Here is a 55,820-nt window from a genome sequence, read left to right as displayed (position 1 = left end):
GGAAGATCCGTTCGGCGTGTCGGCCAACCATCTGCCGTTAAACGCCATCTGCAACACCATCGAGCGCAACCTGCTGGAAATGAACGACCAAAGCCCGCTGCCGCCGCCGATGAAACCCGACGAGCACTTTAATTTGATCTGATCGATTTCACCCGAACACACTGGAGCCGAATGCAATGAATGCAAATAACAACCCGCCGCAAGCCGTATTCACGCCGGTAACGCGCCATGCCATCTTCATCGTCGCCACTCTGTCGCCCGTTCCCGCCCATCTGGCGGCGGTGCGCGCCTGGTGCGGCGACATCGCCGCCGTGGTGCGTTCGGTCGGCAAACGCGCGCCGGCGGGCAACCTCACCTGCGTTTGCGGCTTCGGCTCCGAAGCCTGGGATACGCTGTTTGGCGCCCCGCGCCCTCGCCAGCTGCATCCGTTCAGCCCGATCGGCAGCGGGGAACGCGTCGCCGTCGCCACGCCCGGCGATATCCTGCTGCATATCCGCGCCGATGAAATGGATCTGTGTTTCGAACTGGCCTCGCAGCTGGTCGGCAAGCTCGGCGACGCCGTGACGGTGGTCGAAGAGGTGCACGGCTTCCGTTACTTCGATCAGCGCGCCATGATCGGCTTCGTCGACGGCACGGAGAACCCGGAGGGGCACGAAGCCTTCGACTACACGGTGATCGGCGACGAAGACGCGGCGTTCAGCGGCGGCAGCTATGTGCTGGTGCAAAAATACCTGCACGATATGCAGGGCTGGAACTCGCTCAGCGTGGAAACGCAGGAGAAGATCATCGGCCGCCATAAGCAGTCCAACATCGAACTGGATGAAGCGGTCAAACCGTCGTCATCGCACAGTTCGCTGACCACCATCACCGACGAGCAAGGCAACGAGGTGAAAATTCTGCGCGACAACATGCCGTTCGGCCGCCCCGGCCTGCGCGAATTCGGCACCTACTTTATCGGCTATGCGCGCTCTCCGCAGCCAATCGAGCAGATGCTGGAAAACATGTTTATCGGCCGCCCGGCCGGCAACTACGATCGGCTGCTCGATTTTAGCCACGCGGTGACCGGCACCCTGTTCTTCGTGCCGTCCGCCCCGCTGCTGGAAGCGCTGGCCGATCGCAGCGGCGCCGAACTGCATTAACCCTCCCTTCTGCGGCAAAGCCTCCCCCCGCGACTTATACTGAATTAACGTTGCGTATTGAGGGGAGGCACCATGCCGCTCACATTCAAACGTTCGGAAAGGCTCTCCATCGGCACCGAAATAGAGCTGCAGCTGGTCGATGACAAGCACTACGATCTTACGGATCGGGCCGACCGGGTGGTCAGCGCGGTCGGCGACCGCCGGCGCGTCAAACATGAGCTCACCAAATCGATGGTGGAGCTGAACAGCTCGGTGCACCGCGATCTCGAGGAGCTGCACGCCGAGCTGCGCGCCCTGACCCATACCGTCCGGCGCAGCGCGCAGCGCCTGGGCTGTGACGTCTGCGGCGGCGGCCGCCATCTGAGCAACGACTGGCGCAAGCAGGTCATCAGCGACAACGCGCGCTACAGGCAGCTGGCCAGCCGCTTTGGCTATCTTTCCAAGCTGGCCTGCGTGTTCGGCCAACACATCCACCTCGGCGTCAACGACGGGAACGAAGCGATGTACCTGTGCCATGCACTGACGCCCTACTTTCCGCAGCTGATCGCGCTCAGCGCATCGTCACCGCTGTACCAGGGCGTCGATACGCGCTTTGCCAGCTCCCGTTTCAGCGCGCAGAATTCCTTCCCCAACTACGGATGCCTGGAACACATCTACAGCTGGCGCGAATTCAATGCCTACTACGAACGGCTGAACGCCGCCGGCGTGATTGAAAGCATCAAGGATATTTACTGGGATGCGCGGCCCAAACCGGAGCTGGGCACGGTGGAGATCCGCATCTGCGATACGCCGCTGCGCCTCGCGCATGCCGTGCTGCTGGTCGGTTACTGCCGTCTGCTGGCTGATTTTCTGTTGCAACACCGCACGCCGATCGCGCCGGAATACGATGCCTTCACCAATTACAACAAGATCAACGCCTATCGCAGCGGTTTCGCCGCCGAATACGTCGATCCCGCGACGCTGCGCCGCAGCAGCCTGACCGCCCATATCCTGCACACTCTCGACGCGCTGAGCGGTTTCGCCGAGCGACGGGAGGATCGGGCCGTGCTACAGGCGATCGAGCACCATGTCCGCCAGGGCATCAGCGATTCGGAGCATATCCGCCAGATGTTGCACAACGGCCTGCCGCAGGCTCAGGTGATCAAGCGCCTGTGCGATGAGCTGTTGCAACCGGCAAGTTAAGTTTCGGCTATCGATTCCATACGCCAAAGCCGCTGTTCATTATGTGCTCTTTCGCTACAATCGTGAGCACTGACATTCATCGTATCGAGGACACCATGTACAACTTCTCCCGCTATCAGGCAAAAGAACTGGCGCTGGCTTACATGAGCGGCAAAAAACACGATCTGTCGCCGCAGGAATTTTTGCAGCAGCTGAAAAGCAGCGAGCGATCGTTTGAGCACCTGCTGAAACACGGCAGCGAAATGCCGCGTGACGTGCTGGTTAAAAGCTTCTGAACGGCCGGTTGCCGGCCACTTTCCGTCTACGCCGCCGGTGGCGAGCCTGCAGGCCCGCGCATTCCCGGCCATTCATTCCCCTCCTCACCCTGCCTCAATTCGTCCTCACAGGCGAAAATCCGAGAAATTCGCCCCAAAAGGCGAATTATTGACATATTCGTATCCAGGTGCGAATTTATAGTCATCCTTCTATAAACATCGGAACATGTCATGCCGACGCCAATCAGCGTAATCAGCGGCGATCTGGTCGATTCCCGCCGATCAGACACCGTCAACTACCTCAATGAGCTGCACAGCCTGCTCGATCGGCTGCGGCGCGACGGGCGGCTGCATCAGGTGGAAATCTTTCGCGGCGACGCCTTCCAGGCGCAGGCCGCCCCGGAGGACGGGCTGCTGCTGGCGGTGTATATTCGCCTCGCGCTGCGGGCAACGGGCGCCGCGCACTGGGATGCGCGCGTCGCCGTCGGGCTGGGCAGCCAACGGCCCGACGCCGCCGGCTATGGCAGCGCCTTTATCAACTCCGGCAGCGCGTTGGACGCCATGGCGAAAAATTGCCGGCTGGCTCTGAAAACCGACAACGATCGGACAAACGCCATTGTCAGCGATCTGCTGCCGATGTTAGATCATGTGATTGGCCGCCTGTCGCAGACCGAAGCGCGCATCGTCCAGGCGAGAATGTTCGCCGACAGCGGCGCTGCCGTGGCGGATCAGCTGCAAAAAGCCGCCTCCACGGTCTCCGCCGCGCTGAAACGCGCGGCCTACGAGGAAATCATGCGGTTTATTCACGCCATTAACAGGATCGTCTGACTATGGATCTGACCTATGCGCCTTTGCTGGCCTGGCTGTTGCTCGTCCATCTGCTGGCGGATTTTCCGCTGCAGCCGCTGAGTTGGGTGGAAGATAAAATCCAGCATCGCGCGCGTTCACGTTTTCTGGTGTTGCACGCGTTGCTGCACGGGGTGCTGGCCGCCTGGGTGGTGGCCGGTTTCGGCCTGCTGCACGGCGGGCTTTCTTCACTTCAGGTGCTGGCCAGCCTGCTGATCATCGCCGTCAGCCACTACCTGATCGATTTACTGAAGGTCACCGCGATGAACCGCCTGAGCCCGGCCCGCAGTTTCCTGCTCGATCAGGGATTGCATCTGGCGGTAATCGCCTTGCTGTGGCTGGGGCTGACGCCGAATGCCGGTGAACTGCTCGCCGCGCTGGGGCGGCAACTGGGGCGTTGGCAAACCGGCCTGGTGCTGGTGGCCTACAGCCTGATTTATCTGCCGATGAGCCTGCTGATCGGGCAACTGCTGGCGCACTGGACGCCGCAAATGCCGCCTTCGGCCAAGGCCGACAACGACTCGCTGCTGCGCGCGGGCAAACAGATTGGCTATCTGGAGAGAACGCTGATCCTGACCTTTGTGCTGCTGGGGCAAATCCCGGCGATCGGCTTTTTGCTGGCGGCCAAATCTATCTTCCGTTTCGGCGATCTGCGCCAGAGCGACGATAAGATGCGCACCGAGTATGTGCTGCTCGGCACGCTGTTTTCCTTCACGCTGACCATCATGCTCGGCCTGCTGGTCAACAAACTGCTGTAGCGGAGCGGGGGCGAAAAATTTCGCCCCCGGAGTGAACGCCGAGGCGGCTTACAGCCACTCGCCGAAGCGGCGGATGTAGAAACGCTTCATCAACTGCGCGACCACGCAGTAGCTGACCAACGTAGCGGCCAACCACGGGAAGTATTCCCACGGCAGCGGCTGCAGGCCAACCAGGGCGCCGAGCGGCGAGAACGGAATGTAGATGCCGAGCGCCATCACCAACCCGGTGGTCAGCAATACCGGCAGCGCCGCGGTGCTCTGAATGAACGGGATCTTCTGGGTGCGCAGCATATGCACCACCAGCGTTTGCGACAGCAGCCCCTCAATGAACCAGCCGGACTGGAACAGCGCCTGGTGTTCCACGCTGTTGGCGGCGAACACGTACCACATCAGCGCATACGTCGTGATATCGAAGATTGACGAGGTCGGCCCAATCCACAGCATAAAGCGCCCGATGTTTTTGGAGTCCCACTTGCGCGGCTTGCGCAGGAACTCTTTGTCCATCTTGTCCCACGGCAGCGACAGCTGGGAAATATCGTACATCAGGTTTTGAATCAACAGGTGGATCGCCAACATCGGCAGGAACGGAATGAAGGCGCTGGCCACCAGCACCGAGAACACGTTGCCGAAGTTGGAGCTGGCGGTCATGTTCAGGTACTTGATGATATTGCCGAAGGTCTCGCGCCCTTTGATCACCCCCTCTTCCAGCACCATCAGGTTCTTTTCCAACAGGATGATGTCCGCCGACTCCTTGGCGATGTCGGTGCCGGTGTCGACCGAAATGCCGACGTCGGCATCGCGCAGCGCCGGCGCATCGTTGATGCCGTCACCGAGGAAGCCGACGGTATGGCCGTTGGCCTGCAGCATTTTCAGCACCCGCGATTTTTGCAGCGGCGTCAGCTTGGTGAAGACCGTGCGCTGCTCCACTTCGCGCGCCAGCGTTTCATCATCCATCTGTTCAATCTGCAGCCCGGAGAGCGGTTCACCCGGCTCCAGCCCGACGTCGCGGCAAATCTTGCAGGTGATCACCGGGTTGTCGCCGGTCAGCACCTTCACCGTCACGCCGTTTTCCTGCAGTGCGGCGATCGCCTGCTGCGCGCTCTCCTTCGGCGGATCGAGGAAGGTCAGCAACCCTTGCACCACCATGTCGCGCTCGTCGGCCACGCTCAGCGGGTCGGCCGGGCGTTGCGCATCCAGCTCGCGCGTCGCCAGCACCAGCACGCGGAAACCGTCTTCGTTATACTCGCGGGCCAGCGCCTGCAGCGCCGCACGGCGCGCGTCGTCCAGTTCCAGCGTCTTGTCGCCTTCACGCACATGAGTGGCGATCTCCAGCATCTCCTCTACCGCGCCCTTACAGATCAGCTGCTGCTTGCCATTTTCGTCCGCCACCACGATCGACAAGCGGCGGCGCACGAAATCGAACGGCAGCTCATCCACCTTGCTGAAACGCCCCAGGGCTTCGATCCCCGGTTTGCCGCGCCCGAAGCGGATCACCGCCTGATCCATCAGGTTCTTCATGCCGCTCTGATGGAAGCTGTTCAGCCAGGCCAGGTGCAGCACCTCGTTATCCCTGGCGCCGTTGACGTCGATATGGTGCTCGAGAATGATGCGGTCCTGGGTCAGCGTGCCGGTCTTGTCGGTGCAGAGCACGTCCATGGCGCCGAAGTTCTGAATGGCGTTCAGGCGCTTCACCACCACCTTGCGGCGCGACATGGCGATCGCCCCTTTCGCCAGGTTGGAGCTGACGATCATCGGCAGCATTTCCGGCGTCAGGCCGACCGCCACCGCCAGTGCGAACAGCGCCGCCTCGCTCCAGTCGCCTTTGGTGAAACCGTTGATCAGCAACACCACCGGCACCATCACCAGCATGAAGCGAATCAGCAGCCAGCTGACGCTGTTCACCCCGCGATCGAACGCGGTTTGCGCCCGCGAACCGACGATGGACTTGGCCAACGAGCCGAAGTAGGTGCGCCCGCCGGTCGCCACCACCACCGCCGTGGCGGTGCCGCTGGCGACGTTGGTGCCCATCAGGCAGACGTTGGAGAGCTCAAGCAGCGCGTTCTCGCTGGACACTTCCCCTTCGCTCGACTTCTGCGCCACGCTGCCCATGGCATCGTATTTTTCGATAGGGATCGCTTCGCCGGTCAAAATCGCCTGGCTGATGAACAGATCGCGCGAGGCGATAAGGCGCACGTCGGCCGGCACCATGTCGCCGGCGGAGAGCTGAATGATATCCCCCGGCACCAGTTCGCGGATCGGCACTTCCAGCGTCAGCGGATGCGCGCTGTAGCTGCTGCGGCGCAGCACCGTGGCGGTGGTGCGCACCATCGACTTCAGCGCTTCCGCCGCTTTGTTGGTGCGGTATTCCTGCCAGAAACGCAGCAGCCCGCTCAGCGTGACCATGATGAGAATGATAATGACGCCGGTGAGTTCAGTTTCTTCACCGCTCTGGCGCGGCAGCCAATAATCGGTAAAGAAACTGATCGCAGCCAGCACCATCAGCACGAAGATAAACGGGTTGTTGAAAGCCTTGATCAGCTGGATCAAGGCATGCGGCGCCTTGTCGTGGGCGACCTGATTGGCGCCGAACTGCTCCAGCCGCTCATCGGCGTCGTCCTGAGTCAAACCGTTGCGGTTGCACTTCAGGTTCGCCAGCGTTTGGGCGATGCTGTTGGTCGCTTCTTCCGCAATGGCGTAGGTCACCGCGTCTTTATCACGGCGACGCGTTCTTTCATTAATCTGAGTCATAACGCTATTCTCTTATTTTCGTTCTGCGCACAGGGGTATCCCGCCCGATAAACAGGTGACTCTGCGCAGAGTGGAATTTTCTAATTAGCGTGACTGAATAGCGTGATTACCCTGTCAGCCACGCAAGAATCATTTCCCTTCCGGGGTCATCGTCCATAACGCCTCCTTAATGCTCGCGTTATTCAGGCCTACCTGAATAAACACGAACATATAATCAAGTTAATAAATATTTATATCATTACTCAGACCGGTAATTCAGACGCAACGCGCCAGCGAACGGCGCTCACGCTTTTTTCCAGGCTGACGCGGCAGACAATACCCTCAATTTCTTTTTGTGCGGCCGGCGTGGCGGTAATTTCCGCGCACACTTCCAATTGCCCCGGGCTGGAAATATCGGCGCTGCGCAAAGATTGCAGCCGCAAGGCGACGCCGTTCAGCGCCTGCAGAATGAGGGTACGCACCAGAATTTCATCCTGCTCGCCACAGGTCACCTGAATGCGATAGCACAGTTCCAGGTCGGTCGCCTGCTGGTGCGGCTGCAGATTGATGCGCTGGGCGGCCTCGCGCAGCAGGATATTGGCGCACAGGATCACCAGCGTGGCGACCACCGCATCCCAATGCTGGCCCAGGCCGCACAGTACGCCGATCCCCGCCGAACACCACAGCGTGGCGGCGGTGTTGAGGCCGCGAATGTTCAGCCCTTCACGCATGATAACGCCGGCGCCGAGGAAGCCGATACCGGATACGATCTGCGCAGCCACGCGGCCGGCGCTGGCCGGATCGGTGGACATGGAACTGAGAATAAAGACCGCCGCGCCGGTCGCCACCAGCGCATTGGTGCGCAGGCCGGCCATGCGTTGGCGCCACTGGCGCTCGGCGCCAATTACCGCGCCCAGGCACATCGCCAGCAATAAATTTAAAACGAAAGGAGTCATAGCCATGACTGTCCCCTTAATTAACCTCAGGAGATAAAATCATGTGCTGTTTAGCACACGCAAAATTGCGCCGAAAATAAATCAGCGAATCAGCGTACTGTGCCTGGAGGGAAAAGGCTGTGGCTGCAGAATACCATAATAACGTCCAACTCAATTCACCTGAAACCATCAGACCTCAGGAAACGTTTTATATTCGGGTATGCACAGCTCAGGAATAACTGGAGAGGGGTGCTGCCCGCCGATAACGGCAAGCAACAAATCAGAAGAGAATTGGTCAGCTTGCCTTATTTGTTTTATTACAACTACAACTGTCCAATTGGGTTTCTCCACTGAAATTTTGGCTGAGTATAGTGACGTCGGGTAATGAAGTAAAGGCTAATTTATTAAACGAAAAATAAACTGAAATACCGCGATGATATTTCGATGTCACAAATCGGCAGCGACAGCGTTGGGCGGCAGTGCGCTTATCGGTAAACTGCTCCCCTTCATCTTTCAAGGACGCCCCCGATGAAACACCGGCTTTCCCCGCTCGCGCTCGCGCTGCTCGTCAGCTATCCCGCCGATGCCCTGCTGCTGCAGCAAGGCGACGCGCAGTTTGAACTCGATCCCGCCACGCTGCGCATTGCCGCCGGCGCTGTGCCGGTCAATCTGGCGCAGCCCGCGCAACAGGTGGCGGATCTCACCGCGTCGCCACAACGCGCCAGCTGGCGCTGGCCGCAGAGCGCGGTCAAGGTTAGCGCCCGTCTGGAAGGCGGCGATCTGCGCCTGAGCTTCAGCAGCGACCGGCCACAGCTTCTGAACTGGTATCGCCTGCCGCCACAAACAGAAACGCTGCTGTTGCCGATCGGCGAAGGCAGCCGCATTCCGCTCGACAACGCCGTCTGGCGCCATTACCTGACGGCGGAAATGACGCCGCTGGATACCAACTGGGATCTGAAGCTGCCGCTGTGGAGCCAGCAATACCAGGGCAAGGTCTACAGCTGGCTGATGTTGACGCCGTTCAGCAACCGGGTCACCTTCGCCTCGGCGCAGGAAAAGCTGGAGATGCGCGCCGGGCATCAGTTCAACCGCTTTAATCAGCAACAGGCATTCGAGGTGCTGCTGCACGTCGGTGACACGCCGCTGTCCGGCGCCCGCCGCTATCGCGACTATTTGCAACAGAACGGCCAGTTCAGCAGCCTGCGCGAGAAGATAAAGCAGGCGCCCGAAGGCGAAAAGCTGATCGGCGCCACCCATGTCTACCTGTGGGGCGATAAATTGCTGGCGGCGGAAGATGTCAAAGATTGGCCGGGGTTGCTGCACTACCTCGCCTCTCCCGCCGCCGAAGGGCTGCGGCAGAAGATGGATGCCGAGAGCAGAAAGCTCCTGCTGCAGCTGGCGGGCAAAACACCGGAGGGCTGGCAGCAACAGCCCCTGATCGACGGCATCAACCAGGCATTGACGGCGCAAATCCCGCTGGGCGCCACGCCGGATGACGCCGATTTTCTGCAGGCGCAGCAGCGCCAGGCCGCCGCGGTGCGGGAGCGGGCGCAACAGGAACTGGGGCGCTGGTTAACCCCGGCGGACCGTTGGGGGCAAGGGCTGGCCAAACCGGTGATCGATGCGCTGCGCCAGGCCGGCTTGCCGCGCCTGTGGTTGGGCACCGATAACTGGACCGCCGCCTTCCTGCACCCGCAGGCGGTGGCCGCCGCCAAGGCGGCCGGCTATCTGATCGCCAGCTACGACTCCTACGATACCGCCATTCCACGCGGCGTGAACGACAGCTGGCTCACCGCGCAACTGCCGACGGCGCTGCGGGAAAGTTGCGCCATCGTGCGCGCCGACGGCAGCAAGAAACCCGGCTTCGGCAAACAGGGGTACTACCTCAATCCGGGCTGCGTCCTGCCCTATTCTCAACGGCGCATGCGCGAGCTGGTGCAACTGGCCGGGTTGAACAGCCTGTTCCTCGACGTGGACGGCACCAGCATGGTCTCCGACGACTATCAGCCCGGCCACCCGACTGGCGCGGCACAGATGGCCGAGGCGCGCAACGCCCGGCTGGCCTGGTTCAGCGCCACCCTTAAGCTGCCGCTCGGCTCGGAGGACGGCAATGCGGTAACCGCCCGCAGCCTGATGTTCGCCCACGGCATGGAAACCTGGGGATTCGGCTGGGGCGACAAGCAGATGAATCAGGATAAATCCTCGCCCTATTATCTCGGCGCCTGGTGGCCCAACGCTCAACCGGCGTTTTTCTTCCGCCCCGCCAAGGTGAAGCAGCCCTACCGCACCGTCGAATTCGATCCGCGTTATCGCCTGCCGCTGTACCAAGCCGTTTTCCACGATGCGATCGTCAGCAGCCACCACTGGAATTACGACAATCTGAAGTTCAGCGACGTTCAGACCACCCGCAGTCTGCTCAGCCAGCTGTACAACACCGCGCCGATGTTCCATCTGAGCCGCGCCACCCTGGCGGCCCGCCTGCCGGCGATCAAACGCGCCGACGCCGCCTTCCGGCCGTTGCATCAGGCCCTCTGGGACAAAGCGCTGACCGACTTCCGCTGGCTCGATCGGGACGGCTGGGTGCAGCAGACGACCTTCAGCGACGGTTCGACGCTGACCGCCAACTTCAGCGCGCAGTCGTTCGCCGGCGTAGCGGCCCACAGCCTGCACGCCAAACTGGCCGACGGCCGCACGTTCGACGTTGCGCCTTAGCAAGGTCGCCGGCGATGGGCTACGCTAGGCTATATTTCCGACGACCCGCAAGGAGTGGCTGATGACGCCTCTGATCCACACTCTGCTCGACGAGATTTGGCAAAGCCTGGGGCAACGCCCCGCGCCCTGCGACCGGTTAACCGTAAGCGGTACCGGCGCATTGCCTTCGGCTTTTCCCGTGACCGAATTGGCTACCGCCGCCTGGAGCGCCGCCGGTTTGGCCTGCGCCGAGTTGCTTCGCCGCGAGGCTGCCGATGCGCCGCAGGTCTGGATCGATCAACGCCTGGCCTCGCTCTGGTTCGGCTGGACGCTGCGTCCGCTGGGTTGGACGCTGCCTGCCGCCTGGGACGCCCTGGCCGGCGACTACGCGACGGCGGACGGCTGGATACGCCTGCACACCAATGCACCGCACCATCGGCGGGCGGTGGAACAGGTGCTGGGCCCGGCATCGGACAAAGGCGCGCTGGCGGAACGCGTGCTGGGCTGGAAAAAAAGCGAGCTGGAGGAAGCGGTGATCGAGGCCGGCGGCTGCGCGGCCCAAATGCGCTCGGCGGCCGCGTGGCGACAACATATTCAGGGCAAGAGCGTGGCGCTCGAACCGCTGATCCACGCCTCGCTGCAGCCGGAAGCGCCGCCGCCGGGCTGGACGTTGCCCGTCGCCCGGCCGCTGCACGGCGTGCGGGTGCTGGATCTGACGCGCATTCTCGCCGGGCCGATCGCCACCCGTTTTCTCGCCGGTTTGGGCGCCGACGTGCTGCGCATCGATCCCTACGGTTGGGATGAGCCCGGCGTCGAGCACGAGGTAATGCTGGGCAAACGCAGCGCGCGCCTCAACCTGACCAATGCGCACGATCGCCACACGTTTGAACATCTGCTGAGGAACGCCGACGTGATCGTGCACGGCTACCGTGCCGGTGCGCTGGAGAAGTTGGGCTATGGCGCGGAGGAAAGGCGCGCGCTGGCGCCGGGCCTGATAGACGTCTGCCTGAATGCCTATGGCTGGAGCGGACCGTGGCGCACCCGGCGCGGTTTCGACAGCCTGGTGCAGATGAGCTGCGGGCTGGCGGAGGCGGGCATGGTTTGGCGCAGCGCCAGTTTGCCGGTGCCGCTGCCGGTACAGGCGCTGGACCACGCCACCGGCTATTTGATGGCGGCGGCGGTGCTGACCGGTATGGCGCAGCGCCTAAGCCGCGGCACCGGCTACCACGCGCGGCTGTCGCTGGCGCGCACGGCGCAACTGCTGCTGGCGCATCCCTGTTCGGCAGATTATCGGCCGGAGCCGCTGGCGCCGGCCGGAACCGCCGACGAGAACCCGGAAACGGAACTGACTTACTGGGGCGCCGCGCAACGCCTTCGTGCCCCGTTAAGCCTGCAGGGTACGGCGCTGCAATGGGCGTTGCCGGCGACCACGCTCGGCACCTCACAGCCGGAGTGGCTGCGCCGTTAAACCGCCGCCAACTGTTGCTGCAGCCACTGCAGCAAGCGTGTGACCGCCGGCGTCAGCCCGGCGGTCTGCGGCCACACCAGATAAACGTCGTCCTCGCTCAGGCGACAGGGCGCAGCCAGCGCCACCAGCCGCCCCGCGTCGATCGCATCCTGCACCAGCAGCTTTTTCGCCAGCGCGATGCCGAACCCCTGCTCCGCGGCGCGAATCAACAACCCGGCATCGTTGAACACCGCCTGTTGCCGCCCGCACCGCGAGCGCCCTTGCGCATTGAACCAGTCGCGCCACGGGCTGACGTCGTGCTCCAGAAAGGGAACGTCGCCGCCGTTCTCGAATGCCGTTCCCCACTGCCGCGCCATATCCGGCGAGGCGACCGGCAGCACGTCGCCCGACGCGATGCGCTGCGCCTGCAGCCCCGCCCACTGGCCGCTGCCGATGCGGATCGCCGCATCGAACCCGCGCTGCGACAGATCCTGCAACGCCAGCGAGGCATCGATATCCAGCGCAATATCGGCGCAGGCTGCATGAAATGCCGGCAAACGCGGCAACAGCCAGTAATGGGCAAAAGACGGCAGCACGCTGATGCGCAGCGTCTGGCTCGCCGCCGAGCGCCGGGCGCGGGCGACGCCCTGCTGCAGCGCCTGCAGCGCCGGCTCTACCGCCGCCAGCAACTCTTTCCCGGCGGCATTCAGGCGCACACCGCGCCCGCGCCGTTCAAACAGCGGGTAGCCCACCGCCTGCTCCAGCAGCTGAATTTGCTGACTGACCGCGCCATGCGTCAAATGCACCTGCTGCGCCGTGGCGCGCAAATTCTCCAACCTAGCGGCGATAGCAAAGGTCGGCAAGACATGCAGCGGGAGACGTTCATTCATCATTGGTTAACCAGGCTAGCCAAAAAGGCTATTTTTTATCGATTTTGGCCCGCAGGCAAATGTTCTATGTTTACCCCATCATCCCTGACGCTTTCGGAGCCGCCATGCACCCACGTTTACAACAGGATCTTGCACAGTTTCCGCAGATCCTCGATCACACCCGCCAGTTGGCGGAAGATTTTCTGGCCGGGCTGCAGCAACGCTCAGTCTGCCCACCGCTCGCGCAACAGCAGCTGCAACCCGGTGACGATCGGCTGGCGGAAAACGGCGAAGGCGCCCTAGCGGCGCTGGATGACTTTTGGCAACGTTATCAGGCGGGCATTTCCGCCAGCGCCGGCCCGCGTTATTTTGGCTTCGTCACCGGCGGGGGCACGCCGGCGGCGGTCGCGGCAGACTGGCTGGTTAGCGTGACAGACCAAAATAGCCAGCTCAGCCATGATACGATCGCTGCGGCGATCGAGCTGGCCGCGGTGACGCAGTTGAAATCCCTGCTGGGCCTGCCGGAAGCGTTCAGCGGCAGCCTGGTCAGCGGCGCCACCATGGCCAATTTCGCTGGGCTGGCCATTGGCCGGCAGTGGCTGGGGCAACAGCACGGCGTGGATATCGCCCAACAGGGCCTGGCGGCGCTCGGCCCCGTCCGGGTGCTGGCGGCCAACCCGCATTCCAGCAGCGTGAAGGCGCTCAGCATGCTCGGCATCGGCCGCGACGCGCTGACGACCGTCGCCAGCCTGCCGGACTCAGAAGCCATGGATATGGCGGCGCTGGAGCGACAGCTCGCCGCCGGCGCAGGCCGTCCCACGCTGGTGCTGGCCAGCGCCGGCACGGTCAACACCGTCGCTTTCGACGATCTGCCGCGTCTGCTGGCGCTGCGGGAGCGCTACCCGTTCTGGCTGCATGTCGATGCGGCATTCGGCGGCGTAGCGGCCTGCTCGCCGCTATACGCCCCAAGGCTCGAGGGCTGGCAGCATGCCGATTCCATCACCGTCGATGCGCACAAATGGCTGAACGTGCCTTATGACAGCGCGATCCAATTTACCCGCCACCTGGATCTGCAGATGCAGGTATTTCAGAACCATTCGGCTTACCTGGAAGCGCCGACGCCGCGGCCGGACAACTATCTGCACCTGACGCCGGAAAATTCGCGCCGCTTCCGCGCCCTGCCGCTTTGGCTGACGCTGAAAGCCTATGGCCGCAGCGGCATACGGGATATCGTCGAGCGCAATGTCCGATTGGCGCAGGCGCTGGGCGCGGCGTTAGCGGCCGACGACGGCTTCCATCTGCTGGCGCCGGTGAATTTGAACGTGGTGTGTTTCGCGCTCAGTCACCCGCAGGGCGACAGCGAAGCGGCGCGCGATCGCTTTCTCGATCGCCTTAACCGGCACGGCGTGGTGCGTTGCACCCCAACGAGCTATCACCATCAGCCGGGGATCCGCGCCGCGCTGGTCAACTGGATGACAGAGGAACAGGACATCAGACTGGCGCTGGACTCGCTGCGCCATTGCCTGGCGGAAGCGGCCTAATGCACGCGGCGCATTACTCGCGTCGGAAGGCCTGCAATTGCCGTGCTTGCCGTCCGTCATCGCCGATGTTATCCGGCGATAGCCAGGCGGCAAACGCCGCGCGCCGCGCCGGCCATTCCCCGTCGACGATCGACAGCCAGTCGGTGTCGCGCGTGCGTCCTTTGACGACGACGGCCTGGCGGAACGTGCCTTCATAGCGGAACCCCAGGCGCTCGGCGGCCTGGCGTGAAGGCAGATTGAGGCTATCGCATTTCCATTCGCAACGCCGGTAACCAAGATCGTCGAACAGGTGCCGCAGCATCAGGAAGATCGCCTCGCTGCCCAGCGCACTGCGCTTCATCAGCGGCGACCAGTTGATGGTGCCCAGTTCGGCCACGCCGTTGGCGGGATCGATGCGCAAAAAAGCGCAGGTTCCTACCGCGCGCCCGTTCGCCCGATCGATCACCACCATCGTGTTTCTGTCTGCGCTGGACGCCTGCGCCTGGAGATAACGCTGGAAGTCTGCGCGCGACTGCGGGCGTTCCCAAAACAGATAGGTCCAGTCGCGATCGTCCTCGGCGGTTTGATAAGCCTGATAAAGCGCCTCCCCCCATCGCTCGAGGTTAAGCGGTTCCAGGCGGCAAAACCGCCCTTGCAGTGGCGTGTGGCCGGGCATGCCTGCCGGCTGCCAATGAGGGAGGGCTTCACCTATCGGCTGCCCATACTGATTCCGTCTCACCGCGGCATCCTGTTTTTTGAAAGGTGGAGAGGCAAGTTAAAACCAACGCGGGCCAGAGACAACTCCGACCTGCCATTCCTCCCCGGGGATCGGGCAGCAGGATGATAGTTTAGAAAAATCACTCAATCACCGTTAAACATTCACGAAAACTATTTCATGTGAAATAAATATCCAGATAACTCATTGTAAAACGGTGATTTATAGCAACAATTAAGCTACACATTCCAGCCAGAATGTTAACTTCTGTTTGTTGTTATGATAAAAAAGGCGTGCTTATCATTTGCGCGAAAAGCAAAAAACACCGCAAAATAATGATTTTTATATGTAAAAATGCAAAGCATTCAGGGCGAGTGTTTTTTCACCGCTCAAGAAACGCACTGAAAGACCTCAAAAAAACGACACATGAATTTTTTTTAAGACTTTTCCTAGCAAACTAAAATTTTGTTTCGTGACATGATGAACAGATTCACGGCAAGCAATGCAGACAGGCTCGGGCGCCAAGCGCAAATCAGGCTCAACATGCCGAAGCTGGACGAACAGCAGATCGCTCTGACTTAAGCCAAACTTATAGATTCATGCAATTAATAAGTTTAGTATGAAAATATCATTGAGTGACGTCGTGTTTATTGATAGAACACTCGCTACACTGAATTATTGCTCCATTTTGCCTTTCGGCTTTTTAGGCTTTTTCTCATATTACCGCAGTAAAACGGATTTAAGTGGGGGTGCGATATGCCAACGATCATCATGGATTCATGTAGCTATACCAGATTGGGATTAACCGACTATCTGACTTCGCATGGCGTGAAGAAACGCCATATTAATGCCATCGAGGACATTGACAGCCTGCACGAAAAATGCAGCAAGTTGAATCCCAGCCTGGTGTTTATTAACGAGGACTGCTTCATCCACGAAGCGAACGCCACCGAGCGAATAAAACGGGTGATTTCACTGCACCCGGATACGTTATTCTTCATCTTCATGGCCATTACCAACGTACATTTCGACGATTATTTATATGTTCGCAAGAACGTCATCATATCGTCAAAATCCATCAAACCAGAGACTATGAATCAGCTACTTAGTCACTATCTCGAGAGAACGTCCCTACGGGCGGAGAAATCCTCTCTGGATCAAACGCCGGTAACGCTGAGCCAGACCGAATCGAACATGTTACGCATGTGGATGTCCGGTCAAGGCACCATCCAGATATCAGACCAGATGCAAATAAAGGCCAAAACGGTCTCTTCCCACAAAGGAAACATCAAGCGGAAAATAAAGACGCACAACAAGCAGATCATTTACCACGTTGTTCGTTTGACCGATACCTTGACCAGTGGAATATTTGTCAATAGCCGTTAAACCACAGAGAACGCCCCCACTCTGTTTTGCCAGCCGTTAAATACCTGGTGATAATGTCATCTGGATATCAGATGCTGGCGCCCTTAAAAGAATACCTGCTGCGTTATCCCCCGCTAGCGCAACGGGTATTTTTTTGTCATCGATAAAAAGAATCTTACCGCTATGAAATAATCTCAAAACGGACAATTTCATTAGCAAATTAATGAGATTAGCCGAAGTTACTGCCCATGCTCGCGACAGGGCTCCACAAACGTGCCGTCACGGCTGTCGATTTCATTAAAAAACCATACGCCCGCCGGGTAGTCGTCAAGAGAAACCAGATACATGGTGCCTTCGTTGAACACCTCTACGGCCAAAATGATGCCTTCACGCCGCGGGCCGCCGTCTGTTTTTACCGTCACTCGATCGTTAACCTGCATACCATTCCCCATTATTTGCGATTGCCGTCAGTGTATTACAAAACCGAGGGCGATGGACACCGCCCTAGCCCTGCCGGCCTCTGCTATCAGCGTAGCAGCCGCCTGGATTTTCACTTTCTTAACGGTTTGGCCGCAGAATCTTAAGCCGGTCTCGCGTAGCCTGTCTTCAGGCGTTTCCCCCCCAGAGAAGCGCTCGCAAATGAAGAAGTAACAAGGAACTTTTGCCCGCAGACTTGCGGGCTTTTTTTCGCACCGCCGAATTTCAGACACAAAAAAACCCGCCGCAGCGGGTTTTTTTCAATCAGCGCCAGGCGCCAATTAGATAGCGGTAACGTTAGCCGCAGATGGACCTTTCGCACCGTTCTCGATAGAGAACTGTACGTTCTGGCCTTCAGCCAGGGTCTTGAAGCCTTGATCCTGGATAGCAGAGAAGTGTACGAATACGTCTTTGCTGCCGTCTGCTGGGGTGATGAAACCAAAACCTTTAGCTTCGTTGAACCACTTCACTTGACCTTTGATCATGTTAGACATGTCTAATTCCTTCAATAATAAATGTAAGCCGCCATGGGCGAGGTAGCCGGTCATCAGTTACTTATGGAGGCACTGGAAAGGAAATTCGTCAGAGAAGGGCTATCCGGGATAACGCTTTAAATTTGAACTACTTTACTCAAAATGTCGTGCATAAATAGGTCTGTACCACAGGCCGACATCATTAACTCATGAGCGAGCGGCAATAGCAACCTTTTTCGCCGCGATGGGGCGCTAATCTCGGCTAAACGCACAGGATTTGACCCCGTCTGCCGATGGAATCGCCGCCTGGCTCGCCCGTAACGCCCAAGGCAAATGATAGTAATTCTCGTTCTGCTGTTTTATAGTTGCCTGACGAAATCATTCAGGGAGAGTCACCATGCCGAGATGGCTTACATTGCCGGCCGCCAGTGCCATTCTGCTGGCCTTTGCCGCTTGCAGCGCCCCGTTGGGCGCGCTGGAGCTGAATTATCATCCGCCTGAACCCAGCATCACCCCCGCCCCCAAAACTGCGCCGGAGCCGGGGCCGGCCCCCAAAGCGGAAAAACCGCCGATTGCCTGGGCAGAGGCGAGAGATAAAAGCGGTTTTCGCGTCGATATCGAGTGCGATCATCCAGGCTGCAGCAAACCACGCGCCAAACCTTATCCCGCGTATGAAGGCCCGGTGAAGAAAACCGATCGCCGCCGCCAGTCCGATCCTTATTCCACCAATCAGGATCCCGATTACAACATTCAGTTGGGCTATGAGTGGTAGCGGCGCTTTCGGAGTAATACCTATATCAGCCGCCTTTGCCGCTGCATAAAATAGCGTCAGTTCACCACTCCTCCTGGTGTTGAACACAACAAGCTGTGTTGCAAATCTTTATGCGCCTCCCTATAGGCGCTTTTTTTTTGCCTCGCCCTCACAGCGTCTTCCCGATTACAGATTGCTCTCATTGCCCCGCAGAGTGATCAATGTCACAAATACGCCTCCTTGCCATTCTTATTCGGAGGTAACGTTCATGGCCACAGGATCCCTTGCCCTCTTGGCCGTCTTGGCCGGCATTGCGGGCTTCGCCCTCTATAAACATTTAAAATCTCAGAAAAAAAGCACACTCATCCGCCCGTACGATCGGTAACCGACAACGCGCTTTCACCGCGAAGGCCCGGCACAACGCACGCCGCGCCTTCGCGGGCTGTCATGCTTTCATCACAAAATTGTCACACTATGGCCATATGATTATTCGCGTTTATCCGCTCTGGCTTAACACCAAGGATTTCGCCCATGACCATAATTAAAGCTGCAAACCATCAGGAAGCAGAAAAACTCATCCGCGCCGGCACCGCCAAGAAAATCGAACTGGCCTACGATATCGGCAGCGACGACTTCTTCCAGCTTGCCAGCCTGTGGTGCGATAAAGGCGCCAAGATCTCCAAAGGAAAAGACCACTTCATCGTCTCGTTGAAAGGGTTCCGCATCCCCCCTAACGATTGATGCCCTGCCGCCCATCGCGGCGGCTTCGCCCCTTCCTCGCAAAACCGCTCTATTCGACCACGCGCGCCTCATTCGATTTCGCTAAGCTAACAGCAGACTTTATTGCGGACGTTTCGCCCGATAGCCACGTCCGCCACGATGAGGAGAGTGACCATGTCAACAAATGCAGCGCTGCCCGGCACGATGAAAGCGATTGAAATCAGCCAGCCGGGCGCCCCCGAGGTTCTGGTCGTCGCTGAACGCCCGGTGCCGGTTCCGCAAGCGGGCCAACTTCTGGTGAAAATCGCCGCCGCCGGCGTTAACCGCCCCGACGTGCTGCAGCGCCAGGGGAACTATGCGCCGCCGCCCGGCGCCTCGGATATCCCCGGCCTGGAAATTGCCGGCGAAGTGGTGGCCACCGGGGAAGGTGTGACCCGCTTCGCGCCCGGCGATCGGGTTTGCGCCCTCATCGCCGGCGGCGGCTATGCCGAATACTGCACCGTGCATGAAAGCAATGCGCTGCCCGTTCCGGCGGGCCTGAGCCTGACCGAGGCCGCCGCGCTGCCGGAAACCTTCTTTACCGTCTGGGTCAACGTGTTCCAGCGCGGCCACCTCAAGGCCGGCGAGACCGTGTTGATCCATGGCGGCACCTCCGGCATCGGCACGGTCGCCACCATGCTGGCGAAGGCCTTCTGCGCCCAGGTGATCACCACCGTCGGCTCCGAAGAGAAACGTCAGGCCAGCCTGGCGCTGGGCGCCGACGTGGCGATTAATTACCGCAGCGAAGACTTTGTCGCACGCACCAAAGACGCCACCAACGGTAAAGGCGCCGACGTTATCGTCGACCTGATCGCCGGCGATTATGTAGCCAAAAACTATCAGGCCGCGGCGATGGAAGGCCGCATCGTGCAAATCGGCACGCAAAACGGCGTGGTGAAAGAGCTCAATCTGATGCCGCTGCTGTTGAAACGCCTGACCCATACCGGTTCGACGCTGCGTTCGCGCAGCGTGGCGGACAAAGCGCAGATCGCCGCCGAGCTGCGCGAGAAGGTTTGGCCGCTGCTGGAGCGCGGCGTGCTGAAGCCGCAAATTTTTAAAACCTTCCCGCTTGAGCAGGCCGCCGCCGCGCATGCGCTGATGGAGTCCAGCGAGCACATCGGCAAGATCATGCTGACGTTCTGACCTCATTCCCCGCGGCCGGTGCTGCGGGGAAACCGATGCCACGCTCAGGGGATGATGCCGCGACGGCGGAACTCATCGAACAGCGAGAAAAACATGGCTTCGGTTTCGACGAACTGATGGAAACCGAAGCGCCGCGCCTTGCTGCCGTCCGCGAACATGTCATAGTCCCAGGAAAAGACGAAATCGGCGAAGCGCCAGCCGGCCACCGCGCGATAGTCCGGTTCGGCCAATTGGTGCCGCTGCACCAGCTCGCGCCACAGCGGCGCTTTGTCCGCCATCATGCTCTCCAGCGGCATCGGCAGCGGCGGCGCACATTCCAGCCCAAAGTAAGCGGCGATTTTCGGCCACATCTCGCTCCAACGAAACAGATCGCCGTTGTTGATATTAAACGCCTGATTGGCCGCCGCCGGCTCGGTCGCCGCCCACAGCGTGGCGCGCGCCAACAGCCCGGCGTCGGTCATTTCCAGCAGGCTGTGGTAAGCGCCCGGTTTACCGGGGAAGCGCAGCGGCAACCCGAGCACTTTGCTGATCGACGCGTAAACCGCGATGCTTAACGCCAGATTCATCGGATTGCCGAGGGAGAAGCCCCCCACCACGCTCGGGCGAATGGCGCTCCAGCGCCAGCGCTTGCCGGCCTGCCGCTGCGCCAGATACTGTTGCTGCGCCACGTTAAACTCCGGCGGCATATGCCCGGCGTCGCTTTCGCGCGCCGGCGTTTTAAAAGGCCCCAAATGCGCGCCATACACCTTATAGCCCTGCATCAGACTGATGTGCTCCAACGCCGGTGCGGTCGGCTCCAACCCCTCGACAACGTGTTGCAACATCTGCAGGTTCGGCGCCACCAGCCCCGCCCAGTCCGGCGCATCCTGATAGGCGGCATAGAAAACGTGGCTAATCGCGCTCAGCGGCCGCAGCGCGTCGCGCGTCGCCGCCGCATCCAGCAGATCAACCTGCAGGTGGCGCACCCCCGGCGCCGGTTGCCCACCCCGGCGCGAGACGCCCACCACTTGCCAGCCCTGGCCGGTCAGCTCCTCAATCAATCGGCGCCCAATCACGCCATTGGCGCCGATCACCAATGCCTGTCGCTTTGCATTCATCTTGCCACTCCTCAGGTTGTCGATGCCCTGAGTGTTATTGATTAGCGATGCTTGCGGTAGAGCCGAATTAGCACTAACACTTATAAGAAAAATCTATAGGCAAGATCGACATGGATAAACTGAACGCAATGAAAACCTTTATGCGGGTGGCGGAACTGGGCAGCCTGTCGGCCGCCGCTCGCGATCTGCGTTTGACGCAGCCGGCGGTCAGTCAGCAAATCGCTGCCCTGGAGCAGCAACTGGGGGCCCAACTGCTGTTTCGCAGCACCCGGGCGGTCACCCTGACCGATGCCGGCAGCGGTTATTATCAGCGCCTCAAACCGATTCTGGCGGCGGTCGACGAAGCGGAAGAGGCGCTGCACGGCCAGCGCCACCAGTTGCAGGGCAATCTGCGCATTCACGCCCCGACCGGGTTCGGGCAGTTGCACGTCACACCGCTGGCCATCGCTTTCCAGCAGCGTCATCCGAACCTCGCCATCGAGCTGCTGCTGGACGATCGCCTCGCCGACGTGATCGGCGAAGGCATCGACGTGGCGCTGCGTTTCGGTGAACTGCATGCGCCCGGCATGGTGGCGAAACGTTTGGGCGAGCTGCAGCGCCTGCTGGTGGCGTCACCGGCCTATCTGGCCAGGCATGGCGCGCCGCGTTCCCCGGCGGAGTTGGCGAAACATGCGCACATTCGTTACAGCGGCCTGAACGACGGCGATACGCTCACCCTGTTCGGCCCGCACGGCCCCGAGACGGTTGCTCTGCGGCCCACGTTCCGCGCCAACAATACGCTATCGCTGCTGGCCGCCATTGAGGCTGGGGCCGGCATCGGCGGCGCTCAACGGCCTTTAATCGCCGAACAGCTGGCGTCAGGGGCGCTGGTGCCCGTTTTGCCGGAATACCGCTACCCGCCCATGGCGCTGCACGCGGTCTATCCCGCCTTGCGTTTTATTCCGGAGAAAGTGCGCGCCTGGGTGGTGCATCTGCAGCAGGCGTTGACGACGATCGAGGGGATCAGCGGAGTGAATGCCCCCGGCCAGACGCCGGGAGCCTAATCATTATTTGAACAGTTTACCGACCATGTCGCCCAGCTCGTTGCTGTCTTGCTGCACTTCACCGTTTGGCGAGGCGGCATCGGTGACCGTTGGCAAGAACTGTGCAATGGTGCTGGACGCCTGAGCCGGATCGATACCCAGCTTTTCAGCCAGTTGGTTGATGGCGTCGCTACCCAACGCCTGCTGTACGTGATCGCCGGTAATCGGCTGATTTTCGCCATTGCCGAGCCAGGAACCGACGATATCGCCGAACTGCCCCTGACGGAATTTGTCCAAAATGGCCTGCAGGCCGCCTTGTTGCTCGACCCACTGCATAATGGCGATGTAGTCGATGCCTTTGCCGTTGGCGCCGCCGCCCAGAATGTTACCCAATACGCTATCGAACAGACCCATGATATTCCCCTTTCAGCCGCTGCGGCCCGCGCCGCACAGCCGGATTGATTTCACGAAAAAGGGCCGCCGCGGCGACCCTGTTGAGCAATGGCTGCTTAGCCTTTGATCTTCCTGTAGACAAAAAGCACCACCAGGGCGCCGATTACTGCCACCACAAAGCTGCCCAGGTTAAAACCGTCAACGCGGCCCATACCGAAGAAGGTGCTGATATAGCCGCCGACTACGGCGCCCACGACCCCCAATATAACGGTCACAATAAAGCCGCCGCCGTCTTTGCCCGGCATAATCCACTTGGCCAGGATACCGGCGATTAAACCAAAAATGATCCAGGAAATGATGCCCATCTTTACTCTCCCTATTACCTTTTGCCTAACAGAAATCCTATTACCAGGCCCACGACGGCGCCGGCGCCTATCCCCGCCCAAGGGTTATCCTTGATGCAGGCACATGATTGCTCGAGCGCTGCCTTTACGCCGCTGCGCACTTCGCAGGCGGTGGTTTTCACGTAGTCGCTCGGTTGCTCAACACCGTTTAGATCGTCATTTTCATATGACATGTCAAATCCTTACAGACCAACCCTCTGAGAATCTCGTCACATGTTTCGCGCCAGGCGCCGTCCGCTCCACGATCTTGCTCTGGGCAACCTGCCCGCTGCCGCTCAATGCAGAGGCGTACGGCGACAAACGCATAACTTCACACTATGACTATAGTAAAAAATCAGCGGTTTACCCATTTCCGTCCGTCTGAATTTCACAGTACAAAAAACGATCTAATTTCATCCTGCTGTCATCTCGCGAGGCTAAACTTTAAACAAATCCTCCTGGAGGAAACGCCGATGTTCAATGCCCCTTTTGTCCTGATTCTCGCGCTACTGTACGCACTGGCCGCCGTTTGGGACGGTTCCGCCGCGTTATTGTTTCATTAAGGTTACATAGCAGTTGTCACTTTTGCGATGCGCTTAATTGTGTCTTTATTTTTCAATTTCGCCAGTCGTTTGAAATAGCGGAAAATATCCGCCATTCCCTCGGTAAAAATCCTATCTCTCCCCGTTTTTCGCCTGCGCTTAACTAAAGCGTAAAAAAGCATTAATGGAAAATCCTATTTAGCTCAGAATGTTCTACCATTCGCCCTATGAAAATTTGGGTTAAGGTCCCATTGGAAAAGACAAGGAATAACAGGAAAAATGCTTTCTAACCAACGCTTTGAGCGCGAATTCTTGCGCCCTCGTTATTGGTTGCTGTGGATAGGGCTGGGAATACTCTATCTCTTGGTATTACTGCCCTACCCGCTCATTTATCGACTCGGACACGGCCTTGGCAGAATAGCCATGCGCCTGATGAAACGCCGGGTAAAAATAGCGCGCCGCAATTTAGAGCTCTGCTTCCCCGCGATGCCCGCCGCCGAGCGCGAGGCGCTGATCGTCAAAAATTTTGAGTCCGTCGGTATGGGCCTGTTCGAAGTCGGCATGGCCTGGTTCTGGCCCGACTGGCGCATCGCCCGCTGGTTCAAGGTGAGCGGCATGGAAAACATGCGGCTGGCGCGTCAGGGCGGCAAAGGCGTTCTGCTGATCGGTCTGCATTTTCTGACGCTGGAACTGGGCGCGCGCATTTTCGGCATGCAAAACCCCGGCATCGGCGTGCATCGCCCGCACAACAACAGGCTGATGGAGTGGGTACAAACACGCGGCCGGCTGCGCTCGAATAAATTCATGCTCGATCGTAAAGATATCAAAGGCATGATCCGCAACCTGAAACAGGGCGAAATCCTGTGGTACGCGCCGGATCACGATTACGGCCCGCAAAGCAGCGTGTTCGCGCCGCTCTTCGCCGTGGAAAACGCCGCCACGACCACCGGAACCTTTATCCTGGCGCGCATGGGGCGGCCGTCGATCGTGCCTTTCGTGCCGCGCCGCCTGCCAGATGCTCAGGGCTATGAGCTGATCGTGCAGCCGCCGTTGACGGACTTCCCGCTGGATGATGAAACGCGCGCGGCGGCCAAGATGAACCGCGTGGTGGAAGAACAGGTGCTGCTGGCCCCCGATCAGTACATGTGGCTGCACCGCCGCTTTAAAACCCGCCCAGCCGGCGAGCCGTCGCTGTATTGACCGCCCTTGCGCCTTCGCCCGTCATGCCGGCGGCGAAGGCGCACTCACCTCGCACAAGCATTCTGCGCCAGGGGAACTACACTAATAAGTCACCGACGGCAATTATTGCCGCCAGCAACCATTTCTTCCTGCCCGAGGGCCGGTCGTTGCCTGTCGAGCCACAACCGAGGTCAATGTCATGCTGGTACAACCCTATCTGTTTTTCAGCGGTAACTGTGAGCAAGCGATTAACTTCTACGAACAGCAGTTGAATGCCAAAATTGAAATGGTCATGCGCTATAAAGACATGCCCGAAGAAGCCCGGCAAGACGGGCCGCAGGACGTCAATCCGGAGGCGATCATGCATGCGCGCCTGCTGATCGGCGACGGCGTACTGATGGCCTCCGACGGCTGCCCGCAAGATGACGGCGGCGGCGCTTCTCATAAAGGCTTCTCGCTGTCGCTGAACCCCAGCGATGCGGAACAAGGACGCAAACTGTTCGACAATCTGGCGCAGGGCGGCCAGGTGACGATGCCTTACCAAGCCACCTTTTGGGCCAAAGGCTTTGGCATGCTGACCGACAAATTCGGCGTCAACTGGATGATTAACGTCGAATAACCCGTCATGGCGCCGCTAGCCATAGCGGTGCCAGTCATACGCCGCCTTGGCGAACAGCACGAACAGCAGCGCCAACAGCGCCAATCCCAACCGCCAATAGGGCGACCGGCGCCGCCGCCAGGCGAAGTACATCATCACCGCCAGCGTCCCCAGCGTAAGGGGGTAATACACCGCCAGCGTCAGTAAAGCGATAATGATGTAATCCGACATGGCTCTTTCACTCCACAGTGTTCACCCCGCCGCTGATACGGGGTGCAAATGCCCTTTCTCGCTATCGCCACGTTAAGGGCTAGAGGTCTGGCGCATTTATGCATAAAATATAAGATTGCTCTTAACTCAAATTGAATAGTAATCAAACAACAAGGGTGACATGACTCAGCAGCAACCCATACAGGATGCCGTGCCGGCGCGCAGCGTTAAAAGCTCCCCATTATTATTTCAGGCCGGCGTGTTTGTCATCATCGTTGCCGCCACGCTGATCCTCTTTAACAGCTGGCAAATCTGGAACGCGCATCAGCGCGATCTGCGCAGCGCCGAGCATGAATCCGCCAACCTCGCCCGCTCGCTGGCGCAGCATGCCGACGATACTTTCATGCAGGTGGACGGCAACCTGCTCGATCTGACCGAACGTCTCCAAACCGACGGGTTGGGCCCAGCGCAGCTGACGCGGCTGCAGCGCGTCATGCAGACGCAGGTCGGCAACCTGCCGCAGCTGCACGGGCTGTTTCTCTACGATGCGCGCGGCCGCTGGCTGGCGACCTCCTCGGGCAAATTCATCAAGAACGCCAACAACGCCGATCGCGATTACTTCAAATACCATCAAAACCGCGACGGCGGCGGCCTGTACATCGGCAAGGTGATCCGCAGCCGCACCACCGGCGATCTGATCATTCCCGTTTCGCGGCGTTTCAACAACCCAGACGGCAGCTTTGGCGGCGTGGTGCTGGCGACGCTGTACGTCGATTATTTCCGCCAGTTTTACGACAGCTTCGCCCTCAATACCGACGCCTCACTGAACCTGCTGCTGGCGGACGGCACTATCCTTTACCGCCGCCCTTACTCGGCGGCGTCGATCGGTAAAAACATCGCCAAGGGCGTGCTGTTCAGCGAAATTTTGCCGCATTCGGAATTCGGTAACGCCACCATCACCTCGCTGTACGACAAAGTGGAGCGCATCTACGGCTATTCGCGGGTCAACCGCTTTCCGCTGGTGATCGCCGCCGGGTTGTCGAAACGCGACGCGCTGGCGGACTGGCGCACCGACGCCGGTCTGTTCGCCGCCGGTGGCCTCTCGCTGCTGATGATCCTGTTGGCGATGGGCATGGTGCTGCTGCGGCAAATCAAGCACAGCATGCAAACCGAAGCCGAGCTGATGCGCACCCGCGATCAGTTGACCAGCATCAACCAGATGCTCGAAGAGCTGGCGCTGCTGGACGGCCTGACCGGGCTGGCCAACCGCCGCCAGTTTGATATCGCGCTGAAGAACGAGCTGGCGCGGGCTTCGCGCAACTACCGCAGCGTGGCGCTGCTGATGCTGGATATCGACTATTTCAAACAGTACAACGACAGCTACGGCCACGTCGCCGGTGACCAGTGCCTGCAGCAGATCGGCCAAACGCTCAAAGGGTTGGCCTGCCGCAGCAACGACGTCCTGGCGCGCTACGGCGGCGAAGAGATGGGGATTATCCTGCCGGATACCGACGTGCAAGGCGCACTGATTTTCGCCGAGCGCGTTATCAACGCGGTGCGCGATCTGAAAATTCCGCATCAGGGCAACCCGCACGGCATCGTTACCATCAGCATCGGCATCTGCGCCAAAGTGCCGCATATGTATAACGATACGCCGATCAGCTTTATCAATGAGGCGGACAGTGCGTTGTATCAGGCCAAGAAAAAAGGCAAAAACTGCATTTACGGCGCTTAACCAATAATCGGGTCACCAAGATTTGGCGGCCCGATTTATTCGCCAGAAAAATGAAGTAGTTCCCTCACGAAACATTATTTCACCGGTTTACCCTGCACTCTGAATAAAATAACGGAAATAATAAGCAGTATATTTATTTTCATTACAATTCAATAAGATAAAAAACTCCATTCAGCAGGCAATTTGTGCCTTTTTTGATTATTCGTGCCTATACCTCGCCTCGTTTATACCCCGTTTACTTTTCATTGGCATTGCCGGTGATACCCTTATCAGGATTATTCTATCTATCAGGAAGCCATCGCACGCTTCGGCGCATTGCGCCCTGCTGATACAGCCATAATAGAACCCACAAATTTCACGTTGCCATTGGGCGGCCTGCTGACGCCGCTCCAGCCAGCCACTGCGCAAGCCAGTGCAGCCAATCACGCGGCAACCTGAGAGGCAGGAATAAAGCGATATAGATTTGCAAGGAGATCTCATGCCTACTGGCGATATTATGCACGAACAGGCCGTCCTGACGCTGCCGTTACGACAATGGGCGGCAGCGGAAGCATCCAGCGCGGTCAGCGAACTGGAACAGGGCAAGGTGCTGTTTCTGCCCGAACTGGCCTTCACCCTGTCTGAACAGGAAATGCCGCTGCTGGATCCGACATTGGTCGACCCGAAGCGCAAAAACATCAGCTACCAGCCGCTGTTCGGCAAGCTGAGCGGCGTCGCCGCCGCGGAACGCCGGCAGCAGGTTCAGCAATTGCTGGAACGCTATTACCAATCCAGCCGCCAGCTGATCGCCGGGCTGTTGCCCGAATATCAGGAGGCGCTGCACCACCCGACCGGCAGCCTGCGTTTACATCCGGTTTCCGCCTGGCGGGCGGCCAGTTCCTGGCGCAAAGACGACAGCCGGCTGCACGTTGACGCCTTCCCGTCACGCCCGAACTACGGCGAACGCATTCTGCGCATTTTCACCAACATCAACCCGCACGGCGAGCATCGCCAATGGCGGGTCGGCGAGCCGTTCCCTGAGCTGGCGGCACGCTTTATGCCGCGTCTCGCTCGCTACTCCGCCTTCGGCAGTTGGCTGCAGCACCAGGTGCGCATCACCAAAACCCGCCGCAGCCATTATGACCACCTGATGCTGCAGTTGCATGACGCCATGAAGGCCGACGGCGATTATCAGCAACGGGGGCCGCAGCTGGCGCTGACGTTCCCGCCGGGCAGCAGCTGGATTTGCTTCTCTGATCAAACGCCGCATGCCGCGATGGGCGGCCAGTTTATGCTGGAACAGACCTTCCTGCTGCCGGTGAATAAGATGCAGGATCCGCAGCGTTCACCGCTGAAAGTGCTTGAACAGCTGCGCGGTCAGCCGCTGATCTGAATGATTTGCCGCCGCCGGGGACCGGCGGCGGCAAACGCGCATCACGCTTCGAAGTCCCCCTGTTGGCGCGCCACCAGCGTCAGAATGCTGTACAGCGCCACCGGCTGCTGTTGCTGATTCAACACCTGCACATCCCACACCACCACGCCGTGCGGGCGATCTTCGGCGGTTTTCTGCGGCTTGCGGATTTTCTTTTTGCAGGTCAACCGCACCTGAATGGTATCGCCGATCTTCACCGGCTCGATAAAGCGCAAATTTTCCATGCCGTAGTTGGCGATCACCGGCCCGACGGCGGCGTCGACAAACAGCCCGGCCGCGGCGGACACCACAAAGTAACCGTGCGCCACCCGCTCGCCGAACAGCGAGTCGGCGGCGCCGATCTTGTCCATGTGCGCGTAGAAATGGTCGCCGCTCAGGCAGGCGAAGTTGACGATATCCGCTTCGGTCACGGTGCGGCGCGCGGTCAACAGGCTATCGCCCAGCTGCAGCTGCTCGAAGTATTTCCGGAACGGATGCACCGGATGCTCGGCGACCGGCGCGCCGCGCACCCATTCGCCGCCGATGGCCGCCAGCATCGCCGGGCTGCCCTGAATCGCCGTGCGCTGCATATAGTGTTTCACCGCGCGCAGCCCGCCCAGCTCTTCACCGCCGCCGGCGCGTCCCGGGCCGCCGTGTACCAGCATCGGCAGCGGCGAACCGTGGCCGGTGGACTCCGCCGCCGCCTGCTCATCCAAAATCAACATGCGGCCGTGGGCGCAGGCCGCCGCGCGAATGAAGCGCGTGGCCAATGCCGGATCGGCGGTCACCAGCGAGCCCGCCAGGCTGCCCTGCCCCAGCAACGCCAGCGCGATCGCCTGTTCGGTATCCGCATACGGCATCAGCGTCGCCACCGGGCCGAAGGCCTCGGTGCCGTGCACCGCCTGATGGGTGAACGGATCGGCGCAATACAGCAGGGTCGGCGGATAAAACGCCCCGCCGCGCGCGCCGTCGCCCAGCACCTCCAGCTTATCCAGCGCCGCGCCACAGAGCGGTTCGCAGCCGTTGCGCAGCAGGAACTCCACCTTGCTTTGCACATCATCACGCTGCTCGTGGCTGACCAACGCCCCCATGCGCACCTGCTCCAGCTGCGGGTCGCCCACCGTCACCCCCGCCAGGCGCTGCAGCAAGGCCTGACGCACCGCCGCCACCTGCGCCGCCGGCACGATGATGCGGCGGATCGCGGTGCATTTCTGCCCCGCCTTGGCGGTCATTTCACGGCACACTTCTTTGATGAACAGCGCAAACTCGGGCATTTCCGGCGTCACGTCTTCTGCCAGCACGCAGCAGTTGAGCGAATCCGCCTCCATGGTGAACGCGATCGATTTCTCCAGCAGGCGCGGGTGTGCCCGCAGCCGCTGCCCGGTCTGCGCCGAACCGGTGAAAGTCACCGCATCCTGGTAATCCAGGTGCGCAAACATGTCGCCGACGCCGCCGCAAACCAGCTGCAGCGCCCCTTCCGGCACCAGGCCGCTATCGACGATCAGCCTGACCATCGCCTGCGTCAGCTGCGCGGTGGCGGTAGCCGGCTTGATGATGGCCGGCATGCCCGCCAGCCAGGTCGGCGCCAGTTTCTCCAGCATGCCCCAGCACGGGAAGTTGAAGGCGTTGATGTGCAGCGCCACGCCGGGGCGTGAAGTGAGCACGTGGCGGGCGGCGAACTGCGCCTGTTTCGACAATGGGATCAGCTCGTCTTCCGGCCACAGGGTATCGTCCGGCAGATCGCGGCCGGCCATGCCGGCATAGGCGAACAGCGTGGCGATGCCGCCCTCGATATCGACCCAGCCGTCGCTGCGCGTCGCCCCGGTTTGATAGGAAATCTGATACAGCGCCTCTTTATGCGCCAGCAGGTGTTTGGCTACCGCTTTCAGCATCTGGGCGCGCTGCTGGAACGTCATGTGCGCCAGCGCCGGGCCGCCGCGGCTGCGGGCATAGTCCAGGCTCGCCGCCAACGGCAGGCCGTCGGAGCAGACCTGGTACAGCGCTTCGCCGGTCACCGCGTGGCGGATTTCGCGCGCCTCTCCCTGCCCGTACACCCAGGCGCCAGAAAGATAACTGTGTAACTGCTGCATGTGCCCTCCGAAATTCATAAATTTTCACCATACAGCTTAATTACGTATCATATAAATGCCAGTCGAGGCCAAATCAAATTTTAACAAAAAGAGAACAAAAGGCGTTTTCAGACCGTTTAACCTGCCATAAACAAGTAATTAATCACTTTATTTATCAAATAAAATCAACAAAATAACGAATAACCTTGTGAGTAACCTCGCAAAACCACATTAATTACGTTTGATCTTTTTGTTATCAGTTTGTAGCCTTATGGTTAGTTAAAGTGATTCACATTTTTATGTTTACTGTGAGAAACACGAATCACCAAGAGGCAAGCATGACAACTGACGCACAGTATCAGCAGCATTTCGACGACAAGATCGCGGCGGATATCGCCATTGAGGCCAAAGACTGGATGCCGGACGCCTACCGTCAGAACCTGATTCGGCAGATTGGCCAACACGCCCACTCGGAAGTCATCGGCATGCTGCCGGAAGCCAACTGGCTGACGCGCGCCCCCACGCTGCGCCGCAAAGCGGTGCTGCTGGCCAAAGTGCAAGATGAGGCCGGCCACGGTCTGTACCTCTACAGCGCCGCCGAAACCCTCGGCTGTTCGCGCCAGGACATCTACCAAAAGATGCTCGACGGCAAGATGAAGTACTCCTCTATCTTCAATTACCCCACGCTCAACTGGGCGGATATCGGCGTGATCGGCTGGCTGGTCGACGGCGCCGCCATCGTCAACCAGGTGGCGCTGTGCCGCGCGTCCTACGGCCCCTATGCGCGGGCGATGGTGAAAATCTGCAAAGAGGAAAGCTTCCACCAGCGCCAGGGCTACGAGGCGGTGATGGCGATGGCCAACGGCAGCGACACGCAGCGCGCCATGTTGCAGGACGCCATCGATCGCTTCTGGTGGCCGGTGCTGATGATGTTCGGCCCGAGCGACGCCGACTCCCCCCACAGCGCCCAGAGCATGGCGTGGAAGATCAAACGCCACAGCAACGATGAGCTGCGGCAGAAGTTCGTCGACAACACCGTGCCGCAGCTTGAAGCGCTGGGCATGACGGCGCCGGATCCGGAGCTGCGCTGGGACGCCGCCGCCGGCCACTATCGCTTCGGCGAAATCGACTGGAGCGAGCTGCATGAGGTGATCAAAGGGCGCGGCCAATGCAACCACGAACGCCTGCAGGCCAAACGCCGCGCCTGGGAAGACGGCGCCTGGGTGCGCGACGGCGCCATGGCCCACGCCGCGAAAAACGCCGCCTCCGCCGCATAGCCAACATAAGGAACCGAGATCATGAGCCACGTTGAATGGCCGCTGTATGAAGTGTTTATTCGCAGCAAACAAGGGCTGGCGCATCGCCACGTCGGCAGCCTGCACGCCGCCGACGACCAAATGGCGCTGGAAAACGCCCGCGACGCCTACACGCGCCGCAACGAAGGTTGCTCGATCTGGGTGGTGCAGTCGCGCCATCTGATCGCCTCGCAGCCGGAAGATCGCGGCGCGTTCTTCGATCCGTCCGAAGACAAGATCTACCGTCATCCGACGTTTTACACCATTCCCGACGGCATCAAGAACATGTAGAGGCGACCATGACGGTTAACGATCCGCGCATCAGCTATTTACTCCGCCAGGGCGACACGCCACTGATCCTCGCCCAGCGCCTGTGCGCCTGGTGCGGCCACGCGCCCGAGCTGGAAATCGATCTGGCGCTGGCCAACATCGGGCTCGATCTGCTCGGCCAGGCGCGCAACTTCCTGGGCTACGCCGCCGAACTGGCCGGCCCGCCCTGCAGCGAAGACAGCCTGGCCTTCGGGCGCGACGAGCGCCAGTTTCATAACCTGCTGTTGGCGGAGCAGCCGAACGGCGGTTTCAACGACACGCTGGTGCGTCAGTTCCTGCTCGATGCCTACCACGTACAGCTGCACCAGGCGCTGAGCTGCAGCCGCGATGCGCAGATCGCCGCCATCGCCGCCAAATCGCTGAAGGAGGCCGATTACCACCTGCGCTTCAGCCACGGCTGGATGATCCGCCTCGGCGACGGCAACGACGTCAGCCACCGCAAGATCCAGCAATCGCTGGATAACCTGTGGCGCTTCACCGCCGAGCTGTTCCACGCCGACGCGCTGGAGCTGGAACTGGCGGAACAAGGCATCGCCGTCGATCCCCGCGAACTGCAGGCCCTCTGGCAAGCGCAGGTGGAAGAAACGCTGCGCCAGGCGACGCTGGCGCTGCCTGCCGAGCAGGCGTTCCGGCACGGCGGCAAGCAAGGCCGGCACAGCGAACACCTCGGCCCGCTGCTGGCGGAGATGCAGTTCCTGCAGCGCGCCTATCCAAACGGGCAATGGTAGGAGGCCGCGATGAACGTCACCCGTTTGCAACCCGCCGAAATTCCGCAGATTTGGCACTGCCTGCAGCAGATCAGCGATCCCGAGCTGCCGGTGCTGTCGATCACCGATTTGGGCATGGTGCGCGACGTGGCGCGCGACGGCGCGGGCTGGCGCGTGACCTTCACTCCAACCTATTCCGGCTGCCCGGCCACCGAATTTCTGCTCAACGCCATCGAGCAGCGGCTGGCGGCCGCCGGCTTCAGCCCGGTGCAGGTGGACATTCGCCTCAGCCCGGCCTGGACCACCGACTGGATGAACGCCGACGCCCGCGAACGGCTGCGGCAATACGGCGTAGCGCCCCCGCAGGGCCACACCTGCGATCGGCCACACGCCCACGGCCCGGTAGCCTGCCCGCGCTGCGGCAGCACCCACAGCGAGAAGATCAGCGAGTTCGGCTCCACCGCCTGTAAAGCGCTGTACCGCTGCTGCGACTGCCGGGAACCGTTCGATTATTTCAAATGCATATAGGAGCGCTGACACCATGACGGTCTTTCATCGCCTGAACGTCGCCGCCATCGAGCGCGAAACGCCGGACGCCGTAGCCATCACCCTGCGGGTGCCCGAAGAGCTGCAAAACCAATACCGTTATACCCCCGGCCAGCACCTGACGCTCAAGGCGTTGGTCAACGGCGAAGAGCTGCGGCGTTGCTATTCCATCTGCAGTTCACCGCAGGAAGGCCTGCTGCAGATCGGCGTGAAGGCGATTGACCAGGGGCGCTTTTCCGGCTTCGTCAACCGCATGTTGAAGGTCGGCGACGCGCTGGAGGTGATGGTGCCGCAGGGGCGCTTCGGCTACCAGCCGCAGGCAGAGCGCCACGGCAACTACCTGGCGATCGCCGCCGGCTCCGGCATCACGCCGATGCTGTCGATCATCAAGGCGACGCTGCTGCTCGAACCGGGCAGCAGCTTCACCCTGATCTACGGCAACCGCAACAGCCGTTCGATGATGTTCAAAGAGGCGCTGTCGGATCTGAAAAACCGCTACCCGCAGCGTTTTCAGCCGCTGTACCTGTTCAGCCAGGAAAGTCTCGACAGCCCGCTGCTCAGCGGCCGTATCGACCGCGAACGCCTCGCGGCGATCGGCGGCGCGCTGCTGGATTTCCGCGACTATGACCACGCCTTTATCTGCGGGCCGGAATCGATGATGGACGACGCGCAAACCGTGCTGGAACAGGCCGGCGTCCCGGCCAAACACATCCACAGCGAGCGCTTCAACACCAGCGGCTTGGCCGCCCGCCCGCGCCACAGCGGCGATCGCAACGCCACCCGGGTGGCGATCCTGCTCGACGGCCGCCGGTTGGATATCGAGATCGGCGAACAGGACGACAGCATTCTCGACGCCGCGCTGCGCCAGGGCGCCGACCTGCCCTACGCCTGCAAAGGCGGCGTCTGCGCCACCTGCAAATGCCGTCTGAAGGCCGGCCAGGTGGAGATGGGCGTCAACTATAGCCTGGAGCCGGATCAGCTGGCTGCGGGCTACGTATTGAGCTGCCAGTCGTGGCCGAAAGGCGACGGCGTGGTATTGGACTTCGACGTCTAGGAGCCGCGATGGACACCCCCTTTATTTTGCATCAGCAGCAGCACCGCGTGGTCACGCTGACGCTGCATCGCCCGGAGGCGCGCAACGCCCTGAGCACGCCGTGCCTGGAACAGCTGGTTGCACGGCTGGAGCAGGCCGACGCCGACAGCGGCGTGGGCGCCGTGGTGATCGCCGGTGCGGCGCGCTTCTTCGCCGCCGGCGCCGATCTGCGCGAATTGCAACAGCAGGATCTGCCGGCCGCGCTGGCGGATCGCCGTCCGCAGCTGTGGCAGCGTCTGGCGCAGTTCAGCAAGCCGCTGCTGGCGGCGGTGAATGGTTATGCCCTGGGCGCCGGCTGCGAGCTGGCGCTGGCCTGCGACATCGTCATCGGCGGCGAAAGCGCCCGCTTCGGCCTGCCGGAGATCACCCTCGGCCTGATGCCGGGCGCCGGAGGCACCCAGCGCCTGATCCGCTGCGTCGGCAAGTCGCGCGCCAGCCAGATGGTGCTGACCGGCGAGCCCATCGACGCCCGCACCGCGCTGCAGGCCGGCCTGATCGGCGAAGTGTGCGTCGATGCCCTGACGCTGGAACGCACGCAGCAGATTGCCGATCGCATCAGCCGTCAGGCGCCGCTGGCGCTGCGCGCCGCCAAACAGGCGCTGAAACAGGCCGAGGAAACCGGCCTCAGCCAGGGGCTGGCGATGGAGCGTCAGCAGTTCGTCACCCTGGCCGCCACCGACGATCGCCGCGAAGGCATCGCCGCCTTTTTCGAAAAACGTACGCCAAACTATCAGGGGCGCTGATTTATGGATAACGCATTGATTCTCAGCCATCTCGACGCCGGCGTGTTGACGCTGACCCTCAACCGGCCGGATCGGCTCAACAGCTTTAACGATGAGATGCATCGCCAACTGAGCGAAGCGCTGACGCAAGCCGAGCGCGACGACAGCGTGCGCTGCCTGCTGATCGCCGGCGCTGGGCGCGGTTTCTGCGCCGGGCAGGATCTCAACGATCGCAACGTCAGCGCCGATCAACAGGCGCCGGATCTCGGCCTATCGGTCGAACGTTTCTACAACCCCCTGATCCGTCGCCTGACCGCCCTGCCGAAGCCGGTGGTGTGCGCGGTCAACGGCGTGGCGGCCGGCGCCGGCGCTGCGCTGGCCCTGGCGTGCGATATCGTCATCGCCGCCGACAATGCCAGCTTCATTCAGTCGTTCTGCCGTCTGGGATTAGTCCCTGACTCCGGCGGCAGCTGGTTCCTGCCGCGGCTGGCCGGCCACGCCCGCGCGATGGGCATGGCCCTGCTGGGTGACAAAATCAGCGCCCAACAGGCGCTGGCGTGGGGCATGATCTGGCAGGTGGTGCCGGCGGATGAATTGGCCGACCGCACGCAAACGCTGGCGCGCCATCTGGCCACCCAGCCGACCTACGGTCTGGGGCTGATCAAGAAAGCCATCTACAGTTCGGCCACCAACAGCCTCGATCAGCAGCTCGATCTGGAGCGCGATCTGCAACGTCTGGGCGGCCGCAGCGACGACTATCGCGAAGGCGTCAGCGCGTTCTTTGCCAAACGCACGCCCAACTTCAGCGGGAAATAGCCATGAATGCGCCCCTTCTTAACGGCCAGGTGGCGGTGATCGGCGCCGGCACCATGGGCATCGGCATCGCCCAGGTGGCCGCCGCCGCCGGCCATCCGGTGCGGCTGTTCGATATCGCGCCCGCCGCCGCCCAGCGCGCGATCGACGATCTCGCTCGCCGCCTGCGCCAGCGGGTAGACGGCGGCAAGGCCGACGCCGCGCCCACCGAAGCGCTGCTGGCGCGCCTCGAACGCGCCGACTCGCTCGAGCAGCTGGCCGACTGCACGCTGGTGATTGAAGCGGTGGCGGAAAATTTGGCGATTAAGCAGAGCCTGTTCCGCGATCTGGAGGCGATCTGCTCGCCCACGACGCTGTTCGTAAGCAATACCTCTTCGCTGTCGATCACCGCCATCGCCGGCGCGCTGCAACATCCGCAGCGCATGGCCGGGCTGCACTTCTTCAACCCGGCGCCGCTGATGAAGCTGGTGGAGATCGTCAGCGGCCTGGAGACCGGCGCCGAGACCCTCGCCGCGCTGCAGGCCCTGGCGCAGCGCTGGGGTAAACAAAGCGTCGTATGCCGCTCGACGCCGGGATTTATCGTCAACCGCGTGGCGCGGCCGTTCTATGCCGAAACCCTGCGCGCGCTGGAGGAACGGGTGGCCGACGCCGCCACGCTGGACGCGGTATTGCGCGACGCCGGCGGTTTCGCCATGGGCCCGCTGCAGTTGACCGATCTGATCGGCCAGGACGTCAATTACGCCGTGACCGAATCGGTGTATCAGGCCTTCTATCAGGATCCGCGTTTCACGCCCTCACTGGTGCAGCAGGAACTGGTGGCGGCCAGGCGCCTCGGCCGCAAGTCCGGCCGCGGTTTCTACCGCTACGACGCACCGCGATCCGCCGCCGCGATCGCCTTTGCGCCTCTGGCGCAGGCCGCATTGCCGCAACGCGTTACGCTGCACGGCGACTGGTCTTCGCTGGCCGATTTGGCGGAACTGTTGATCGAAAATGCGGGGGCGATCAAACAACCCGGCCAGACCAGCCCGCACGTCACGATCGACGACGTTACACTGATGTTAACCAATGGTAAAACCGCCGGCCAGCTGGCCGACGAACGTGGAACGCCCGTGGTGCTGTTCGATCTCTGTGCCGACTATGCGCACGCCTCCGCCATCGCCATCAGCTGCGCGGCGCAAAACGATGCGCAACACAATGCCAAAGCGATTCGCCTGCTGCAGTCCCTTGGCAAGCAGGTCATTCAACTGCCGGATTACCCCGGCCTGCTGACGATGCGCACCCTGGCCATGCTGGCCAACGAAGCGCTCGACGTGGTGAACAAAGGCGTCGCCAGCGCCGAAGATACCGATCTGGCGATGCTGCGCGGCGTCAACTATCCGCGCGGCCCGCTGGCCTGGGGCGCCGCGCTCGGCTGGTGCCACATTCTGGCGACGCTGGAAAACCTGCAACGCTATTACGGCGAAGCGCGCTATCGCCCGATGCCGTTGCTGCGCCGCTACGCTTCCCCCGCCTCTTTCCCAGGAGCCGAACGATGAACGCCAATACGCCGCGCGCGCTGGCTCAGCGCTGCGCCGAACAGATGTTCCAGCAAGATACCTGCGCTCAGGCGATGGGAATGCACATCGACGCCGTCGACGCCGGATACGCACAGGTCAGCATGACCGTCGGCCCGCAGATGCTCAACGGCCACCAGACCTGCCACGGCGGCCAGCTGTTCAGCCTGGCGGACACCGCTTTCGCCTACGCCTGCAACAGCCAGGGGCTGGCGGCGGTGGCCTCCGGCTGCAGCATCGACTTCGTCCGCCCGGCGCTGGCCGGCGACCGCCTCACCGCCAGCGCGGAGATGCGCCATCAGGGCAAAGCCACCGGGCTGTATGACGTCGAGATCGTTAACCAACTGGGCAAAACCGTCGCCTGGTTCCGCGGCCGCGCACACCGCCTCGGCCACAGCATTTTAGGAGATCAGGCATGAATCAGGCATTTATCTGCGACGGCGTGCGCACCCCGATCGGCCGCTATGGCGGCGCGCTGGCTCAGGTGCGCGCCGACGACCTCGCCGCCCTGCCGCTGCGCGTGCTGTTGGAACGCCATCCGCAGGTGGATTGGGCGCAGCTGGACGACGTGATCCTCGGCTGCGCCAACCAGGCCGGGGAAGACAACCGCAACCTGGCGCGTATGGCGCTGCTGCTGGCCGGAGTGCCGGTCGGCGTTTCCGGCACCACGGTGAACCGCCTGTGCGGTTCAGGCCTGGATGCGCTGGCGATGGCGGCGCGCAGCATCAAAGCCGGTGACGCCGGGCTGCTGCTGGCGGGCGGCGCGGAATCGATGACCCGCGCGCCGCTGGTGATGGGCAAGGCCGACAGCGCCTTCAGCCGCCAGGCGCAGCTGTACGACACCACCCTCGGCTGGCGCTTCGTCAATCCGCGGATGCAGGCCGAGTTCGGCACCGATTCGATGCCGGAGACCGCCGAAAACGTCGCGGCGCAGTTCAACATCAGCCGCGCCGATCAGGATGCCTTTGCGCTGCGCAGCCAGCAGCGCGCCGCCCGGGCGCAGGCGCTGGGCCACCTGGCGCAGGAGATAGCGCCCGTCAGCCTCACCGGTAAAAAAGGCGCGGTGACGCTGTTTAGCCAGGATGAACACCCGCGTGCCGACACCACCTTCGAGCAGCTGCAGGCGCTGAAAACCCCGTTCCGTCAGCCCGGCAGCGTCACCGCCGGCAACGCCTCGGGCCTGAACGACGGTGCGGCGGCCCTGATCGTCGCCTCCGAAGCGATGGCGGCGCGCCAGGGGCTGACGCCGCGCGCGCGCATCGTTGCCACCGCCACCTGCGGCGTGGAGCCGCGGCTGATGGGCATCGGCCCGCTGCCGGCCACCCGCAAGGTGCTGGAAATCGCCGGGCTGAGCCTGGCGCAGATGGACGTTATCGAACTGAACGAAGCGTTCGCCGCCCAGGCGTTGGCGGTGATGCGCCAGCTTGGCCTGCCGGACGATGCCCCGCAGGTCAACCCCAACGGCGGCGCGATCGCTCTGGGGCATCCGCTGGGCATGAGCGGCGCGCGCCTGGCGCTGGCCGCCCTGTTTGAACTGGAACGGCGAGCCGGCCGCTACGCGCTTTGCACCATGTGCATCGGCGTCGGCCAGGGCATCGCCATGATCATTGAGCGTGTCTGACCCCTGAGGCTAACCATGACAATAAATCCACAGCCCCTCGAAACGATCGAATTCGCCTCGCGCGATGAGATTGAAGCGTTGCAGTTGGCGCGTCTGAAGTGGACGCTGCACCACGCCTACGACAATGTGCCGATGTACAAACGCAAATTCGACCAGGCCGGCGTGCACCCCGACGATCTCAAACAGCTGAGCGATCTGGCGCGCTTCCCCTACACCACCAAGCAGGATCTGCGCGACAACTACCCGTTCGACACCTTCGCGGTGCCGATGGAACAGGTGGTGCGCATCCACGCCTCCTCGGGCACCACCGGCCGGCCGACGGTGGTGGGTTACACCCAGCGCGACATCGATAACTGGGCCGATATCGTCGCCCGCTGTCTGCGCGCCGGCGGCGCCACCGCCAAAGACAAGGTGCACGTCGCCTACGGTTACGGCCTGTTTACCGGCGGCCTGGGTGCGCACTACGGCGCGGAGCGGCTTGGCGCGACGGTGATCCCGATGTCCGGCGGCCAGACGGAACGCCAGGCGCAGCTGATCCTCGATTTCAAACCCGACATCATCATGGTGACGCCGTCCTATTGCCTGACGCTGATCGACGAGCTGGAACGCAAGATGGGCGGCGACGCGCGCGGCTGCTCGCTGCGGCTTGGCGTGTTCGGCGCCGAACCCTGGACCGAAGCCCTGCGCCACGAAATCGAAACCCGCATGGGCATCAAGGCGCTGGACATTTACGGCCTGTCGGAAGTGATGGGGCCGGGCGTGGCGATGGAGTGCCTGGAAAGCGGCGGCGGCCCCACCATTTGGGAAGACCACTTCCTGCCGGAGATCATCTGCCCGGAAACCGGCGTCGCCCTGCCGGACGGCGAGCACGGCGAACTGGTGTTCACCACCCTGACCAAAGAGGCGCTGCCGGTGATCCGCTACCGCACCCGCGATCTCACCCGGCTGCTGCCGGGCGACGCACGCCAGATGCGCCGCATGGGCAAAATCACCGGCCGCTCCGACGACATGCTGATCATCCGCGGCGTCAACGTCTTCCCGTCGCAGGTGGAAGAGCAGATCATGCAGTTCGAGCAGCTGTCGCCGCACTATCAGCTGCAGGTCAGCCGCAGCGGGCACCTGGACACGCTGGCGGTGCGCGTCGAGCTGAAAGAATCGGCGCTCAGCCTCAGCCACCAGCAGCGTTGCGACATCTGCCACCAGTTGCGCCACCACATCAAATCGATCGTGGGCGTCAGCACCGACGTCAGCATCGCCAACTGCGGCGATATTCCGCGCTCGGAAGGCAAAGCGCAGCGCGTGGTCGATTTGCGGCCGCGCTGAGGCGCACGGCGTCACGGATGACGCCGCCCCAAATTAGGCGTAATGTTATGGCTCATCGAATGCTAACCCATGGAAAAATATGGAACATAAACTGGATGAGTTCATTCGCCATGCCGTCGACGCGCAGCCGATCAGCGGCACCTCGTTGATCATTTCGCTGTACGGAGACGCGCTCAGCCACCGCGGCGGCGAAGTGTGGCTCGGCAGCCTGAGCGCGCTGCTGGAGGCCTTCGGCTTCGGCGATCGCTTCGTGCGCACCTCGGTGTTCCGTCTGCAGAAAGAGGGTTGGCTGGCGGTGGAGAAAATAGGCCGCCGCAGCTTCTACCGCGTGACCGAGCAGGGCATGCGCCAGTTCCGCCACGCCGAATCGAAAATCTATCTGCGCGAGCAGCCCGCCTGGGACGGCAAGTGGGAGCTGTTGCTGCTGGAAAGCGCCGATAAAAACGCGCGCGCGCGGCTGAAAAAAGAGCTGGGCTGGCTCGGGTTCGGGCAAATCGCCAGCAACCTGATGGCCGCCCCCACCCATGCGCAAACCGACGTGACGGCGCTGCTCGGCGAGCTGAACGCCAGTGAGCAGGTGATTTACTTCCGCGCCGATTATCCCTACAACCGCTCCGAGCAAACCCTGCAGAAATTGGTGGCCGACTGCTGGTCGCTGAGCGAGGTGGCGGCCGGCTATCACGAGTTTATCGTCTCCTTCCGGCCGCTGATGGCGCTGCTGCGCGAAGTCGATCCGGCGGCGCTAACGCCGCTGCGCTGTTTCCAGATTAAGCTATTATTGATTCACTTCTTCCGTCGCGTGGTGTTGAAAGATCCGCTGCTGCCGGACGCGCTGCTGCCCGCGCAGTGGGAGGGCCAGATCGCCCGCAATCTGTGCATCAATCTCTATCAGCAGGTCGATCGCGCCGCGACGGAGTACGTCAGCGCGCTGGCGGAAACCACCATCGGCGCCCTGCCCGCGCCGGCCGCCGGCTACTATCGGCGCTTCGGCGGCCTGCCGCGCGACCCTACATATTAAGGAACTCACGCTATGCCTGTGTATCAGATTGACGGCCTGACGCCGGTCGTTGACCCCAGCAGTTACGTGCACCCGACGGCGGTGCTGATCGGCGACGTGATCGTCGGCAAACACGTGTACATCGGCCCGAACGCCAGCCTGCGCGGCGATTTTGGCCGCCTGGTGATCTGCGACGGCGCCAACATTCAGGACAACTGCGTGATGCACGGCTTCCCGCAGCAGGACACGGTGGTGGAAGAAGACGGCCATATCGGCCACGGCGCCATCCTGCACGGCTGTCGCATTCGCCGCAATGCGATGGTGGGCATGAATGCGGTGGTGATGGACGGCGCGGAGATCGGCGAGAACACCATCGTCGGCGCGATGGCGTTCGTCAAAGCCGCGGCGACTCTCGAAGCCAACAAGCTGGTGGTCGGCAGCCCGGCACGCGTGCTGCGCGATCTGACCGAGCAAGAACTGGCCTGGAAGATCGCCGGCACCCGCGAATATCAAGATCTGGTTCAGCGCTGCAAATCCTCGCTGCGCGAAGTGGCGCCGCTGACCGAAATCGAACCGGGCCGCCAGCGCCTGAGCTTCGGCGACCACCTGATCCCGAAAAGCCAGCTGTAATCCCCGGGGCTGAGGCGCGCCTCAGCCCCTCTCCCGCATTACTCCACCTCCGGCGCCTTGAACGGCGACGGCGCCGCCGCGCGGCGGCTTTGGAAGCGGTAGGCTGCCACCAGCAGCAAGGTGAACGGAATACCGAACCACAGTGTCATGCGGAAGAATTCGGTAAACGCGGTCGAGATCATCAGCGCCGCCATCAGCCCGGCGCCCAGCAAGGTGGTATAGGGGAACCCCCACATGCGGAATTTCAGGTGGGTCTGCCGATGCCGGCGGCGGAAGAACAGATGGGTGACGAAAATCATCAGCCAGGTAAAGCAGGCGCCATACACCGAAATGGACATCATGGCGGCGAACGAGGTTTCCGGCGCCACCAGGCTCAGCACGATAGACACCACGATGCCGATGCACGACATCGCCAACGCATTGACCGGAATGCCGCGCCGGCTGACGCGCCCCAATGCCGCCGGCGCCTGCCCGGCGCGCGACAGCGAGAACATCATGCGGGTGGTGATATACAGCTGGCTGTTCATCGCCGACAGCGCCGCCACCAGCACGATAAAGTTGAAAATACCGGCGGCGGCGGGCAGATGGATGACGTTCATCGCCATCAGGAACGGGCTTTCGCCGGTGCCGGACTGGCGCCAGGGCACGATGGCCAGCATCAGGGCGATCGACAGCATGTAGAAGATGAACAGCCGCACGAGGGTGCCCTTGAACGCCGCCTTCACCGCAATCACCGGATTTTTCGCCTCGCCGGCGGCCACCGCGATCATTTCAATGCTCAGGTAGCTGAAGATAGACACGATCGTTGCGAACCACATGCCCTTGACGCCAAACGGCATGAAGCCGCCGGCGGTCAGGTTGCGCAGGCCGTAGGCCGGGTTGCCCGAGAACGCCAGCATGCCGAGACCGATCAGAATGAACGCCACGATCGCCGTCACTTTGACGGTGGACAGCGCGTATTCCACCTGGCCGAACGACTTCACGCCGATCACATTGACGACGATCACCGCCGCCGAGAACAGCAGCACCCACGGCCAGGTCGGCGTCGCCGGGAACCAGAACTGCATGTACATGCCGATGGCGGTAACTTCGGTGCCCACCGCCAGCACCACGCAAGACCAGTAGGAATAACGCACCAGAAAACCGAACAGCGGGCCGAGGTAGAATTCGGCATAGTCGCCGAACGAGCCGGGCGTCGGGTGTTCGGAGGTCATTTCCGCCAGGCTGCCCATCAACAGCAGCGCAATAACGCCGCCGATCAGGTAGCTCAGCAATACCGCCGGCCCCGCCATCTGAATGGCGTAGGCGCTGCCGAGAAACAGCCCGGTGCCGATGGCGCCGCCGATCGCCAGCATCGACATCTGCCCGGCGGTAAGATGCTTGTTCAACCCGCCCTGACGGCGGGCAATATGCTCAAAATCATTCATCTGTGGCATGGCTGGGTTCCCGGGCGAAGTTAGACGGTACGGGTGACGTCGAGAATGGCGGCGGTCACGTAGTCGATATTGCCGGGGTTTAGCCCCGGCAAGCACATGCGGCCGGGCGAAAATCATGCTGCCGGTCGTAATAGAGGCCAATGCCTAAATTCACTTTTTGCGGATTGGGATCCTGCAAATAGACTCCCATCAGCGATGGAACAGAATCGGCCGCGGAAGGTGCAATCTGTTTAAACATGACGCATCCTTAACTCGTTATTGAATTAATATGAAGACGGACTTAATGAGAAATTAAATCAGGCGATGGCGCTGACGGTAATTTCTATTTTCATTCCCGGCACCACCAATTTTTCGACAATAACCGTGGAGCGATTGGGATAAGGATAATTAAAGTATTTCCGGTAAATATCATCGAGCAATTTAACGTCGTTAACGTCGGTGAGATAAACCATTACCTGCAGCACCTTATCGCTGTGGCTGCCCGCCGCCTTCAGCGTCTGGGCCAGGTTGTCGAAGGTTAACGCAATCTGTTGCTCAGGCGCGCCGGTCTCGATGCTGCCGTCCGCCCGCACCGGGCCGTGGGCGGTAAACAGCATGCCGCCGCCCCGGGTAGCCCAGGAAAAAGGCTGGCCGATCTCCGGCAGTCCGGTCGCTACGATTTCGCGCATGTCAGTGGTTCCCGTGGTGGTCAAGTTGGCGAAGCAGCGCGCCGTCGGCGGCGAACAACGCATCCAGAATGGTGAAATGATTGGCGCCGGGCACCGCGACCAGATCGGCCGGTAGCCCGCCTTGGCGCAGCGCCGCGTGATAGTGCTGCGACTGGCCGATCAGTTCCGGCAGCTCATCAGCGCCGTAATACAACGTGAGCGGCTTACTGCGCGCCGGCAGCCGGCGCGCCGGGCTGAGCGTTTCAATCTGCCGCGCGGTCAGCTGCAGCGCCCGGTTGACATAGCTCTCTTGCAGCGGCGCCAGTTCGAACAGGCCGCTGACGGGAAAGACCGCATCCACCAACGCATGCCGCTGCCAAAACGCCGCCAGATGCCCGCCGGCGGAATGGCCGCACAAATGCACCGGATGGGCATAGTGCGGCGGCAGACGACGCTGAATGGCATCAAGCGCCGCCCCCACCTGGCGGCAAATGGCGTCAAGATTAACCGCCGGCGCCAGCGCATATTCCACCAGCACCACGTCAAAACCCAACGCCAACGGCCCGGCGGCGATAAAGGCGAAATCCGCCTTATCGCAGCATTGCCAATAGCCGCCGTGAATAAAAATTAACGTGCCCTGGTGCTGCTTTGCAGAATAAAGCCAATCAATCGTCTCGCGTTCGCTTTCGCCATACGCAATATTCTTTTCATGCTTCGCCTGATGATAAATAGCCGCGCTGCGAGTTTGAAATGAAGTCAAAATAGCGTCTTCATTATCCACCGTGGCGCCGTTGTCATAGCTCCCCGCAAGTTGTTTCATATATTAAACTTCGTTTATTATTTAAGATATGAATTAACTATTAGCACCGGCAACATTATTGTCAAGATGGGCGCATCAGCAATGCGCGCCCGGTAAAATAAAATGAGACAGGCGGCGAAAAAGTTTAACCCATGAAACTTTTCGCGCTTATTTTCCCCGCCCGTCCGGCTGAATTTGCGGCAATGCGCTGAGCCGTTCAAACGCATAATCCCAAAAGGCGCGCACCTTCAGCGGCATGCGCTGCGCCTGCTGCGCCACCAGCTGTACCGGCATCGGCAACGGTTCATGGTCCGCCAGCAGCCGTACCAGCGTGCCGGCGGCCAGATCGTCCGCTACCTGATACGAGAGCAGCCGGGCGATGCCCTTGCCGGCGCGCACCGCCAGCAGCTGCGCCTCCACGTCGTTGAGCAACAGCCGGGGAGCCAAGCGCACGCGCTCGCCGTTTTCCTGCGGGCCGAAGCGCCATTCGCGCAGCGACGGCCGCTGGGTGCCAACGATGGTGGCGTGCTCCGCCAGTTGCGCCGGCGAGCGCGGCTCGCCGCAGCGCGCCAGGTAAGCCGGGCTGGCGACCGTCACCCGGCTGACCTGCCCCAGCCGCCGCGCCACGCGGGAAGAGTCCTGCAGATGACCGATGCGCACCGCGATATCCAATCCTTCGTCAATCAGATCGAGATTGCGATCGTTCAACACCATTTCGATCTGCATCTGTGGGTAATCATCGAGAAACGCCATCACCACCGGCGCCACGTAGCGGCGGCCGAACTGCACCGGCGAGGTGACGCGCAGCAAGCCGCTCAGCTGCGCTTCAGCGGTATCCTGCACCACCGCCTGATAATCCTGCAGCAGCTGTTGCGCGCGCTCCAGCAGGCGCACGCCCGCCTCGGTAGGCGCCAGCCGCCGGGTGGTGCGTTCCACCAGTCGGGTGCCGAACCGCTGTTCCAGCGCGGCGATCGCCCGGGTGATCGCTGGCGCCGAGCGCCGCAGTTTGCGCCCGGCCGCCGCCAGACTGCCCTGCTGCACCACCGCCACGAAGATGGCCAACTCGTCTAACCGATCCATAGACTCTTCCGAAAAATGAAATTATCAATTTCCACATTGCCGGATTCCGTTCATTCGCCGCAAGAGTATGCTGAAAAAAAACAGTGAGGAGAAACGCCATGTCCACCATCACCCTCTACGGCACCCCGCTTTCCGGCCACGTTCACCGCGTGGCGTTGCTGCTGCGCATGCTGGCGCTGCCCTATGAATGGGTAGAAGCCTCGGCGGAAGTACGCCAGAGCGCGGCCTTTCGCCGGCTCAACCCGTTCGGCCAGATCCCGGTCTTGCAGGACGGCGATCTGACGCTGGCCGACAGCAACGCCATTCTGGTCTATCTGGTGAAGCGCTATGCGCCGAACAGCCACTGGCTGCCGGAACAGCCGGCGGCGGCGGCGCGAGTGCAGGCCTGGCTTTCCAAAGCCGCCGGTGAAGTGCGCTACGGCCCGGCCTCCTGCCGATTGATCGCCCAGTTCGCGGTGCCGGAGGATTATCAGGCGGCGCGGGCAATCAGCGATCGTTTTCTGCCGCAGATGGAGCAGCACCTGAGCGAGCGCGACTATCTGGCCGGCGAACAGGCGACCATCGCCGATCTGGCCTGCTACAGCTATGTGGCGGTCGCGGCCGAAGGCGGCATTTCGCTGGCGCCTTACCCCGCCATACGCCGCTGGGTGGCGAGCATCGCGGCGCTTCCCGGCTTCTTCGCCATGCCGGCCCTGCCGGAACCGGCGGCGAGCTGACGCCATGATCTCGCAGCGGTTCCACCCCGATGAGCTGCGCGCGCAAACGCTGGCCGGTTTCGATCGCGTGGGCGGCGGCATCTACCCCGCGATGCCGGATCAGCACCGCGCGTTTTTCGCCGCGTTGCCCTACCTGTTCGTCGCCACGCTGGACGAACAGGGCTGGCCCATCGCCACCCTGTTCAGCGGCCCGCCCGGGTTTTTACGCACGCCGGACGACACGCACCTGCGCATCAGCGCGCCGCGCCGCAGCGACGATCCCGCCCAGGCGTTGTTGCTGCCCGGCAAACCGGTCGGCGCGCTCGGGCTCGACTTCAGCAACCGGCGGCGCAACCGCGCCAACGGCACCGTCGGCCGCACCGACAAAAACCGGGTGGAGATCGTCGTTCACCAAAGCTTCGGCAACTGCCCGCAGTACATTCAGCGCCGCGAACTCTACCCGGTGGAGAGCCGGCCACAGCCGGTTGAGCATTTAGCTTCGCTCGATGCGGCGGCGCAGGCGCTGATCCGCACCGCGGACACCAGCTTCGTCGCCAGCGGCGCGCACCTGGAACTGGCGCAGGGCGGCGTCGATATTTCCCATCGCGGCGGGCAGCCCGGCTTTATCCATCTGGCAGGCGACACGCTGTGGATGCCGGACTTTCGCGGCAACCGCTATATGAATACGCTGGGCAACCTGCTGGCCGAACCGCGGGCGGCGCTGCTGTTCATCGATTTTGAGCGCGGCGATGTGCTGCATCTGCAGGGAAAAACGCAGATCCTCTGGCAGGCGGAAGGACATCCCGGCGTTGAAGGGGCGGAACGCTATTGGCGGTTTAACGTTCACCGTGCCTGGCGCTTTGCGGCGGCGCTGCCGTGGCGGGGACGCGATCTGGAATATTCGCCGGCGACGCTGGCGACCGGGGTGTGGCACCGCTGAAATGAAAAGCCCCGCTGCGGCGGGGCTGAATCGGAAGATTACAGGCTGTGTTCGGCCGCCGATGCGGCCTGATAAAGCTGACGAAAATAACTCAACCGCGCAAAGAACAGGCGGCTTTGCTGTTCCGACATATTGCCGGCCACCTGCCCGGCGTCAATCTGCCGCCCTTGCCATTCCATCAGGGCGATGCTCGACGCCAAAAAATCCATTTCGCTGCCGTAGGCCGCGAGATGTCTGTCCACTGATTTCATCATTCGCACACTCCTTTTAATCACATCGAAAAGGGTCATATGCCTGCTCTTTCAGTATCGGCCCGGCGGCGGATATTTTTTGTACAGAAGGTGCGCATGAAGAAAACGCTCATCTTGTCGCCACGCTGGCAAACGGCGGCGGCAAAGTTTGCTAGGGTAAAGGGTAGCCGTATGGGATAGACCATTCTGTTGAACTCAGCAAAGGAAGAGAACAATGAGCACCAGCATCAGCGCTACCCTCAAGGATCCCACGCTGTTCCGCGAGGCCAATTACATCGACGGGCAATGGTTGCCGGCCCAAGCAGGCCGTTTGATCGCCATTCATAACCCCGCCAACGGCGAGCTGGTCGGCCACGTGCCGGCCTTCGGCGCAGAAGAAACCGCGCGCGCCATCGCCGCCGCCAAGAAGGCGCTGCCCGCCTGGCGTGCGCTGACCGCCAAAGAACGCGCCGGCAAACTGCGGCGGCTGTTTGAGCTGATGATGGAAAATCAGGACGATCTGGCACGCATCATGACGGCGGAACAGGGTAAACCGCTGGCTGAAAGCCGCGGTGAGATCGCCTATGCCGCCTCCTTTATCGAATGGTTCGCCGAGGAAGGCAAGCGGGTCTACGGCGACACCATTCCGCAGCCGCAGGCCGGTCGCCGCATTATCGTGCAGAAAGAGCCGATCGGCGTGTTCGCCGCCATCACCCCGTGGAACTTCCCGGCGGCGATGATCACCCGCAAAGCCGGCCCCGGCTGGGCCGCCGGCTGTACCGGAGTGATCCGCCCCGCCAGCCAGACGCCGTTCTCGGCGCTGGCGATCGCCGTGCTGGCGGAGCGCGCCGGGCTGCCCGCCGGGGTGTGCAACGTGATCACCGGCCCCAGCAAGGGCATCGGCGGCGAACTCACCGCCAACCCGGATGTGCGTAAACTCTCCTTCACCGGCAGCACCGAAGTCGGCGCGCAGCTGCTGGCCCAGTGCGCGCCCACCATCAAGAAAACCAGCATGGAGCTGGGCGGCAACGCGCCGTTTATCGTATTCGACGACGCCGATCTGGACGCCGCCGTGGCCGGCGCGGTCGCCTCGAAATACCGCAACGCCGGCCAGACCTGCGTCTGCACCAACCGTTTTCTGGTGCAGGACGGCGTGTACGACGCCTTCGCCGCCAAACTGAAAGCCGCCGTCGCCAAGCTGAAAGTCGGCAACGGGCTGGATGAGGGCGTCACCATCGGCCCGCTGATTAACCCGGACGCAGTGGAGAAAGTGCGCGAGCATATCGCCGACGCCGTCGAACACGGCGCATCGGTGCTGCTGGGCGGCAAGCCTGACGCGCTGGGCGGCAATTTCTTCACCCCGACCATCCTGACCGACGTGCCGCGCACGGCGAAAATCTTCCGCGAGGAGACGTTCGGCCCGGTGGCGCCCCTGATCCGCTTCAGCCACGAGGCCGACGCCGTCGAACTGGCCAACGACACGCCGTTCGGCCTGGCCGCTTACTTCTACAGCCGCGACATCGGCCGGGTGATGCGCGTGGCCGAAGCGCTGGAGTACGGCATCGTCGGCATCAACGAAGGGCTGATCTCCACCGAGGTGGCGCCGTTCGGCGGCATGAAGCACTCAGGTTTGGGCCGCGAAGGCTCAAAATACGGCATCGAAGACTATCTCGAAATCAAATACCTGTGCCTTGGCGGTTTGGGCGCCTGATGCGATGGGCTCCCGCGCCTGCGGGGGCCCTGCCTGGCGGTTTTGGAGAGTCTTTGCTACCTTTAGGCCTCTTTTCAGCGGTTAAAAGGCACTGCCTCCGTAACAGTGAGATCAACGATGACCACCTTCTTCCCCGCCATTCCGATCCTGCGCATCTTTTCGGTCGACAAGGCCAAAGAGTTTTATCTGGATTTTCTCGGTTTCACGCTGGCGTGGGAGCATCGTTTCAGCGAGGATCTGCCGCTGTACATGCAGGTGAGCCGCGCCGGATTGACGCTGCACCTGAGCGAACACCATGGCGACAGCACGCCCGGCGCCGCCCTTTTCATCCCGGTGCACGATATCGACGCGCTGCACCGGGAGCTCACGGCCAAAAACTACCGCTATGCCCGGCCGGGGGTGGAGGTTGTCGACTGGGGCAAGGAGCTGAATCTCACCGATCCGTTCGGCAACCGCCTGCGGTTTTGCGAGCAGAGCCACGAAGCCTGAGCGGCCTTATTGGCGGTACTCCGCCTCGCTGACCGGCTCCAGCCAGGTCACCGGGCTGCCGTCCACCGCTTCGGCGATGGCGATATGGGTCATGGCGGTGTCCGGCGTCGCGCCGTGCCAGTGTTTGACGCCTGCCGGGATCCAGACGATATCGCCGGAGTGCATTTCCTGCGTGGTCTCGCCCCACATCTGGATCCAACCGCGCCCCTGAGTCACGATCAGCGTCTGGCCGAGCGGATGCGTATGCCAGGCCGTGCGGGCGCCGGGTTCGAAGGTGACGGTCGCGCCACCCACCCTGGCCGGCGCGTCACCGGCAAACGGCGCGTCGATGCGTACCTGCCCGGTAAAATAATCCGCTGAACCGCGCTGTGATGGGATCGAACCGCTGCGTTGTATTTTCATCTGTCGTGTCCTCCGCGCCGGCTCTCACCGCCGGCGCTGATCGTCATGAGTGAGTGATGCCAAGATAGCGCCATGCTTTTCCGGCGACTAGCGGGTAAAATGCGCAAGGAGCTATGAGCTAAATTCATAAAGCTGCGCGACAGTGCGCTCACCTTCCTCTTCGGTGCCGATATGTTGAAAGAAAACTTTAACGATCTGATCGCTTTCCTGATGGTGGCCAGGGAGCGCAGCTTCACCAAAGCGGCGGCGCAGCTTGGGGTTTCCCAATCGGCGCTCAGCCACGCTATTCGCGGGCTGGAAGAACGCCTGGCGCTGCGCTTGCTCACCCGCACCACCCGCAGCGTCGCCCCCACCGAGGCCGGTGAACGGCTGCTCAACAGCATCGGCCCGCGCTTTGCGGAGATTGAAAGCGAGCTGAACGCGCTGGGTGAAATGCGCGATCGGCCCGCCGGCAACATCCGCATCACCGCCGGCGAACACGCGGTGGATGCGGTGCTGTGGCCGGTGTTGCGCACTTTTCTCGTCGATTACCCGGATATCAACGTGGAAATCACCGTCGACAACAGCCTGACCGACATCGTCGCCGGGCGATTCGACGCCGGCATTCGGCTGGGGGAACAGGTGGCGAAGGATATGGTGGCGGTGCGCGTCGGGCCGGACATGCGCATGGTGCCCGTCGCCTCCCCCGCCTATTTCGCCCGTTACGGCCTTCCTGCCACGCCGCAAGCGCTGCAAAACCATCGCTGCATCAATATGCGCCTGCCCACCCTCGGCGGGCTGTACGCCTGGGAATTTGCCCGCGATGGCCGGGAGATCAAAGTGCGGGTGGAGGGGCAACTGACCTTCAACAGCCTGCGCCAGCGGATCGACGCCGCGCAGCTCGGCCTGGGCATCGCCTTTGTGCCGGAAGACACCGTCGCCGAGCCGCTGGCCGACGGCCGGCTGCAGATGGCGCTGGACGACTGGTGCCCGCCGTTTCCCGGCTATTACCTCTATTATCCGAGCCGCAGGCAGCACACCACCGCCTTTGCGCTGCTGATTGAGGCGCTGCGGCGCGGGGCTTAACGCCCGACGTTTTTCTGCAGATGCGCCGGGTAGCGATCGCCGATCACGTCGATAGCGGAAAGCGCGCGCTCAATCTCGCCCAGCTCGTCCGCTGCCAACGCGACCGCCGCCGCCGCGAGGTTTTCTTGCAGACGATGGCGCTTGGTGGTTCCCGGGATCGGCACGATCCACGGCTGCTGCGCCAGCAGCCAGGCCAGAGCGATCTGCGCCAGCGTCGCGCCCTTGCACTGCGCTATCTGCCCCAGCACATCCACCAGCGCCTGGTTGGCTCGGCGCGCTTCGGCGCTGAAGCGTGGCACCTGGTTGCGAAAATCGCCGCTGTCGAAGGTGGTGTCCTCGGTGATGGCGCCGGTGAGAAAGCCCTTGCCGAGCGGGCTGAACGGCACCAGACCGATGCCCAGTTCCGCCAGCGTCGGCAAGATTTCACGCTCCGGCTCGCGCCACCACAGCGAATATTCGCTTTGCAGCGCCGTGACCGGCTGCACTGCGTGGGCACGCCGAATGGTTTGCGCTCCGGCTTCCGACAGGCCGAAGTACTTCACTTTCCCTTCGCGAATCAGTTGCTGCACCGCCCCGGCCACCTCCTCGATAGGCACCTCGGGATCGACGCGATGTTGATACAGCAGATCGATGGCCTCTACCCGCAGGCGTTTCAGCGAACCCTCCACCGCCCGGCGAATATGCTCCGGACGGCTGTTCAACACCTGTTGCCCCGCCGGCTGCGGCAGATCGAAACCGAATTTGGTGGCGATGACGACCCGATCGCGCACCGGCGCCAACGCTTCACCCAGCAGTTCCTCGTTGGTGAACGGACCATAAATCTCGGCGGTATCGAAGAACGTCACGCCTTCGTCGACCGCGGCGCGGATCAGTTCGATCGCCTGCCGTTTGTCGGTGGCCGGGCCGTAGCCAAAACTCAGCCCCATGCAGCCCAACCCCAACGCCGAGACTTCCAGCCCTTCGCGCCCCAATTTGCGTGTTTGCATCTTCACTCTCCCGCTGATTGATACCGGCGCCGCCTGACGCGGCGCCGCTCCGGTGTGATGACTGTAAAACACGGTTGGCACCATGACTATGGGGCGAAATACGCTTGGGCTTATGAGCCAGGCTCATGAATCAAACGTCATCGTTGAGCGCTTGGCCGATCGCCTCCTCACACAGCAGGATGTTATGGTGATGACAAGCCAGCGGGATGACCCTCAGCCGCTCACAGACCGCGCCTAGCCCATTATCCGCCACCGCCAGCAGCGGCGCCGTGACCGCCTCCGGCAACTGCGGGTTACCCTCCGTCGCCTTAAACAGCGTCACCTTAGTGGTTTGCAGCCTGCGGCTCAGACTCCCCTTAGACAGCCGCCGCTCCGCCTGCCCTGCGGCCATGGCGCGTGTAGCCGCCTCGCCTTCGATGCCCAGCACCGGCAGCAGCTGATCCAAGGGCAACTCCGCCGTAGCCTGCCGGTAGAAGCTGTCCAGCAGATACAGTTGCACGTTACGGCAGCCACGCGCCTCCAGGCGGGCGGCAATCTCCAACGCGATAATGCCCCCCAGCGACCAACCGAGAATGCGCACCGGCCCGGCGCCTTGCAGCAGACCGGCGGCGATCATCTCGTTCAGATACCGTTCGGCCAGATCGCCGAGCGAGTCGATGGCGGGTTGATGGTAAAGGTTATGGTTATCGACGCCATAGCAGTTGAATCGCCCCTGCAGCGGCTGGGCGAAAGCGTGAAACGCTTCCGCCCCCACCAGCGCCGGATGGATCATCCATACGACGGGCGCGCCCTCTGCCCAGCGGTTAAGCGGCAAGACCAGGCGGCGTTCGTTGGCGGCCAACAGGTTTTTCAGCGTGCGACTTTGCAACAGCTGCACCACCGGCACCGGCGCGGCCATCAATTCGCCCATGCCGACACACAGGGAAATGGCCTTGATCGAGGTGCCGCCCAGCAGGAAGAAATCGTCCGTCATGCCGACCTGCCCGCACTGCAGCGCCGCCTGCCACAGCGCACACAGCTGCTGTTCCAGCTCGTTCGCGGGAGCGACATAAACCTGCGGTTCGCTCGCAGCAGGCGTAGGCAACGCCTTGCGATCCAGCTTGCCGCTGGAGTTGTGCGGCAACGCTTCCAGCCGCATCAGCGCCGCAGGCAGCATGTACAACGGCAATTGCCCGCTCATAAAGGCCAACAGCGCCGATTCATCCAGCGGCGCCTCGCTGACGTAATACAGCGCCAGGCGCTGCCGATGCGCCTCCGACAGCACGACGGCGCAACAGGATTTGATCGCGCCGAACGCCAGCGCACATTGCTCGACCTCGCCCAGCTCAACGCGGTAGCCGTTGATTTTCACCTGAAAATCCATACGGCCGAGGAACTCCAGGTTGCCGTCCGGCAAATAGCGGCCGGCGTCGCCGGTGCGATAAAGCCGCTCACCCAGCTCCGAATGGTAGATGAATTTCTCTTCGGTCAGCGACGGATTGCGGTAATAGCCGCGCGCCACGCCGATCCCACCGATGTATTGCTCTCCCGGCAAGCAGGGCGGCAGCACGCGCAGATGACGATCCAGCACGTAAAAACGCTGATGGGCCATCGCCTGACCGTAAGGCACGCTGGGCGCCAGGATCGGCGTCTCCGGGATATCGTACAGGATCGACCAAATAGAGCTCTCGGTCGCGCCCCCGGCGCTGACGACTCGGCACCCCGGCCGCCATTGACGAATGCGTGCCGGCAGTTGGCGGGAGATCACCTCGCCCACCAGCACCACGTTGCGCAGTTGCGGCCACTGCGCCTGCGACGCGGCGGATTCCAACTGCTCCACCAGCAGCGTCATCACCGAAGGCGCGGAGTTCCAGAAGGTCACGCCCTGAGTCATCAACAGCCGATGCCAGGCCTCAGGCTGATAGCGTTCGGTTTCGGACGGCATCACGATAGCGCCGCCCACCGACAGCAGGCCGAAAATATCGAACACCGAAATGTCGAAACTCAGCGCGCTGAGCGCCAACCCGCGATCGTCCGCGCCGAGTTCCAGCTGGCGCAAGGTATCGATGATGCTGTTCACCGCGCCGCGATGTTCTATCGCCACCCCTTTCGGCGCGCCGGTAGAGCCGGAGGTGAAAATGACATAGGCCAGCGCGGAAGGCGCCGGCAAGACAGGCTCTCCCGGCACCGCCGGCGGTAACGCCGTGACGGCCCCCTGCGGATCGATGGTCAACAGCCTGGCCTCGCCGCTGGTCGCCCATTCCCGGCTGCTGAGGATAATTCGGGTCTGCGACTGCGCGACGATATCCAGGCGGCGGCGTTCCGGCCAGGCGCCGTCCAGCGGCAAATAGGCCTTGCCGGCCATCAGAATCGCCAGCACCGCAATGATTTGCGCCCGCCCTTTGTCCACCATCACCGCGATGTTATCGGCGCGCATGTCCGCGTGCTGACGCAGCTGCAGCGACAGCGTCAGCGCGCGCCGATACAGCTCACTGTAGCTCAGTTCGCCCCATTCATCGACGATCGCCCGCCGTTGCGGATGGCGCTCGGCCTGACGGATGAAATCATGATGGATAGCGCGCTCAAAATCGTAGGCCGGCGGACAGAATTGATGGAAGGCGCGTTGCCGCGCCATTTCGCTCTCCGAGACCAGCGCCAACTGGCTGACGCGCTGCTCCCCGTGATTGACGATCTGCGTGAGGATGGTCAGATAATACTCGCCCAACAGCGCCAGCGTGGCCGGTGAGAACAATGCGGTGGCATAGTTGAAGATCGCCCTGCCGCCCTGCGGCGCCGGCTGTATGCTCAGCGTCAAATCGAATTTGGCCGCCTGGTAGTGCGCCAGCAGATCCTGCGGCGCCAGCCAGGCCGGCGCATCCCCCACTTCCTCCAGCGCGAACAGCGCCTGGAACAGCGGATGGCGCGACAGATCGCGCGGCACCTGCAGCAGCTCGATCAGCTGATCCAACGGCAAATTCTGATGCCGTTGCGCCTGCAGCACGCCGTCAAAGACCCGGTTTACATAGTCGTTCAGCGACGCCGCATCGTCGATCTGCGAACGC

At 61.8% G+C, this 55,820-nt stretch carries 57 protein-coding genes (2 of these 57 cut by a window edge); 36 read left to right on the top strand and 21 right to left on the bottom strand.

The window, feature by feature from the left end; genetic code table 11:
* The 6 genes from ABTW55_RS18775 to ABTW55_RS18750 form a co-directional block, all read left to right on the top strand.
* Positions 1–142 carry the end of a bestrophin family protein gene (locus ABTW55_RS18775; protein WP_033635062.1) on the top strand. The gene continues 776 nt to the left of window position 1, outside the view, so the window shows 142 of its 918 coding nt (coding positions 777–918); its start codon lies beyond the left edge, outside the window; its stop codon occupies positions 140–142.
* Between the two features lie 34 nt (positions 143–176).
* Positions 177–1,139: a Dyp-type peroxidase gene (locus ABTW55_RS18770; RefSeq protein ID WP_033635063.1), complete on the top strand. Its 963-nt coding sequence runs from the start codon at positions 177–179 to the stop codon at positions 1,137–1,139.
* A 72-nt stretch (positions 1,140–1,211) separates the two neighbouring features.
* Complete coding sequence (locus ABTW55_RS18765) at positions 1,212–2,321, top strand: YbdK family carboxylate-amine ligase (protein ID WP_060421615.1); 1,110 nt, start codon at positions 1,212–1,214, stop codon at positions 2,319–2,321.
* A gap of 95 nt (positions 2,322–2,416) precedes the next feature.
* Positions 2,417–2,596 carry a hypothetical protein gene (locus ABTW55_RS18760; protein ID WP_004935085.1) on the top strand — a complete coding sequence of 60 codons (180 nt, stop codon included), beginning with the start codon at positions 2,417–2,419 and terminating at the stop codon, positions 2,594–2,596.
* A gap of 210 nt (positions 2,597–2,806) precedes the next feature.
* Positions 2,807–3,403, top strand: coding sequence for a hypothetical protein (locus ABTW55_RS18755; RefSeq protein WP_033635069.1), 597 nt, complete (start codon positions 2,807–2,809; stop codon positions 3,401–3,403).
* 2 nt (positions 3,404–3,405) lie between these two features.
* Positions 3,406–4,179, top strand: a complete 774-nt coding sequence (locus tag ABTW55_RS18750) for a DUF3307 domain-containing protein (protein WP_033635070.1) — start codon at positions 3,406–3,408, stop codon at positions 4,177–4,179.
* A 48-nt stretch (positions 4,180–4,227) separates the two neighbouring features.
* Here ABTW55_RS18750 and mgtA read toward each other — a convergent pair whose 3' ends face one another.
* Together mgtA and ABTW55_RS18740 are read right to left on the bottom strand one after the other, a co-directional pair.
* On the bottom strand, positions 4,228–6,927 hold the full coding sequence (mgtA, locus tag ABTW55_RS18745; protein ID WP_033653591.1) for a magnesium-translocating P-type ATPase: 2,700 nt from the start codon (positions 6,925–6,927) through the stop codon (positions 4,228–4,230).
* Between the two features lie 242 nt (positions 6,928–7,169).
* Complete coding sequence (locus tag ABTW55_RS18740) at positions 7,170–7,868, bottom strand: MgtC family protein (protein WP_025303346.1); 699 nt, start codon at positions 7,866–7,868, stop codon at positions 7,170–7,172.
* A gap of 501 nt (positions 7,869–8,369) precedes the next feature.
* Here ABTW55_RS18740 and ABTW55_RS18735 point away from each other — a divergent pair.
* Positions 8,370–10,553, top strand: coding sequence for a glycoside hydrolase (locus ABTW55_RS18735; protein ID WP_060421617.1), 2,184 nt, complete (start codon positions 8,370–8,372; stop codon positions 10,551–10,553).
* 61 nt (positions 10,554–10,614) lie between these two features.
* Complete coding sequence (locus ABTW55_RS18730) at positions 10,615–12,000, top strand: CoA transferase (RefSeq protein ID WP_060421619.1); 1,386 nt, start codon at positions 10,615–10,617, stop codon at positions 11,998–12,000.
* Here the strand turns inward: ABTW55_RS18730 and ABTW55_RS18725 are convergent.
* Entirely contained in the window at positions 11,997–12,872 is an 876-nt protein-coding gene (locus ABTW55_RS18725) for a LysR substrate-binding domain-containing protein (protein WP_060421621.1), read from the bottom strand. The genes ABTW55_RS18730 and ABTW55_RS18725 overlap by 4 nt on opposite strands.
* Before the next feature lie 101 nt (positions 12,873–12,973).
* Between ABTW55_RS18725 and ABTW55_RS18720 the strand changes: the two genes are divergently transcribed.
* Positions 12,974–14,389, top strand: a complete 1,416-nt coding sequence (locus ABTW55_RS18720; RefSeq protein WP_033635075.1) for a pyridoxal-dependent decarboxylase — start codon at positions 12,974–12,976, stop codon at positions 14,387–14,389.
* A gap of 13 nt (positions 14,390–14,402) precedes the next feature.
* On the opposite strand, the gene ABTW55_RS18715 is transcribed toward ABTW55_RS18720, so the two are convergent.
* Entirely contained in the window at positions 14,403–15,044 is a 642-nt protein-coding gene (locus ABTW55_RS18715; RefSeq protein WP_080289899.1) for a GNAT family N-acetyltransferase, read from the bottom strand.
* A 795-nt stretch (positions 15,045–15,839) separates the two neighbouring features.
* On the opposite strand from ABTW55_RS18715, the gene rcsA reads away from it, so the two are divergent.
* Positions 15,840–16,469, top strand: coding sequence for a transcriptional regulator RcsA (rcsA, locus tag ABTW55_RS18710; RefSeq protein ID WP_033635078.1), 630 nt, complete (start codon positions 15,840–15,842; stop codon positions 16,467–16,469).
* Between the two features lie 218 nt (positions 16,470–16,687).
* Here the strand turns inward: rcsA and dsrB are convergent, their stop codons facing one another.
* Both dsrB and cspE read right to left on the bottom strand, forming a co-directional pair.
* Complete coding sequence (gene dsrB, locus ABTW55_RS18705) at positions 16,688–16,888, bottom strand: protein DsrB (protein ID WP_033635079.1); 201 nt, start codon at positions 16,886–16,888, stop codon at positions 16,688–16,690.
* Between the two features lie 318 nt (positions 16,889–17,206).
* Positions 17,207–17,419 (bottom strand): transcription antiterminator/RNA stability regulator CspE, encoded by a 213-nt coding sequence (gene cspE, locus ABTW55_RS18700; protein WP_004935122.1) that lies wholly within the window; start codon positions 17,417–17,419, stop codon positions 17,207–17,209.
* 376 nt (positions 17,420–17,795) lie between these two features.
* Between cspE and ABTW55_RS18695 the strand changes: the two genes are divergently transcribed.
* The 3 genes from ABTW55_RS18695 (at position 17,796) to ABTW55_RS18685 (ending at position 20,051) form a co-directional block, all read left to right on the top strand.
* On the top strand, positions 17,796–18,170 hold the full coding sequence (locus ABTW55_RS18695; protein WP_039565400.1) for a hypothetical protein: 375 nt from the start codon (positions 17,796–17,798) through the stop codon (positions 18,168–18,170).
* A gap of 510 nt (positions 18,171–18,680) precedes the next feature.
* Positions 18,681–18,890, top strand: a complete 210-nt coding sequence (locus tag ABTW55_RS18690) for a hypothetical protein (RefSeq protein ID WP_033647847.1) — start codon at positions 18,681–18,683, stop codon at positions 18,888–18,890.
* A 153-nt stretch (positions 18,891–19,043) separates the two neighbouring features.
* Entirely contained in the window at positions 19,044–20,051 is a 1,008-nt protein-coding gene (locus ABTW55_RS18685) for an NAD(P)H-quinone oxidoreductase (RefSeq protein WP_033647848.1), read from the top strand.
* A gap of 44 nt (positions 20,052–20,095) precedes the next feature.
* Here the strand turns inward: ABTW55_RS18685 and ABTW55_RS18680 are convergent, their stop codons facing one another.
* Positions 20,096–21,148, bottom strand: a complete 1,053-nt coding sequence (locus ABTW55_RS18680) for an SDR family oxidoreductase (RefSeq protein WP_060421627.1) — start codon at positions 21,146–21,148, stop codon at positions 20,096–20,098.
* A 110-nt stretch (positions 21,149–21,258) separates the two neighbouring features.
* Here ABTW55_RS18680 and ABTW55_RS18675 point away from each other — a divergent pair, with 110 nt between their 5' ends.
* On the top strand, positions 21,259–22,191 hold the full coding sequence (locus ABTW55_RS18675) for a LysR family transcriptional regulator (RefSeq protein ID WP_033653583.1): 933 nt from the start codon (positions 21,259–21,261) through the stop codon (positions 22,189–22,191).
* Positions 22,192–22,194: 3 nt separating this feature from the next.
* Here ABTW55_RS18675 and ABTW55_RS18670 read toward each other — a convergent pair whose 3' ends face one another.
* The 3 genes from ABTW55_RS18670 to ABTW55_RS18660 form a co-directional block, all read right to left on the bottom strand.
* On the bottom strand, positions 22,195–22,584 hold the full coding sequence (locus ABTW55_RS18670) for a YidB family protein (RefSeq protein ID WP_033635085.1): 390 nt from the start codon (positions 22,582–22,584) through the stop codon (positions 22,195–22,197).
* A gap of 95 nt (positions 22,585–22,679) precedes the next feature.
* The gene (locus tag ABTW55_RS18665) at positions 22,680–22,928 is read right to left on the bottom strand and encodes a GlsB/YeaQ/YmgE family stress response membrane protein (RefSeq protein ID WP_033635086.1); all 249 of its coding nucleotides are present in this window, start codon (positions 22,926–22,928) and stop codon (positions 22,680–22,682) included.
* A gap of 14 nt (positions 22,929–22,942) precedes the next feature.
* Positions 22,943–23,140 (bottom strand): YqjD family protein, encoded by a 198-nt coding sequence (locus ABTW55_RS18660; RefSeq protein WP_033635087.1) that lies wholly within the window; start codon positions 23,138–23,140, stop codon positions 22,943–22,945.
* A gap of 627 nt (positions 23,141–23,767) precedes the next feature.
* On the opposite strand from ABTW55_RS18660, the gene ABTW55_RS18655 reads away from it, so the two are divergent.
* Together ABTW55_RS18655 and yjdN are read left to right on the top strand one after the other, a co-directional pair.
* Positions 23,768–24,688, top strand: coding sequence for a Kdo(2)-lipid IV(A) acyltransferase (locus ABTW55_RS18655; protein ID WP_033635088.1), 921 nt, complete (start codon positions 23,768–23,770; stop codon positions 24,686–24,688).
* Positions 24,689–24,866: 178 nt separating this feature from the next.
* Positions 24,867–25,286 carry a VOC family metalloprotein YjdN gene (yjdN, locus tag ABTW55_RS18650; protein ID WP_033635089.1) on the top strand — a complete coding sequence of 140 codons (420 nt, stop codon included), beginning with the start codon at positions 24,867–24,869 and terminating at the stop codon, positions 25,284–25,286.
* Positions 25,287–25,301: 15 nt separating this feature from the next.
* Here yjdN and ABTW55_RS18645 read toward each other — a convergent pair whose 3' ends face one another.
* A complete protein-coding gene (locus ABTW55_RS18645; protein ID WP_004935157.1) occupies positions 25,302–25,496 on the bottom strand; it encodes a hypothetical protein in 195 nt (64 codons plus the stop codon).
* A gap of 160 nt (positions 25,497–25,656) precedes the next feature.
* Here ABTW55_RS18645 and ABTW55_RS18640 point away from each other — a divergent pair, with 160 nt between their 5' ends.
* Both ABTW55_RS18640 and ABTW55_RS18635 read left to right on the top strand, forming a co-directional pair.
* Positions 25,657–27,210: a sensor domain-containing diguanylate cyclase gene (locus tag ABTW55_RS18640; RefSeq protein WP_041035720.1), complete on the top strand. Its 1,554-nt coding sequence runs from the start codon at positions 25,657–25,659 to the stop codon at positions 27,208–27,210.
* Positions 27,211–27,688: 478 nt separating this feature from the next.
* A complete protein-coding gene (locus ABTW55_RS18635) occupies positions 27,689–28,582 on the top strand; it encodes a Kdo hydroxylase family protein (RefSeq protein ID WP_041035722.1) in 894 nt (297 codons plus the stop codon).
* A gap of 41 nt (positions 28,583–28,623) precedes the next feature.
* Here ABTW55_RS18635 and paaZ read toward each other — a convergent pair whose 3' ends face one another.
* Complete coding sequence (gene paaZ, locus ABTW55_RS18630; RefSeq protein ID WP_033647855.1) at positions 28,624–30,690, bottom strand: phenylacetic acid degradation bifunctional protein PaaZ; 2,067 nt, start codon at positions 30,688–30,690, stop codon at positions 28,624–28,626.
* A gap of 317 nt (positions 30,691–31,007) precedes the next feature.
* On the opposite strand from paaZ, the gene paaA reads away from it, so the two are divergent.
* The 13 genes from paaA (at position 31,008) to paaY (ending at position 42,299) form a co-directional block, all read left to right on the top strand.
* Entirely contained in the window at positions 31,008–31,946 is a 939-nt protein-coding gene (gene paaA, locus ABTW55_RS18625) for a 1,2-phenylacetyl-CoA epoxidase subunit PaaA (RefSeq protein ID WP_033635096.1), read from the top strand.
* Positions 31,947–31,967: 21 nt separating this feature from the next.
* On the top strand, positions 31,968–32,255 hold the full coding sequence (paaB, locus tag ABTW55_RS18620; RefSeq protein ID WP_004935173.1) for a 1,2-phenylacetyl-CoA epoxidase subunit PaaB: 288 nt from the start codon (positions 31,968–31,970) through the stop codon (positions 32,253–32,255).
* 8 nt (positions 32,256–32,263) lie between these two features.
* On the top strand, positions 32,264–33,022 hold the full coding sequence (paaC, locus tag ABTW55_RS18615; protein ID WP_060421629.1) for a 1,2-phenylacetyl-CoA epoxidase subunit PaaC: 759 nt from the start codon (positions 32,264–32,266) through the stop codon (positions 33,020–33,022).
* A gap of 9 nt (positions 33,023–33,031) precedes the next feature.
* Positions 33,032–33,529 (top strand): 1,2-phenylacetyl-CoA epoxidase subunit PaaD, encoded by a 498-nt coding sequence (gene paaD, locus ABTW55_RS18610; protein ID WP_033653577.1) that lies wholly within the window; start codon positions 33,032–33,034, stop codon positions 33,527–33,529.
* Positions 33,530–33,542: 13 nt separating this feature from the next.
* Positions 33,543–34,601: a 1,2-phenylacetyl-CoA epoxidase subunit PaaE gene (gene paaE / locus ABTW55_RS18605; protein WP_060421632.1), complete on the top strand. Its 1,059-nt coding sequence runs from the start codon at positions 33,543–33,545 to the stop codon at positions 34,599–34,601.
* A gap of 8 nt (positions 34,602–34,609) precedes the next feature.
* Complete coding sequence (gene paaF, locus ABTW55_RS18600; protein WP_047571496.1) at positions 34,610–35,383, top strand: 2,3-dehydroadipyl-CoA hydratase PaaF; 774 nt, start codon at positions 34,610–34,612, stop codon at positions 35,381–35,383.
* 3 nt (positions 35,384–35,386) lie between these two features.
* Entirely contained in the window at positions 35,387–36,178 is a 792-nt protein-coding gene (paaG, locus tag ABTW55_RS18595) for a 2-(1,2-epoxy-1,2-dihydrophenyl)acetyl-CoA isomerase PaaG (RefSeq protein ID WP_060421634.1), read from the top strand.
* 2 nt (positions 36,179–36,180) lie between these two features.
* Complete coding sequence (locus ABTW55_RS18590; RefSeq protein WP_060421638.1) at positions 36,181–37,710, top strand: 3-hydroxyacyl-CoA dehydrogenase; 1,530 nt, start codon at positions 36,181–36,183, stop codon at positions 37,708–37,710.
* Positions 37,707–38,147, top strand: coding sequence for a hydroxyphenylacetyl-CoA thioesterase PaaI (paaI, locus tag ABTW55_RS18585; RefSeq protein WP_060419004.1), 441 nt, complete (start codon positions 37,707–37,709; stop codon positions 38,145–38,147). Before ABTW55_RS18590 ends, paaI begins: the two co-directional genes overlap by 4 nt.
* Positions 38,144–39,349 (top strand): 3-oxoadipyl-CoA thiolase, encoded by a 1,206-nt coding sequence (pcaF, locus tag ABTW55_RS18580; protein WP_060421640.1) that lies wholly within the window; start codon positions 38,144–38,146, stop codon positions 39,347–39,349. The genes paaI and pcaF overlap by 4 nt, the downstream gene beginning before the upstream one ends.
* 15 nt (positions 39,350–39,364) lie before the next feature.
* Positions 39,365–40,672, top strand: coding sequence for a phenylacetate--CoA ligase PaaK (gene paaK, locus ABTW55_RS18575; RefSeq protein WP_033635108.1), 1,308 nt, complete (start codon positions 39,365–39,367; stop codon positions 40,670–40,672).
* 79 nt (positions 40,673–40,751) lie between these two features.
* Positions 40,752–41,690, top strand: a complete 939-nt coding sequence (gene paaX, locus ABTW55_RS18570; protein ID WP_060421643.1) for a phenylacetic acid degradation operon negative regulatory protein PaaX — start codon at positions 40,752–40,754, stop codon at positions 41,688–41,690.
* Between the two features lie 12 nt (positions 41,691–41,702).
* Positions 41,703–42,299 (top strand): phenylacetic acid degradation protein PaaY, encoded by a 597-nt coding sequence (paaY, locus tag ABTW55_RS18565; RefSeq protein WP_033635110.1) that lies wholly within the window; start codon positions 41,703–41,705, stop codon positions 42,297–42,299.
* Positions 42,300–42,337: 38 nt separating this feature from the next.
* Here the strand turns inward: paaY and ABTW55_RS18560 are convergent, their stop codons facing one another.
* The 5 genes from ABTW55_RS18560 to ABTW55_RS18540 all read right to left on the bottom strand — a co-directional run bounded on the left by ABTW55_RS18560 (position 42,338) and on the right by ABTW55_RS18540 (position 46,261).
* A complete protein-coding gene (locus ABTW55_RS18560) occupies positions 42,338–43,735 on the bottom strand; it encodes an amino acid permease (RefSeq protein WP_060421646.1) in 1,398 nt (465 codons plus the stop codon).
* A gap of 79 nt (positions 43,736–43,814) precedes the next feature.
* Positions 43,815–43,973, bottom strand: a complete 159-nt coding sequence (locus ABTW55_RS18555) for a hypothetical protein (RefSeq protein ID WP_226873114.1) — start codon at positions 43,971–43,973, stop codon at positions 43,815–43,817.
* A gap of 58 nt (positions 43,974–44,031) precedes the next feature.
* Complete coding sequence (locus tag ABTW55_RS18550; RefSeq protein WP_060421648.1) at positions 44,032–44,403, bottom strand: RidA family protein; 372 nt, start codon at positions 44,401–44,403, stop codon at positions 44,032–44,034.
* Between the two features lies 1 nt (position 44,404).
* Entirely contained in the window at positions 44,405–45,202 is a 798-nt protein-coding gene (locus ABTW55_RS18545; protein ID WP_049211414.1) for an alpha/beta hydrolase, read from the bottom strand.
* A 147-nt stretch (positions 45,203–45,349) separates the two neighbouring features.
* The gene (locus ABTW55_RS18540; RefSeq protein ID WP_033647869.1) at positions 45,350–46,261 is read right to left on the bottom strand and encodes a LysR family transcriptional regulator; all 912 of its coding nucleotides are present in this window, start codon (positions 46,259–46,261) and stop codon (positions 45,350–45,352) included.
* A gap of 98 nt (positions 46,262–46,359) precedes the next feature.
* On the opposite strand from ABTW55_RS18540, the gene ABTW55_RS18535 reads away from it, so the two are divergent.
* Positions 46,360–46,977, top strand: a complete 618-nt coding sequence (locus ABTW55_RS18535) for a glutathione S-transferase family protein (RefSeq protein ID WP_033653568.1) — start codon at positions 46,360–46,362, stop codon at positions 46,975–46,977.
* Between the two features lie 4 nt (positions 46,978–46,981).
* Positions 46,982–47,896, top strand: a complete 915-nt coding sequence (locus ABTW55_RS18530) for a pyridoxamine 5'-phosphate oxidase family protein (protein WP_060421650.1) — start codon at positions 46,982–46,984, stop codon at positions 47,894–47,896.
* Positions 47,897–47,934: 38 nt separating this feature from the next.
* On the opposite strand, the gene ABTW55_RS18525 is transcribed toward ABTW55_RS18530, so the two are convergent.
* Positions 47,935–48,150 carry a glycogen synthase gene (locus ABTW55_RS18525; protein WP_033635117.1) on the bottom strand — a complete coding sequence of 72 codons (216 nt, stop codon included), beginning with the start codon at positions 48,148–48,150 and terminating at the stop codon, positions 47,935–47,937.
* 211 nt (positions 48,151–48,361) lie between these two features.
* On the opposite strand from ABTW55_RS18525, the gene gabD reads away from it, so the two are divergent.
* Together gabD and ABTW55_RS18515 are read left to right on the top strand one after the other, a co-directional pair.
* Positions 48,362–49,837 carry an NADP-dependent succinate-semialdehyde dehydrogenase gene (gabD, locus tag ABTW55_RS18520; protein WP_060421653.1) on the top strand — a complete coding sequence of 492 codons (1,476 nt, stop codon included), beginning with the start codon at positions 48,362–48,364 and terminating at the stop codon, positions 49,835–49,837.
* A 117-nt stretch (positions 49,838–49,954) separates the two neighbouring features.
* Positions 49,955–50,326, top strand: coding sequence for a glyoxalase superfamily protein (locus ABTW55_RS18515; RefSeq protein ID WP_060421657.1), 372 nt, complete (start codon positions 49,955–49,957; stop codon positions 50,324–50,326).
* 6 nt (positions 50,327–50,332) lie between these two features.
* Here the strand turns inward: ABTW55_RS18515 and ABTW55_RS18510 are convergent, their stop codons facing one another.
* A complete protein-coding gene (locus ABTW55_RS18510; protein ID WP_049211406.1) occupies positions 50,333–50,728 on the bottom strand; it encodes a cupin domain-containing protein in 396 nt (131 codons plus the stop codon).
* A gap of 171 nt (positions 50,729–50,899) precedes the next feature.
* Between ABTW55_RS18510 and ABTW55_RS18505 the strand changes: the two genes are divergently transcribed.
* The gene (locus tag ABTW55_RS18505; protein WP_060421661.1) at positions 50,900–51,793 is read left to right on the top strand and encodes a LysR family transcriptional regulator; all 894 of its coding nucleotides are present in this window, start codon (positions 50,900–50,902) and stop codon (positions 51,791–51,793) included.
* On the opposite strand, the gene ABTW55_RS18500 is transcribed toward ABTW55_RS18505, so the two are convergent.
* Both ABTW55_RS18500 and ABTW55_RS18495 read right to left on the bottom strand, forming a co-directional pair.
* Positions 51,790–52,779, bottom strand: a complete 990-nt coding sequence (locus ABTW55_RS18500) for an aldo/keto reductase (protein WP_060421663.1) — start codon at positions 52,777–52,779, stop codon at positions 51,790–51,792. The two genes, ABTW55_RS18505 and ABTW55_RS18500, sit on opposite strands and share 4 nt — an antisense overlap.
* Before the next feature lie 130 nt (positions 52,780–52,909).
* Positions 52,910–55,820, bottom strand: partial view of a non-ribosomal peptide synthetase gene (locus ABTW55_RS18495; protein WP_319864442.1) — the 3' portion only. Its footprint extends 7,106 nt past the window's final position; only the last 2,911 of its 10,017 coding nucleotides appear in the window; its start codon lies beyond the right edge, outside the window; the stop codon is at positions 52,910–52,912.

Source organism: Serratia sp. SM04 (assembly GCF_040280225.1).
Lineage (GTDB): Bacteria > Pseudomonadota > Gammaproteobacteria > Enterobacterales > Enterobacteriaceae > Serratia > Serratia sarumanii.
Note: the sequence above shows the minus strand (reverse complement) of the source record. Positions and strands in the feature narration are given on the sequence as shown.

Coding starts and splice junctions, on each gene's coding strand:
- ABTW55_RS18770 (WP_033635063.1), top strand. CDS start 177: ATGAATGCAAATAACAACCCGCCGCAAGCCGTATTCACGCCGGTAACG.
- ABTW55_RS18765 (WP_060421615.1), top strand. CDS start 1,212: ATGCCGCTCACATTCAAACGTTCGGAAAGGCTCTCCATCGGCACCGAA.
- ABTW55_RS18760 (WP_004935085.1), top strand. CDS start 2,417: ATGTACAACTTCTCCCGCTATCAGGCAAAAGAACTGGCGCTGGCTTAC.
- ABTW55_RS18755 (WP_033635069.1), top strand. CDS start 2,807: ATGCCGACGCCAATCAGCGTAATCAGCGGCGATCTGGTCGATTCCCGC.
- ABTW55_RS18750 (WP_033635070.1), top strand. CDS start 3,406: ATGGATCTGACCTATGCGCCTTTGCTGGCCTGGCTGTTGCTCGTCCAT.
- mgtA (WP_033653591.1), bottom strand. CDS start 6,927: ATGACTCAGATTAATGAAAGAACGCGTCGCCGTGATAAAGACGCGGTG.
- ABTW55_RS18740 (WP_025303346.1), bottom strand. CDS start 7,868: ATGGCTATGACTCCTTTCGTTTTAAATTTATTGCTGGCGATGTGCCTG.
- ABTW55_RS18735 (WP_060421617.1), top strand. CDS start 8,370: ATGAAACACCGGCTTTCCCCGCTCGCGCTCGCGCTGCTCGTCAGCTAT.
- ABTW55_RS18730 (WP_060421619.1), top strand. CDS start 10,615: ATGACGCCTCTGATCCACACTCTGCTCGACGAGATTTGGCAAAGCCTG.
- ABTW55_RS18725 (WP_060421621.1), bottom strand. CDS start 12,872: ATGATGAATGAACGTCTCCCGCTGCATGTCTTGCCGACCTTTGCTATC.
- ABTW55_RS18720 (WP_033635075.1), top strand. CDS start 12,974: ATGCACCCACGTTTACAACAGGATCTTGCACAGTTTCCGCAGATCCTC.
- ABTW55_RS18715 (WP_080289899.1), bottom strand. CDS start 15,044: ATGCCCGGCCACACGCCACTGCAAGGGCGGTTTTGCCGCCTGGAACCG.
- rcsA (WP_033635078.1), top strand. CDS start 15,840: ATGCCAACGATCATCATGGATTCATGTAGCTATACCAGATTGGGATTA.
- dsrB (WP_033635079.1), bottom strand. CDS start 16,888: ATGCAGGTTAACGATCGAGTGACGGTAAAAACAGACGGCGGCCCGCGG.
- cspE (WP_004935122.1), bottom strand. CDS start 17,419: ATGTCTAACATGATCAAAGGTCAAGTGAAGTGGTTCAACGAAGCTAAA.
- ABTW55_RS18695 (WP_039565400.1), top strand. CDS start 17,796: ATGCCGAGATGGCTTACATTGCCGGCCGCCAGTGCCATTCTGCTGGCC.
- ABTW55_RS18690 (WP_033647847.1), top strand. CDS start 18,681: ATGACCATAATTAAAGCTGCAAACCATCAGGAAGCAGAAAAACTCATC.
- ABTW55_RS18685 (WP_033647848.1), top strand. CDS start 19,044: ATGTCAACAAATGCAGCGCTGCCCGGCACGATGAAAGCGATTGAAATC.
- ABTW55_RS18680 (WP_060421627.1), bottom strand. CDS start 21,148: ATGAATGCAAAGCGACAGGCATTGGTGATCGGCGCCAATGGCGTGATT.
- ABTW55_RS18675 (WP_033653583.1), top strand. CDS start 21,259: ATGGATAAACTGAACGCAATGAAAACCTTTATGCGGGTGGCGGAACTG.
- ABTW55_RS18670 (WP_033635085.1), bottom strand. CDS start 22,584: ATGGGTCTGTTCGATAGCGTATTGGGTAACATTCTGGGCGGCGGCGCC.
- ABTW55_RS18665 (WP_033635086.1), bottom strand. CDS start 22,928: ATGGGCATCATTTCCTGGATCATTTTTGGTTTAATCGCCGGTATCCTG.
- ABTW55_RS18660 (WP_033635087.1), bottom strand. CDS start 23,140: ATGTCATATGAAAATGACGATCTAAACGGTGTTGAGCAACCGAGCGAC.
- ABTW55_RS18655 (WP_033635088.1), top strand. CDS start 23,768: ATGCTTTCTAACCAACGCTTTGAGCGCGAATTCTTGCGCCCTCGTTAT.
- yjdN (WP_033635089.1), top strand. CDS start 24,867: ATGCTGGTACAACCCTATCTGTTTTTCAGCGGTAACTGTGAGCAAGCG.
- ABTW55_RS18645 (WP_004935157.1), bottom strand. CDS start 25,496: ATGTCGGATTACATCATTATCGCTTTACTGACGCTGGCGGTGTATTAC.
- ABTW55_RS18640 (WP_041035720.1), top strand. CDS start 25,657: ATGACTCAGCAGCAACCCATACAGGATGCCGTGCCGGCGCGCAGCGTT.
- ABTW55_RS18635 (WP_041035722.1), top strand. CDS start 27,689: ATGCCTACTGGCGATATTATGCACGAACAGGCCGTCCTGACGCTGCCG.
- paaZ (WP_033647855.1), bottom strand. CDS start 30,690: ATGCAGCAGTTACACAGTTATCTTTCTGGCGCCTGGGTGTACGGGCAG.
- paaA (WP_033635096.1), top strand. CDS start 31,008: ATGACAACTGACGCACAGTATCAGCAGCATTTCGACGACAAGATCGCG.
- paaB (WP_004935173.1), top strand. CDS start 31,968: ATGAGCCACGTTGAATGGCCGCTGTATGAAGTGTTTATTCGCAGCAAA.
- paaC (WP_060421629.1), top strand. CDS start 32,264: ATGACGGTTAACGATCCGCGCATCAGCTATTTACTCCGCCAGGGCGAC.
- paaD (WP_033653577.1), top strand. CDS start 33,032: ATGAACGTCACCCGTTTGCAACCCGCCGAAATTCCGCAGATTTGGCAC.
- paaE (WP_060421632.1), top strand. CDS start 33,543: ATGACGGTCTTTCATCGCCTGAACGTCGCCGCCATCGAGCGCGAAACG.
- paaF (WP_047571496.1), top strand. CDS start 34,610: ATGGACACCCCCTTTATTTTGCATCAGCAGCAGCACCGCGTGGTCACG.
- paaG (WP_060421634.1), top strand. CDS start 35,387: ATGGATAACGCATTGATTCTCAGCCATCTCGACGCCGGCGTGTTGACG.
- ABTW55_RS18590 (WP_060421638.1), top strand. CDS start 36,181: ATGAATGCGCCCCTTCTTAACGGCCAGGTGGCGGTGATCGGCGCCGGC.
- paaI (WP_060419004.1), top strand. CDS start 37,707: ATGAACGCCAATACGCCGCGCGCGCTGGCTCAGCGCTGCGCCGAACAG.
- pcaF (WP_060421640.1), top strand. CDS start 38,144: ATGAATCAGGCATTTATCTGCGACGGCGTGCGCACCCCGATCGGCCGC.
- paaK (WP_033635108.1), top strand. CDS start 39,365: ATGACAATAAATCCACAGCCCCTCGAAACGATCGAATTCGCCTCGCGC.
- paaX (WP_060421643.1), top strand. CDS start 40,752: ATGGAACATAAACTGGATGAGTTCATTCGCCATGCCGTCGACGCGCAG.
- paaY (WP_033635110.1), top strand. CDS start 41,703: ATGCCTGTGTATCAGATTGACGGCCTGACGCCGGTCGTTGACCCCAGC.
- ABTW55_RS18560 (WP_060421646.1), bottom strand. CDS start 43,735: ATGCCACAGATGAATGATTTTGAGCATATTGCCCGCCGTCAGGGCGGG.
- ABTW55_RS18555 (WP_226873114.1), bottom strand. CDS start 43,973: ATGTTTAAACAGATTGCACCTTCCGCGGCCGATTCTGTTCCATCGCTG.
- ABTW55_RS18550 (WP_060421648.1), bottom strand. CDS start 44,403: ATGCGCGAAATCGTAGCGACCGGACTGCCGGAGATCGGCCAGCCTTTT.
- ABTW55_RS18545 (WP_049211414.1), bottom strand. CDS start 45,202: ATGAAACAACTTGCGGGGAGCTATGACAACGGCGCCACGGTGGATAAT.
- ABTW55_RS18540 (WP_033647869.1), bottom strand. CDS start 46,261: ATGGATCGGTTAGACGAGTTGGCCATCTTCGTGGCGGTGGTGCAGCAG.
- ABTW55_RS18535 (WP_033653568.1), top strand. CDS start 46,360: ATGTCCACCATCACCCTCTACGGCACCCCGCTTTCCGGCCACGTTCAC.
- ABTW55_RS18530 (WP_060421650.1), top strand. CDS start 46,982: ATGATCTCGCAGCGGTTCCACCCCGATGAGCTGCGCGCGCAAACGCTG.
- ABTW55_RS18525 (WP_033635117.1), bottom strand. CDS start 48,150: ATGATGAAATCAGTGGACAGACATCTCGCGGCCTACGGCAGCGAAATG.
- gabD (WP_060421653.1), top strand. CDS start 48,362: ATGAGCACCAGCATCAGCGCTACCCTCAAGGATCCCACGCTGTTCCGC.
- ABTW55_RS18515 (WP_060421657.1), top strand. CDS start 49,955: ATGACCACCTTCTTCCCCGCCATTCCGATCCTGCGCATCTTTTCGGTC.
- ABTW55_RS18510 (WP_049211406.1), bottom strand. CDS start 50,728: ATGAAAATACAACGCAGCGGTTCGATCCCATCACAGCGCGGTTCAGCG.
- ABTW55_RS18505 (WP_060421661.1), top strand. CDS start 50,900: ATGTTGAAAGAAAACTTTAACGATCTGATCGCTTTCCTGATGGTGGCC.
- ABTW55_RS18500 (WP_060421663.1), bottom strand. CDS start 52,779: ATGCAAACACGCAAATTGGGGCGCGAAGGGCTGGAAGTCTCGGCGTTG.